Source organism: Inquilinus sp. CAU 1745 (genome assembly GCF_039839375.1).
Classification (GTDB): Bacteria; Pseudomonadota; Alphaproteobacteria; order DSM-16000; family Inquilinaceae; genus JBDOQU01.
This window is the reverse complement of the sequence record NZ_JBDOQU010000003.1, coordinates 109,587-162,963: the sequence shown is the minus strand read 5'-3', so window position 1 is coordinate 162,963 and position 53,377 is coordinate 109,587. Positions and strand designations below refer to the sequence as shown.

Below are 53,377 nucleotides of genomic sequence, written 5' to 3'. Positions count from 1 at the left end.
CCCGTGATGGAGGTTCAGGCTCTTCCGGTTGAAGTCGCCCGACGGCTTGCGGATCTCCAGGAATTCCTCGATCTCCGGATGACTAACATCCAGATAGACCGCCGCCGAACCGCGCCGGAGGCTGCCCTGGCTGATCGCGAGCGTGAGCGAATCCATCACCCGGATGAAGGGAATGATGCCCGAGGTGTGGCCGCAGCCCTTCACCGCCTCCCCGATCGAGCGGACGCCGCCCCACCAGGTGCCGATGCCGCCGCCGTTGGAGGCGAGCTGGACGTTCTCGTTCCAGGTCCCGACGATGCCGTCCAGCGAATCGCCGACGGCGTTGAGGAAGCAGGAGATCGGCAGGCCGCGATCGGTCCCCCCATTGCTGAGGATCGGCGTCGCCGGCATGAACCAGAGGCGCGACATGTAGTCGTAGAGCCGCTGGGCGTGGTCCCGGTTGTCGGCGTAGGCCGTCGCGACGCGGGCGAACAGATCCTGACAGCTTTCGCCCGGCAGCAGGTAGCGGTCGCTGAGCGTCGCCTTGCCGAAATCGGTCAGAAGATGGTCGCGGCCATGGTCGATTGTCACCCGGAAGGATGGCCTGGCGGCCAGGGCGCTGTTGGGAAGGTGCGTATCCGGCATGTTCTTTCCCCCGTACCGGTGGTTGATCCGTCCGGTCGGGGAAAGGGGCAAAGCGAGGGCTGGCCGCAATCAGAAGGGCGGACGCCTTGCGCTCCGCCCGGTGCACCCCGCCCGGCCTCTTCGCGTTCGCATGACGGCAGGTCTCCTGGCTCGCGGGTCGTCGTCCGTTCAGCGCCCGGCCTTCCCGGTTTCCCAGTGGCCTTGGATGGGCGCGGACTCGCCGCTCACAGTTGCGGGGGCAGCCCCGGTATCGCACCGGGTTCCCTTTTCATCTCCCCGAAGGAAGAACCATCACACGGCGCACATATAGGGGCTAAAGCAGATTGGCTGTCAATATGTTGATTCGTAAATGCACCGGCCATCAATCCATCGTGAGGGTGGCGCGACAGGGCTGACATAAATGGCGTTCGCCTTCTACTTTCAGTCGCGACCTTCACCCGTGATTGCGAGATCGATGAAGAAAGCCGCCGCCGCGCTTTTCGCCGCTGCCCTGATGCTCCCCGCCGCCCCCGCTATGACGGCGGAGTGGGAGGATGTGCTGGCCGAGGCCGAGGGCCAGACCGTCTATTTCAACGCCTGGGGCGGGTCGACCGCGATCAACGACTATATCGCCTGGGCGGCCGGGGAGGCGGAGGAGCGGTTCGGAATCGATGTCCGCCACGTGAAGATCGGCGACGCGGCGGAGACGGTGAGCCGGGTGCTGGCGGAGAAGACGGCCGGCCGAGATTCCGGCGGTACGGTCGACCTGATCTGGATCAATGGCGAGAATTTCGCCGCGATGAAGGAGAACGGCCTGCTGGGCGCGCCGTTCGTGGCGAGGCTGCCCAACTTCGCCTATGTGGACACCGAGGCGAAGCCGACCACGCTGATCGATTTCACCGTTCCGACGGAAGGGCTGGAAGCGCCCTGGGGCATGGCGCAGCTCGTCTTCATGTACGACACGGCCGATGTGGCGGAGCCGCCGCGCACGATCGGGACGTTCGTGGACTGGGCGGAGGCTCATCCCGGCCGCTTCACCTATCCGGCCCCGCCGGCCTTCCATGGGACGACCTTCCTGAAGCAGGCGCTGATCTCCCTGACGCCGGACCCGTCGGTGCTTCAGCATCCGGTGTCGGAGGCGGATTTCGAAACCGTCACCGCTCCGCTATGGGAATTTCTGGACGCGCTCCACCCCCATCTCTGGCGCGACGGGGAGACCTTCCCCGCCGACGGTCCCCGGCTGGTCCAGCTTCTGAACGATGGGGAGATCGACATCGCCTTCACCTTCAATCCCGGCGAGGCCAGCGCCGCGATCGCCGACGGGCTGCTGCCGGAGACGGTGCGCACTTATGTGCTGGAGGGAGGGACGATCGGGAATACCCATTTCGTCGCCATCCCGTTCAACGCCAATGCCCGGGCCGGGGCCATGGTGTTCGCCAACTTCCTGCTGTCGCCCGAAGCGCAGCTCCGCAAGGAGGATCCCGCAATCTGGGGTGACCCGACCGTCCTCGCGATGGAGCTGCTGCCGCCTGAGGACGCGGCCGCGTTCGAGGCGCTGCCACGCGGCGTCGCCACCCTGACATCCGACGAGTTGGGCCGCACGCTGCCCGAACCGCACCCCTCCTGGACCGAAGCGATCGAGCGGGAATGGCGACGCCGGTACGCCCGCTAGACGCGCCGGCCGCGCCGGTCGCCCGCCCGACGGCGGGAAACGGGCGGCGGGGCGGGGCGCTTGTCCTGGCGCCGGTGCTGACGCTCGTCCTGTTCCTGACGCCGGTCGCGATCGGGCTTGCCGGAACTTGGCTGCCGGCGGTCGGCATCCTTCCTGCGCTGGGCGGCGACAGTCTGTCGCTGGAGCCGTTCTCCGCCCTCTTCGCGGAGCCGGGCCTCGCGACCGCCATCCGCCTGTCGGTGGTGACGGGCGTCGGATCGACGATGCTCGCCCTCGCGCTGGCGATCCTCGCCCTGGCGCTGGCGTCGGACGGGCGGACGATGCGGGCCGCGCGGCGCGCGCTGGCGCCGCTGCTGGCGGTCCCGCACGCAGCCTTCGCGGTCGGACTCGCCTTCCTGCTGGCGCCCAGCGGCTGGCTGGCGCGCCTCGTCTCTCCCGGCTTGACCGGCTGGGACCGGCCGCCCGACCTCGCCACGGTGAACGACCCCGCCGGCATGGCGCTGCTGCTGGGGCTGGCGGTCAAGGAGACGCCGTTCCTGATCCTGATGGGGCTCGCAGCGCTCAACCAGATACCCGCCCGGCAGACGCTGGCCGTTGCCCGGTCGCTGGGCTACCGGCCGGCCATGGCCTGGATGAAGACGATCCTGCCCCTTCTCTACCCCCAGATGCGGCTGCCCGTGTTCGCGGTGCTGGCCTATGGGCTGTCGACCGTGGACATGGCGCTGCTGCTGGGGCCGACCGCGCCGCCGACGCTGGGGCCGCTGCTGCTGGGCTGGTTCCATGATTCCGACCTTCAGCGCCGGTTCGTCGCCGCCGCGGGCGCGGTCCTGCAGCTTCTCCTGATGATCGGGATCGCCGGCCTGTGGCGGCTGGGGGAGATGGCGGTCGCCGGGGCGGCGCGGCCCTGGCTGACAAGCGGCCGCAGGGGAAGACGCGGTGGCCGGTTCCTTCGCGTCGCCGGCGGGACGGGCGTCGCCATCGTCGTAACCGTTTCCCTCCTCACGTTCCTGATGCTGGCGCTCTGGTCCCTGTCGGAAGGCTGGCGCTATCCCGACGCCTGGCCCGTCGGCTGGACTCTCGACAATTGGGTGTCGACGCTGCCCGCGCTGGGACGGTCGTTCGCGATCACAGCATCCGTCGCCATGGCCGCCACCGCCATTGGGCTGGCTCTGGTCGTCGGATGCCTTGAGTTCGAGGACAGGTCCGGCTTCCGGCCCGGCCGGGGGGCGCTCTGGCTCATCTACACGCCGCTGCTGATTCCCCAGCTCGGCTTCCTATTCGGTATCCAGGTCAGCCTCGCGACCCTCCGGCTGGAGGGGACCTTCCCCGCCCTCGTCTGGACCCATCTCCTCTTCGTGCTGCCCTATATCTACCTGACGCTGGCGGAGCCCTGGCGGGCGCTGGACCCGCGTCTGGCCCGCAGCGCGGCGGCGCTGGGCCACGCGCCCCGGCGCACCCTGTGGCGCGTCAAGCTGCCGGTCCTGCTGCGGCCCGTCCTGTTCGCGGCGGCGGTGGGCTTCGCGGTCAGCGTGGCGCAATATCTGCCGACGCTTTTCGCCGGCGCCGGACGGCTGCCGACCCTGACGACGGAAGCCGTGGGGCTGGGCGTCGGCGGGGACAGGAGGGTCGCGGGAATCTATGCCTTCGCGCAGGCCGCCCTGCCGCTCATCATGTTCGCGCTGGCGATGGCGGTGCCGGCGATCCTCTACCGCCACCGCAGGAATCTGCGCCCATGACCGGCCTCGCGCTTGAAGCCGTCTCCCTGTCCGTGGGCGGTCGCCCCCTCTTCCAGCCGCTCTCCCTTACCGTGGCGCCGGGCATGGTCACGACGGTGATGGGGCCGAGCGGCTGCGGAAAATCCAGCCTTCTGGCCTTCCTCTGCGGCACGCTGGATCCCGCCTTCCACGCCGCCGGCCGGGTGCGCGTGGATGGGGAGGAGATGACGACCCGCCCGCCCGAGGAGAGGCGGCTGGGTATCCTCTTCCAGGACGATCTTCTGTTCCCGCATTTGTCGGTCGGCGGCAACCTGGCCTTCGCCCTGCCGGTCGGGATGAAGCGCGCCGACCGGCGCGCGGAGATCGGGGCGGCGCTGGACGAGGCGGGGCTTTCCGGCATGGGCGATCGCGACCCAGCGACCCTGTCCGGTGGCCAGCGGACGCGCGCGGCGCTGATGCGGACCCTGCTTTCCCGCCCCAGGGCGCTGCTGCTGGACGAACCGTTCGCGCGGCTGGACGCTGAGCTGAAGGGCAGGATGCGCGCCTTCGTCTTCGACCATGCCGGCCGCCGCGGCCTGCCGATCCTGCTGGTCACACATGACCGCGAGGACGCCGAAGCCGCCGACGGTCCGGTGGTGGCCCTTTCCCAGCCTTTCGGACAATCGACCTGACACGGCCGCCAAAATAGGGAAATCGTCATTTTTTGTGATATTTCACCTCCAAAGAACGGCCGCGGCTTAACTCCGCCTTAATTTCTGCTATTGTTCCAGGCGTCGGTTAGGTGCCCAATAGTCGGCGCACGGGCTCAACCGTGGCGGGCCTGAGGGCGAATAAACGTAGCGGACGCATGATCCTGGGAACAAACGTTGCGCTGCGGACTTTATCCTCCGAGGGGACCAAGAGGAGTACAACAATATGAAATCTGTCCGTTACCTGAGCGTTTTCGCGGGGGCGACTATGCTGGCCGGCTGCACCGGCATGGCGGTCGAACAGCTGAACAACGCTGAAGCCACCGGCAGCCCGTTCACGCAGCAGCTGGCTCAGGAGTATCGCGCCTTCGCGAACTTCGAAGCCAACGAGATGTACGACTGGACGGACGCCGACTATTTCGCGGAGAAGGGCCTGCGGGCCGCGGCCGGCGAGGTCGTGCCACCCGAGGAACTCTCCAATTGGGATCTGCCCGAAGGGTCGATCGCCGAGCTGTCGGACGCCCGTCAGCGTCTGGTGAACGCGCTCAACGGCGGCGCCCGGGAGGAATTCCCGGTCGAGGCTGCGGTCGCCCAGGTGCAGTTCGACTGCTGGGTTGAACAGCAGGAAGAAAATCACCAGCCGGATCACATCGCGGCCTGCCGTGATGACTTCTTCGCGGCGATGGAGCAGATCGAAGCCCAGCCGATGCCGGAGGCTCCGGCCGTCTACTTCGTGTTCTTCGACTTCGACCGTTCGGAGATCACCGAGGCCGGCGAAGCGATCATCGCGCAGGTGATCGCGGACTATGAAGCCGGTGTGGTGGATGAGGTCAGCGTTGTCGGTCACACCGATACGTCGGGTCCGGACGCCTACAATCTGGCGTTGGGCTCCCGTCGTGCGGAAGCCGTCAAGCAGGCGCTCATCGCCGGGGGCATCCCCGCCGGTGAGATCGTCACGGCCACCGAGGGTGAAACCCAGCCGCTGGTCGCCACTCCGGACGGTGTCCGCGAGCCTTCCAACCGCCGTAGCGAAATCCGCTTCCAGTAAGCGTTTTTCTTCAACGGTTCCCGTAACGGAGCCGGGCCAGGTCGAAAGACCTGGCCCGGCTTTCGTTTGTCCGGGGGCGAAAGCCGCGCCCCAGGTGGATGCGCCTCCGGTAGACAGGGGCCGCGAACGGCGCTATTCGACGGACGACTAGTGTTCCGATGCCGACGGATGGTTCCCCATCCGCCGGCTGAATCGGAACACCCAGATATTGAATCTAGAAACGTCGCCAGCGCGGAAGGCTGAAGATGTACACGGCGGAAACGCAATCGATCCGCGTATCGGTCGAGCCGGCTTACCTGGAAGACCAGTCGTCGCCGGCCGACGGGCATTATGTCTGGGCCTACCATGTCAGGATCGAGAACCATGGCGACCGGACGGTCAGGCTGCGGAACCGGTTCTGGCAGATCACCGACAGCTTCGGGAACGTGCAGGAGGTCAGCGGCGCGGGCGTCGTCGGCCAGGAACCGACCCTGACACCGGGCGAAAGCTTCGAATACACCAGCGGCGCGCCGCTGAATGCCCCCTCGGGCATCATGGTCGGCAGCTATCAGATGGAAACCGACGATGGGAACCGTTTCGACGTCGCCGTGCCCGCCTTCTCCCTGGACAGCCCCCATGACGGCGCGCCCGTCCATTAGGAACTTCTAGAAGAGAGCCCATGCTTCCCCCGTCAACCGATCTTCCATCCGCCCGGAACGACCGCCCGAGCCGCAGCGAAGTCGAGGACGCGGTCCGCACCCTGATCCGCTGGGCGGGCGACGATCCGGCGCGGGAAGGGCTGCTGGATACGCCGCGACGGGTCGCCAAGGCCTATGAGGAATTCTTCGCCGGCTACGAAACCGATCCCGCCGACCTTCTGTCCCGGACCTTCAAGGAAGTCGAGGGTTATGACGAGATGGTCGTGCTGAGGGATATCCGGTTCGAGAGCCATTGCGAGCACCACATGGTGCCGATCATCGGCAAGGTGCATATCGGCTACCTGCCGGTGCGCCGGGTGGTCGGCATCTCCAAGCTCGCCCGCGTGGTCGACGCCTTCGCAAAGCGCCTCCAGATCCAGGAGAAGCTGACCGCCCAGATCGCCAACGCGATCAACGACGTGCTGGCTCCGGCCGGCGTCGGCGTGGTGGTGGAGAGCGAGCATCACTGCATGACGACGCGCGGCATCCACAAGCACGGCGCGGCCATGGTCACCTCCACCATGCTGGGTGCGTTCCGCGCCGACCCGAAGACCCGGCGGGAATTCCAGTCCTTCCTGGGCATGAATGGCTGAGGGGACCCTGCCGCTCGCCGATCCGCCCCCCGATTCGGTGGAGTTGCTCGCCCGGCTGGTCGCCTTCGACACCGTCTCGGCCAAACCCAACCGCGACCTGATCGACTGGATCGCCGCCTATCTGGCCGCCTTCGGCGTGACGGCGGAAATCGTGCCCGGCCCGGACGGGAAGGCCAACCTCCATGCGGTGATCGGTCCCCGCATCGACGGCGGAGTGGTGCTGTCAGGCCATACCGACGTGGTGCCGGTCGAAGGCCAGTCCTGGTCCACCGACCCCTTCACCCTCACCGAACGCAACGGCCGCCTCTACGGGCGCGGATCGGCGGACATGAAGGGCTTTGTCGCGCTCGCCCTCTCGCTGGTGCCGGAGATGGTGGCAAGCCCGCTCGCCAGGCCGATCCACCTCGCCTTCACCCATGACGAAGAGGTCGGCTGCCTGGGCGCGCCGGGCCTGCTGGACCATATCGCCGGACGGTCGCCAACTCCCCGGATCGCGATCGTGGGCGAACCGACGATGCTGAAACCCTGCGACGCCCATAAGGGGATCGAGGTCTTCCGCACCGCGATCATGGGACGGGAGGCCCATTCCAGCGCGCCGGACGCCGGCGCCAGCGCGATCGTCGCGGCGTCCTCGATCGTCGGCTTCATCGCCGCCATGGCGGCGGAAAAGCGGGAGACGCCGTTGAAGGGAAGCCGGTTCGACCCGCCCTTCACGACCTTCAATGTCGGCACGATCGCGGGCGGCACGGCCGTCAACATCATCCCCAAAAGCTGCGAACTGGTGTGGGAGTTCAGGGCCGTGCCGGGCGACGATCCGGACGCCATTCTCGCCCGCCTGGAAACCCATGTGAGGGATGTCGTGCTGCCGGCGCTCACCGCGCGCCATCCCGCCGGGTCCGTGACGACGGAGCGGCTGGTCGCCGTCCCGCCTTTGGCGGCGGGCGCAGAGGGCAGCCCGGAGGACGGCCTCGCCACCGCGCTCGCCCGCCAATGGTCGGGCGCGAACGAGACCGGCACGGTCGCCTTCACGACGGAGGGAGGGCTCTACCAGCGCGCGGGGTTCTCCACGGTCGTCTGCGGTCCCGGCGACATCGCGCAGGCCCACCAGCCCGACGAATTCATCTCGCTGGACCAGATGCGCGCCGGCGAGGCGTTCCTGCGCCGCATCGTCGGCTGGGCCGTTTCGCCCTCCTGACGGCGTCCGGCCGATAACCCTTTGTTAAGGGCTGGGGCGGCAAATATTGCCCCGTTACCCGGCAATAAACTCCCGCTCGGGATGATGGGGCCGGGGCGATGGGAATGTTCGCGCCATGCAGGTGTCTTCTTCGTCGGGATCGATTCTCCAGACGATCTCCAACTTTTTCCAGCCGCGCCCGCCAGTGTCGGAAACGGCCGGCGAAGGCGCGCCGAAACAGCGCGCGCTGACCGCTCCGCAAATTCCCGAAATCTTCGAACCCCCGCCCGCCGACACCCCGATCCGCCGGGGCATGCTGGTCAACATCCTGACCTGACCGGCTGGGGCGGCCTTCCCTCATGGTGAGCTTGTCGAACCATGTGTGCCCGCATCCTTCGACAAGCTCAGGATGAGGTGCAAGCAACCTACCGCCTCACGTCGCCTCGTTCTCTTCCTCGATCGTGTGCTTCATGATCAGCGGGATCTGCGCGGCGCCGAAGGCGATGGAGAGCGGCATGATTCCGAAGACCTTGAAGTTGACCCAGGCGTCGGTCGGCAGGCTGCGCCAGACGATCTCGTTCAGGATCGCCAGGAAGATGAAGAAGAACGCCCACCGCCAGGTCAGGAGCCGCCAGCCCTCGTCGGTCAGGTTGAGCACCGTGCCCATCAGCAGCTTCAGGAACACCCGACCGAAGGCCAGCCCGCCGAACAGGATGCCGGCGAACAGCAGATTGACCACCGTCGGCTTGATCTTGATGAAGATGGCGTCGTCGAGCCACAGCGTCAGCCCGCCGAACACCATCACGAAGCCACAGCCGATCAGCGGCATCAGCGGGACCCGGCGTTCCAGCCAGTAGGACAGCGCCACGGAAACCAGGGTCGCGACCATGAACACGGCGGTCCCGGTCATGATCCCTTCCATGCGGTTGACGATGAAGAAGGCGACCAGCGGCCCCGCCTCCAGCGCCATGCGGAGAAGGGGAGACCGGGTCTTGGCCTCGGATCGGTCGGTGGAGCTCATGGGGGCGCTATCTAGCACGACCCGGCGCATCGGGTCGAGGATTCGCCTACTGGAACCCGACCTCGCTGAAGCTGCGCAGCTTGCGGCTGTGCAGCCTTTCCAGCCCCAGCTCGCGCAGCCGCTCCATGGCGCTGATGCCGATCTTCAGGTGCTGGCCGACCTGCTGCTTGTAGAAGGCGTCGGCCATGCCGGCCAGCTTGATCTCGCCATGCAGCGGCTTGTCGGAGACGCAGAGCAGCGTGCCGTAGGGCACCCGGAAGCGGAAGCCGTTGGCCGCGATGGTCGCGCTTTCCATGTCCAAAGCGATCGCCCGGCTCTGGCTGAAACGCTGCACCGGCTCGCGATGGTCGCGAAGCTCCCAGTTCCGGTTGTCGATGGTGGCGACGGTGCCGGTGCGCATGACGCTTTTCAGCGCATAGCCCTCCAGCCCCGTGATCTCCACCACCGACCGTTCCAGCGCCTGCTGGATCTCCGCCAGCGCCGGAACCGGCACCCAGGTCGGCAGGTCGGCGTCCAGCACGTGGTCCTCGCGGACATAGCCGTGGGCCAGCACGTAGTCGCCCAGCTTCTGCGTGTTCCGCAGCCCGGCGCAATGCCCCAGCATCAGCCAGGCGTGCGGGCGCAGGACGGCGATATGGTCGGTGATCGTCTTGGCGTTGGACGGGCCGACGCCGATATTCACCATGGTGATGCCGGAATGGTCCGCCCGCCTCAGATGATAGGCCGGCATCTGCGGCAGCCGCGCCACCGGTTCCCCTTCCGTCGCGCCGCCGCGACGGGTGACGAAGTTGCCCGGCTCCACGAAGGATTCGTAGTCCGTATCGTCCCGCGCCATCAGCTCATGGGCGTGGCGGATGAATTCGTCGACATAGAACTGGTAGTTGGTGAACAGGACGAAGTTCTGGAAATGCTCGCAATTGGTCGCCGTATAGTGCTTCAGCCGGTGCAGGCTGTAGTCGATCCGGGGACCGGTGAACATCGCCAGGGGCTTCCGGTGGCCGTCGGCCGCCTCGTAAGTGCCGTTGACGATCGAATCGTCCATCAGCGCCAGGTCCGGCACGTCGAACACCTCCCGCATCAGCCGCATCCGCTCCGGCGACAGGCTGCCTTCGACATGGAGGCCGTCGGGGAAGGCGAAATGGATCGGGATCGGGTCGTTGCTGACCCCGACTTCCACCGGCACCCGGTGGTTCCGGATCAGCTGCGACAGTTGCTCCTTCAGATAGGCGCGGTAGAGGTCCGGCCGGGTGATGGTGGTGGAATAGTCGCCCGGCCCGTCGACGAAGCCGTAGCTGAGCCTGGTGTCGACACGGGCGAAGGTATCCGTCGTGATATTGACGTAGGGATAATAGGCCCGCACCCGCCGGTCGAACGGCTCGTTGCGCGCGAAATCCTGGAAGCGCGCCCGGAGGAAGGCCGTGCTTTCCTCATAGATCGCCAGGATTCGGGCGACGGCGGCGTCGGCGTCCTCGAACAGCGCAGGCTCCGTCGTCGCGCCGATTTCGAAGGCCGTCTTCATGCGTTGAAGGTTCATCGTCTAATTCTCCAGGCCCATGAGGGAGCGCGCGAAGGGCACCGCCTCGAACGGCCGCAGATCGTCTATGCCTTCGCCGACGCCGATCGCATGGACCGGCAGGGCGAACTTCTCCGCCAGCGCGACCAGCACCCCGCCCCGGGCGGAGCCGTCCAGCTTGGTGACGATCAGGCCCGTGACGCTGACCATATCGCGAAAGACCTCGACCTGGGCGTGGGCGTTCTGGCCCGTCGTCGCATCCAGCACCAGAAGCACGGCATGGGGCGCGGCGGCGTCCTGCTTCCTCAGGACGCGGATGATCTTCTGAAGTTCGGCCATCAGGTCGGCCTTGTTCTGAAGCCGGCCGGCCGTATCGATCAGCAGGATGTCCGTTCCATCCCGTTTCGCCTGGGCGTAGGCGTCGAAGGCCAGCCCCGCCGCGTCCGCGCCGGTCTCGCGGGAGATCACCGGGACCCCCGACCGGTCGCCCCAGACCTTCAACTGCTGGACGGCGGCGGCGCGGAAGGTGTCGCCGGCGGCCATCATCACCGATTTCCCCTGGTCCCGCCATTGGCGGGCCAGCTTGCCGATCGTCGTCGTCTTGCCGGTGCCGTTCACCCCCACCATCAGGATGGTGAAGGGCCTGGCGGCGGGATCGGGCGTCAGCGGCAGGGCGACGGGGCCGAGGATGCGCGCGGCATGGTCGGCCAGCGCCGTGCGCACCTCCTCCGGGCTGACATCCTTGCCGAACCGTGTCCGCGCCAGCTCCGCCGTCAGCTTCGCCGCCGTCGACGGGCCCAGATCGGCCGTGATCAGCAGCTCCTCCAGCTCCTCCAGCGCCTCGTCATCCAGCTTGCGCCGGGTGAAGATGCCGGTGATGCCGTCGGTCAGTTTGGCCGAGGACCGGGTGAGGCCGGCCTTCAGCTTCGCGAACCATCCCTTCTTCTCCGGGATGGTCGTGGCGGAATTCTCGATTCCGATTTCTCTATCCATCATGCCGCGTCTCTATACACGGCCTTGCCCCACCCCCGGAAGAGCCGCCATGCCGCCGGCCGCGAATGTCATCGATGCGTCAAGCTGCCGAATCGGAGATTTTCACCGGCAACGGTCAATCCGTTCAGCGTATATTTCATTCCTGGTCGGCGTCCGTCCTCCGATCGGCCAGCCTTCGGCCATCCGATGCCTTACCCGCTCCCGAACGACTTTCTGTTCGTCCGTCAGCTCATCACCGTCCTGCACGGGCATCTTAGCGTCCCTCAGAGTGACGGGTTCAGCCATAGCGCCCCTCCATTCGCAGAGCAATTGTGTAGCATTTTCCGCTATCGACTCGTCAGATATCCGTCCTCAGCCCCCGTGACGAACACCTTCGCCAGCGTTCCCGCGGGCGGTGGGTCGGCCGGACTTACCAGGGCGAAATGGGGAGTGCGGCCCGCGCCGTTGCGTTCCATCAGCACCTCGACCGTCCGGCCCGCCTGGGACCGCAGGAAGGCGGTCGCTCGCGCTTCCCCCGCCGCGCGCAGCCTGGCGGCCCGTTCCTTGCGGACCGGCGGGGGCACTGCCGGCATCCGGGCGGCGGGCGTGCCCGGCCGTTCCGAATAGGGGAAGACATGCAGCCAGGTGAGGCCGCATTCCTCCACCGCCGCCAGCGTGTTCTCGAACATCGCATCGGTCTCCGTCGGAAAGCCCGCGATCAAATCCGCGCCGAACACGATGTCCGGGCGAAGCGCCCGCGCCCGCTCCGTCAGCGCCACGGCGTCGGCGCGGGAATGGCGGCGCTTCATGCGCTTCAGGATCATGTCGTCGCCGGCCTGGAGGGAGAGGTGGAGGTGCGGCATCAGCCTCTCCTCCTCCGCGATCAGCCGCCAGAGATCGTCATCGATCTCCACGCAATCGAGGGAGGAGAGCCTCAGCCGCGGCAAATCCGGCGTCAGCGCCAGCAGCCGCCGGATCATCTGGCCCAGGCCCGGCCGCCCCGGCAGATCGCCGCCATAGGAGGTGACGTCGACGCCGGACAGCACGATTTCCTTGTATCCGGCCTCGACCAGCGCGCGGACCTGCGCCGCGATCTCACCCACCGGGACGGAACGGGAGGGCCCGCGGCCGAACGGGATGACGCAGAAGGTGCAGCGGTGATCGCAGCCATTCTGGACCTGGACGAACCCTCGGGAATTGGCTTCGAACCCCGGCAGCAGATGGCCTGCCGTCTCCGTCACCGAGGCGATGTCGTTGACCCGGACGCGTTCGCCGTCCGGCTCATCCAGACCGCGCCAGCTTTCCGGCTTCAGCTTCGCGTCATTGCCCAGCACGACCGACACCTCCGGCATCGCCGCGAAACTGCCGGGATCGATCTGGGCGGCGCATCCGGTCACCACGATCCGCGCATCGGGACGCCGGCGGCGGGCGCGCCTGATCGCCTGGCGGGCCTGCCGCTCCGCCTCCGCCGTCACCGCGCAGGTGTTGACGATGATCGTGTCGGCAAGCCCGGCGGTCCGGGCATGGCCGCGCATCACCTCGCTCTCATGGATGTTGAGGCGGCAGCCGAAGGTCAGGATTTCAGGGTCTACGGTCATCGGCCGCAAGATGGCGCTTTCATGGAAAGGTTACAACCTTCCGATTGCGGATGTATTGCATGGATGGTATGGAGGCGGCAGAACTTTCCGCCCCTCTTCAGAGCCTGTCATGTCGTCCCCCCGCACAGCGCCGCCGCGCTATCTGCCGTTACTGCTTGTCGCCTACGGCATCAGCGCGATGGTGGTGACGGATCTCTATTTGCCCAGCATGCCGCTGCTGGCGAGGGTTTTCGATACGACCGACGCCCAGGTCCAATGGACGCTGACGATCTATATGGGCGGGTTCGCCGGCGCGCAGCTCATCTACGGGCCGCTGTCGGACAGGTTCGGCCGCCGGCCCGTGCTGCTGTGGGGTGGCGTCGCCTTCCTGGCGGCGACCCTCTTGTGCGGAACGGCGCGGTCGATCGAGACGCTGATCCTGGCGCGCCTGGCGCAAGGGGTGGCGATCGCGAGCCTGTTCGTGACCTCCAAGGCGCTGATCCGGGAGCTTTACGACGACGCGACCGTCGTCCGCGTCACCGCGCAGATATCGATGGTGGAAAGCCTGGCGCCGGCGCTGGGGCCGATCATCGGGGCGGAGATCCTGGCCCTGCTGGGCTGGCGATGGAACTTCTTCTCCGTCGCGATCCTGGCTTCGGCCACGCTGGCCGCGCTCTTCCTCGTGCTGCCGGAGAGCAACCGGCGGCTCAACCGCGACGCGCTGAGGATCGGGCCGATTCTGGCGACCTATGCGCAGATTCTGCGGATGCGGCGCTTCATGGCCTATGTGCTGCCGGCCGGAATGATCTTCGGCGGGCTGATGGTCTATCTGACCTCCGGATCGTTCCTGCTGATCGAGGAGCGGGGGCTGACGCCGCGCCAGTTCGCGTTCGCTCAAGGCTCCACCGTCGCCTGCTATTTCGCCGGCCTGATGACCACCAGCCGCATCGTGGGGAGAAGCGGCTCGCTGCTGCTGATCCGGGGCGGGCTGATCGCCGTCTTCCTGGGTGGCGGCGCGATGGCCGCGCTCGGGCTGGCCGGAATCGAGACGGCCTGGGCGGTCATCGCGCCCTTCGCAATCTTCGCCTTCGGCATCGGGCTCTCCGTGCCACCGATGATGACCATGGCCCTGTCGGCCGACGGTGCGCTGGTCGGCGCGCTGGCGTCGCTGCTGGGCGCGATCGTCATGAGCTGCGCGTTCGCGGGCAGCCTGCTCGCCAACCTGATCTATGACGGCACGGCCCTTTCCGTCGCGATCCCGCTGGGCGTGATGTCGACCGGGGCGTTCCTGATCTATGCGGGTCTCGCGCCCCGGCCGGACGCCGCTTCCCGGCCTTCCGAAGCGTAAGGAAGGGCGGCCCTTCCACCGGGCGGCGTTCCGGGATAGACTTTTCGTATATTTGTGATGCCTTGATAAAGGCAAGGATACGAAAGTCCTGGAACCCCGATGCCCTCCCTGCAAGCGACCCTGCGCCATCAGTCGATCGTCGATTTCCTCCATCGCGACGGCAACGTCCATGTCGCCGATCTGGCGGAAAAGCTCCAGGTCTCCGCCGTCACCATCCGCGCCGACCTGGATTATCTGGAGGAGCAGCAGGTTCTGAGCCGGACGCGCGGCGGCGCGGTCCCGGCGCGCCCCCGGCGGTTCGAGCTGCCGCTGGAGATGACGATCCAGGACCATGCCGACGAGAAGAAGCGGATCGCCCGGTTGGGGGCCTCAATGGTGCGGAGCGGGGAAACGGTCATCCTCGATGTCGGCTCGACCACGACGGAACTCGCCAAGAGCCTGTCCCGCGACCTTCAGGACGTTGTGGTGGTGACCAATGCGCTCAACATCGCGCTGGCGCTGGAGAACCATTCCGGCGTCACCGTCGTGGTCACGGGCGGTACGCTCCGGACCATGCAGCACAGCCTTGTCGCGCCCTTCGCCGCCCTGCTTCTGAAGGAGATCAACGCCGACCTCGCCTTCATCGGCTGCAATGGCGTCGATTCGGAGAAAGGCTTCACCAACACCAATCTGGCGGAGGCGGAAGTGAAGCACGCGATGATCGAGGCCGCCAGCCGATGCGTCTTCCTGGCCGACCACGCCAAGCTGATGCGCGTCGCCACCGCCCGCGTGGCGCCGCTGGAGGCCGCCGACCTCCTGATCACCGACGAGGGCGCGACCTCCGAACAACTCCGCGCCCTCCGCCGCGCCGGGCTGGAGATCGCCGTGGCGTGAGGCTACGCGCCAAGCGAAACAAACCACAAATCTTGACAAACTTTCGCAAACCGGGTGAGTTGACGGCAGGTTCTGACCGCATCCGAAAGTGTTCCCGTTCATGCTTGGCGTCCGCAACGATCCCGATCCCGGGGGCAGGCCGGGGATAGCATGACGGGGTCCGAAAGCCGCATCCCCACGAAGCGCACCCATGTGAAGCCGGACGGGCGGCGGCTTCATCTCTACGGATGGGCGGAGCACAGGCTGCCCCTCATTGCCGAGATCGATCCCGTTCCCGGCCCGACCCCGCATCTGCGCTGGCATCCCTTCCGCCGCGAATGGGTCGCCTATGCCGCGCACCGGCAGGACCGGACCTTCCTGCCGCTTGCCGAATACTGCCCGCTCTGCCCCACCCGGCCCGGCGGCTTCGCCAGCGAGATCCCGTTCGAGAATTTCGAAGTGGCGGTGTTCGAGAACCGGTTTCCCGCCTTCCATCCGGACGCTCCGGAACCGCCTCCCGGACTGCTCGTGCCGACGGCCCGCGCCGCCGGCCAATGCGAGGTCGTGGTCTATTCCGCCGCCCATGAAGGCAATCTCGGCCTGCTGACGCCGGAGCGGCGGGAACTGCTGGTCCATGCCTGGGCCGACCGTTACCGGGAGCTGCTGGCCCGCGACGACGTTCAATGCGTGCTGCCGTTCGAGAACAGGGGCGAAGCGGTGGGGGTGACGCTGCACCACCCCCACGGCCAGATCTACGCCTTCCCCTTCGTTCCGCCGGTGCAGCGGGACGCCGCCGCGACTTTCCGGGAGGGGCCGGAGCTGGCGCGGCTGATCGACCGGATGGGCGACCGCTACGTCGTCGCGGAGAACGGGACGATGACGGCCTTCGTCCCGCCCTTCGCCCGCTTCCCCTATGAAGTCTGGGTGGCGCCGCGCCGGCCGCAGCCCGGCCCCTGGACGTTCGAGGATGACGAGACGAAGGATTTCGCCGCGCTGATGGGCGATGTCGTGCGCCGCTACGACCGGCTGTTCGGCCGCCCCTTTCCCTATATCCTGTCGCTCCAAGCCGCGCCCAAGGGGGAGGAGGCGACGTTCCATTTCCACGCCCAGTTCTATCCGCCGCTGCGAACGGCGGAGAAGATGAAATACCTGGCCGGGGTCGAGCAAGCGGCCGGGACCTTCCTGGTGGATGCGCTGCCGGAGGATACGGCGGCCCAACTGCGCGAGGCGACATGACGAGCCTCTACGAAGGCGTCTTCGGTGCGCCGGCCGAAGCCGAAGGGCGAGCCCCGGCGCGGGCCAACCTGCTGGGCGAGCATACCGACTATAATGACGGCTTCGTCCTGCCGACGCCGCTCGCCTACGAGACGGCGGCCACCATCGGCCGGATGAAAGGCGCGCCCGACGGAATCATCGAGGCGCACGCCGCTCCGTTCGGGGAGACGAAGCGGCGATCCCTCGGCGATCCGCCACAGGGCGACTGGATGGATTATGTCGTCGGCTGCTTCCGGGCGCTTGGCGAGGCGGGTTATGCCGTCCCGGCCGTCAGCCTCGCGATCTCCTCCGACGTGCCGATGGGGGCCGGCATATCCTCCTCCGCCGCGCTTGAAGTGGCGGTGCTGCGCGCGGCGCGCCGGCTGCTCGACCTCCCTCTCGACGATGTGGAGCTGGCGCGGCTGGGCCAGAAGGCGGAGAACGCCTATGTCGGGATGCAGTGCGGGATCATGGATCAGATGGCGGCGTCGCTGGGGCAGAGGGGCAAGGCCCTCTTCCTCGACACCCGCACGATGGCGACCGAGACCGTCCCGCTGCCGGAAAGCTTCCGCCTCGCAATCATCCATTGCGGCAAGGCCCACCAGCTCACCGCCGGCGACTACAACACTCGTCGCCGGGAATGCGAGGCGGCTTGCGCGGCGCTGGGAATCGGCAGCCTTCGCGATCTCGATACCGGCGATCTGGAGAGGCTGGAACGGCTGGAGGAGCCGCTGGGCCGCCGGGCCCGTCATGTGGTGACGGAGAACCGGCGGGTGCTGGACGGAGTAGCGGCGCTCAAGGCCTGCGACGCCGGAACCTTCGGCCGTCTAATGGACGAGAGCCACCGGTCCCAGAGGGACGACTATCAGGTCTCCATCCCCGAAATCGACGCGCTGGCGGACTCGGCGAAGCGTCACGGCGCGATTGGCGCCAGGCTGACCGGAGGCGGCTTCGGCGGATCGATCGTCGCGCTGGTCCCGTCCGGCCGCTACGATGGGTGGCGTGACGCCGTCCTGGCCGATCGGCCGGACGCCCGGGAAATCTAGCGAACGCCAAGATTGGACCCATGCCCGTTTTTCCATCAGGTTTCGTCTGGGGCGCTGCCACCGCCGCCTATCAGATAGAAGGCGCCGTCCATGAGGGTGGACGCGGCGAGAATATCTGGGACCGGTTCTGCCGGCAGCCGGGACGGATCAGGGATGGCTCCAGCGGGGAGGTTGCCTGCGACCATTACCGCCGCTATGCCGAGGACATCGCGCTGATGGGCGATCTGGGCGTCGGCGCCTATCGCTTCTCCATCGCGTGGCCCCGCCTGTTCCCGGCAGGCAAGGGGCCGCTCAACCGCCAGGGGCTGGATTTCTACGACCGTCTGGTCGACGGGCTGTGCGAGGCCGGGATCACGCCCTTCGCTACGCTCTATTATTGGGATTTGCCGCAGGAGCTTCAGGCGCGGGGAGGCTGGACGAACCGGGACACGATCCCCCGCTTCGTCGACTATGCCTGCGCTGCGGCGGAAAGGCTGGGTGACCGCGTGCAGGATTTCATCCTGATGAACGAGATATCGGTCGCCGCCTGGCGAGGACACGCCACCGGGATCCACGCGCCCGGCATCGCCGACGCCCGCGCCTTCCTGGCGGCGACGCACCATATGAACCTCGCCCAGGGGGAGGCCATCCGCGCCATGCGCGGCGAAAGCAGCCGCTGGCGGCTGGGATCGGCGCTCAACCTCATGCCCGTCGATCCCGCCGACGACAGCATTGGCGCGGCCGACGCCGCCGACCTGGTCGACGCCTTCTGGAACGGCAGCGTGATCGACCCGCTGATCCATGGCCGCTATCCGGAGATCGTGGCCGGGCGCTTCCAGCCCTTCGTCCAGGAAGACGATATGGAGCGCATCCGCCAGAAGGTCGACTTCATCGGCCTCAACCATTACAGCCGCGCCTATGCCCGGCAGGACCCGGATCAGCCGTTGGGCGTCGGCATGGTCGCGCCGCCGGACGATCGGCCGACCACAGCCATGGGCTGGCGCATCGACGGCGGCGGCTTCCGCGAGACGCTGATGAGGCTGAAGGAGGATTACGGCAACCCGCCCGTCCATGTGACGGAGAATGGGGCCGCCTTCGACGACATCGTGGACGCCGACGGCAGGATCAGCGACCCTGCCCGCATCGCCTTCCTGGAGGAATATCTTTCGGCGCTCGGCCAGGCGATCGAGGCCGGCTGCGACGTGCGCAGCTATTTCGTCTGGTCGCTGATGGACAATTTCGAATGGGCGGAGGGCTATACGAAGCGCTTCGGCCTGGTCCATGTCGACTACGCGACACAGAAGCGGACGCCCAAGGACAGTTTCGGCTGGTATGCCCGCCTCACGCGTGAAGGCCGGTTCTGAAGCGGCGGGTCCAGAACACCGCCTGTCGCGCCCAAGGCGGATCGCCGCGCGCGCCCCGATAGACTTTCCGGCAATGGGAGTTCACATCAGGGAGACGCAGACGATCATGAGCACTACCCTTCCCGACGGCGTGAAATACGTCGTGGTCGGCGCCGGCATCCACGGCCTGTCCACCGCATGGCATCTGGCGATGGAGCTGGAGGCCAAGGGCGCTGGCTCCGGCGCGGACGTGATCGTCATCGACAAGTCCGGCCCCGGCGCCGGCGCGTCCGGCATCGCCTGCGGCTGCGTCCGCAACCTCTATATGACCGAACCCCTGCACGCGATCCTGCGCCATTCGGTCGATGTCTGGATGTATGACCCGGTCGCCTTCGGCTTCCAGCAGGTCGGCTACATCTCCGCCGGGGAGGCCAATCAGGCGGAAGATTACGAGCGGATGGTCAAGAGCCAGAACGGCGTCGGCTATCCGTCGGAGGTCCGCCACGGCAAGGACGCCAAGGATTTCCTGAAGAACATCTGGCCCGACTTCAACACCGACAAGATCGAGGTCGTGCTGCATGAGAAGCTGTCCGGCTATGCCGGCACGCGGCAGGCGATCCGCGGCCTGGCCGGCAAGTGCGAACAGCATGGCGTGCGCATCTTCAGCGGCGTCGAGGTAGAGGGCTACGACCGGACGAACGGCGCTGTTTCCGCCGTCAGGACCGACCACGGGACGATCCGGTGCGACGCCGTCATCCTCGCTCTCGGCGCATGGACCCCGAAGCATTGGGAGATGCTGGGCGGCGCATCGACGCTGGATGTCGGCTACCGCGACGGCTCCAGGATCGATGGCAAGGATATGTGGACCTATTGGCGGCTGCTGGAGGGCGAGCTCTATTTCGACGAGCCCTACGTCACGCGGGAGGGCTACAACCCGCCGGTCCTGCATGTGGAACTGATGAACACCCCGGTCATCGACGAGCGGACGGGGCGGGAGATCAGCGACAACATGTATATCTACTGGAAGAACGGGAACGAGCGGATGGACCGGCCGGGCCTCCAGGGCGGGACGATGCCGATCCGCATCGGACCCGAGGCGTCGGTCGAGCCCTATGGCCACGACAATCCCGAATATCAGGCCGATCCCTGGTTCGCGGACTACATGCCCTCCGCGATGGGCTATCTGATGGGCCGGTTCAAGGGCCAGCGATCGAACTTCCGGGAGCGGCCGAACGGCGGCATCGGGGCCTTCACCCCGGACAATGTGCCGATCTTCGACTGGATCGCCGACAACGTCTACATGATCGCAGACTCCAACCACGGCTTCAAGATGACCGGCGTCGGCAAGCTGGTCGCCCGCCATCTGGCGCGCGGCCATGAGGTGGAGGAGCTGAAACCCTTCGCCTTCAGCCGCTTCGCCGAAGGCCGGGCCTACGGGTCGGGCACCACCAACTGCCCCTGGGTCTGATCCGCAGCGGGCCAGGTGGGGCGGCGGGAAGGTCCCCGCCGCACTCCCTCATGGTGAGCCTGTCGAACCATGAGGGCGCTACACCCTTCGACAGGCTCAGAGGCTAACTTCTTGACGTCATGCCGGACGACGATCCGGCATCCAGGCGCCTTGCCGACGGAGGCATTCTCTTTGTGTGGGGAAGGCCGATAGGGCAGGGCCGCTGGATTCCCGATCGGAGTCGGGAATGACCAATAAAAACAATGTCATTCTGGACTTGATCCAGCATCCATACGGTGTCGATGGCTGGCGGGACCGCGCCGGTTCTTCACCGCCGATAACGCGGCGGTGGCCCATGGATTCCCTATCAAGTTGGGAATGACCAAATGGGAGATAGGTGAGCCTGTTGGACCATGCAGGCGCCGGCCCTTCGACAGGCTTGGGGCTAGGAGGAGGAACTGAAGAAGGGCGCGCTACGGCGGCGCTTGCATAACCGACCGCCGGGCCAGGCGGGGCGGCAGGTCGTGGAACCGCTTCCAGGCGCGCCTGAACTGCCGGGCCGATCCGAAGCCCGCCCGCTCGGCGACATTCTCCATATCCAGCCTCGTCGCCCCCAGAAGCTCGCCCGCCAGCGCGACCCGCATCCGGTTGACGTAGTCGGTCACGCTCATCGCCGCATGTTCGTTGAACAGGCGGGAGAGATGGCGCGGACTTGCCCCCGCCTCCCTCGCGAGATCCTCAAGGCTCCAGGCGCGCGCCGGCTCCGCCGCCACCGCATCCTGCGCGCGATGCACCACCGGATGGATGTGGTTGCGGCCTTCCAGCCAGGGTGAAAGCTGGGGATCGGCCCCACCCCGGCGCATATAGACGACGAGGTAGCGGGCGACCGCGACCGCGCAGGCTGGTCCCACCATCCGCGCCACTATATGCAGCATAAGATCGATGCCCGCCGTGACTCCCGCGCTGCTCAGCCGGTCCCGGTCCTCCACATGCAGCCGGTTCTCCATCACCGTCGCGCGCGGCGCCAGCGCCGCCAGGTCGGCGCAGCAGCTATGGTGCGTGGTGCAGGCATAGCCGTCCAGCAGCCCCGCCCGCCCGGCCAGCAGCGCGCCGGAGCAGATGGAGATCAGCCGGTGGCCGGGACGGATCGCCACCTTCAGCCAGTCGACGATCCTGTCCTCCGCCGCCGCATCTTCCTTTTGGGAGGCCGCAACCTCGCCCAGAACGGTCGAGGCGTTGCCGGAAAGAATGACGAAAGCGTCGTCCGACAACCGCTCCGGCAAGGGCTCTATTCCGGCGAGGCTCAGGCCGACCGAACTGGAGATTGTCGCGGACGGGCCGACATAACGGACGTCGAACCGGACCGCCGACTGCTCCAGATTCGCCTTCCGCAACACTTCGATCGGCCCGGCCACGTCCAGCAGCAGGGTCCGGGGCGGCAGCACCACGAAGACAGGCACGCAGCGCTGCGCCCCGGTAATCATGCGGCCAGGACCTCCGGACGGCCACGCAGCGCCTCGTCCACGGTCGCGATCCGGGCGAAGCGGCCGGCCAGAACCAGCTCCGTCCGCGCTCTGATCTCATCCGCGGACCATGTCCGGCCGGCGGCGTCGGTCATCGCGAAGGTCAGCGTCGCCTCGCCCACATAATCGACCTCATAGCCAAGGTCGGAGGCGTGACGGGTCGTCGTCTCACAGCACTGCTCCGTCCGGATGCCGGCGACGATGACGCGGCGGATGCCGTTCTCCGTCAGCCACACATCCAGTCCGCTGCCGACGAGCGCGCTGTGCCGGCGCTTGCGGAAGACCGCATCCGGCTCGATTGCCAGCGGCGCCAGCGTGACGACATTGCCGGATCCCAGCGAAAACGCGCCTTCATCCTCGACATGGAATATCTGGACCACCGGAACGCCCCGCGCCTTCGCCCCGTCGATCAGCGCCTGTGCCCGATCGAGGAAGGCTGGCACGTCCTTCTCATCCCAGTAGGGACGGTGCCGGAAGGATTCCTGGGCATCGATGAGCAGCAGGGCAGTATCGGAACCGGACATTTTCATCTCCATCGGAAATAGGAACTACCCAGAGTCTACGCCAATGGTATCTGGACAAAAGGCATCGTGCGGACGAAGGTGGGACATATAACGCCAAACCGCACCCCCACCCCGACCCTCCCCCGCTTTGCAGGGGAGGGAGTCATTTAGCCCCCTCTCCTGCTTGCGGGAGAGGGGGTTGGGGGTGAGGGTGGTTATTCGCCTTCACCCCTTCCAGCGTTTATGCAGCCACAGCCATTGTTCGGGGCGTTCGCGGATCCATTCGCCGATGGTGTCGTTCAGCCGGCGAGTGCCCTCCCGCACCGCTTCCTTCCGGTCCGTGCTGGCGGGGATGTCCAGGGGCGGCGCCACCGTGACGCGGAAGCGCGCGCCGTCCAGCCGCTCCACCCGGATCGGCAGCAGGGCGCAGCCGAGATGGCGGGCGAACTCCACCGCCGCCGGCGAAGTCAGGGACGGGCGGCCGAGGAACGGCACGTCGATCCCGCCGCTGAAATGCTGGTCGACCAGCAGCCCCAGCACGCCGCCGCCCCGCACGATGCCCAGCGCCCGGCGGCTGGCCCCGCCTTCCATGCGCTTGGCCAGCATCCGGTTGCCCAGCTTCTCCCGCAGCCTCAGCAGCCAGCGATCGACATGCGGGTTGTTGAGCGGCCGGTAGAACGACCAGATCGGCAGCCCCTCCATCGCGGCCGCCACCGCGGACACCTCCCAATTGCCCAGATGGGCGATCGCCATGACGCAGCCTTCGCCTCTCTGCGCGCGGTCCCGCACATGCTCCAGCCCGACGATCTCGATCCGGCCTTCCGGGTCGCCGAGCAGCCGGTCCAGATGGGTGTATTCGGCCAGCACCCGGCCCAGATTGTCCCACATGCCTCGCACGATCCGGTGGATCTCCGGCTTCGGCATGTCGGGGAAGGTCGCGGCTATGTTCCGTCGGGCGGTCCGGCTGGCGCCCAGCCACGGCCCTATTGTCCGCAGGATGCGCCCGCCCCAGGCCGAGGCGGTATCGATCGGCAAGGCCCGGAACAGCCAGTAGAAGAGCGCCACCCCCAACGCCTGGAGCGGATAGTCCAGAACCCGCTGACGCCGCGCCCGCCGGTTCCGCCGCCGCCGCGCGCTATGCGGGTCATCAAGAATGGAGGGCGGCATGGGGCTCAGCGTGGGCGGAGGCCTGATGGCCGATCAGCAGTTCCTCATAGACATCCAGCGTGGCGTCGCACATCCGATCCCGGCTGTAGTTGGCGCGGACATGGGCGATCGTGCGGTCGGCCAGCGCCTGGCGCTGGTCCGGCGACAGGGTCAGCGCCTCCTCCAGCGCCGCCGCCAGCGCGTCGGGGTTTCCGGGCGGCACCAGCCAGCCGGTCTGGCCGGGAATCACCGTCTCCTGCGGCGCGCCGATCGCGGTCGCGATCACCGGCCGGCCCATCGCCTGGGCCTCCACGATCACGCGGCCGAAGCCCTCCGGCTCCGTCGTCGCGCTGACCACCACGTCGGCCAGCTTGTAGGCCGACGCCATGTCGTCGCAATGGTCGGTGATGTGGACGGAACTCTCCAGCCCCAGCTTCCTGATCCGCGCCTCCAGCTCCTCCCGATAGCGCTTCCGCCCCTGGTCGGAGCCGATGAACAGGCAGCGCACTTCGCCGATGCGCAGCCGCGCCAGCGCGTCCAGGATCACCAGATGACCCTTCAGGCGCGTCAGCCGCGCCGGCACGGCGATCACCGGCACGCCGTCCGGCAGCCGCCAGTCCCGCGCCATCTTGATCACCCGCTCCGCCGTCACCGCCGCCGGATCCAGCCGCCGCACGTCGATCCCGCGCGGGATGGTCCGGATGATCGAAGGATCGACCTTGTAGTTCTCCTGGATGTAGCCGGCGATGTAGTTGGAGATCGCGATCACCCGGTCGCCGCGTGTCATGACGCTGTTGTAGCGTCGCTTGCCCGGCAGGTTGATCGCGTAATGGGCATGGACGGTGGTGACGAAGGGCGTGCCGGTCCGCCGGCAGGCGCGCCAGGCGCTCCAGGCCGGGGCGCGGCTCCGCGCATGGACAAGGTCGACCCCCTCCCGCCGCATCAGCGCGATCAGCAGGTCGGCATTCTTCCGGATGCGCCAGGGATTCTTGCTGGCCAGCGGCAGGGCCACATGCTCCGCGCCCGCCCTCGCCAGCTCCCGCACCATCGGCCCGCCGGAGGAGGCGACGATCGCCCGGCCGCCGGCCTCCACGATGGCGGCGGCCATGTCGACCGTCCCGCGCTCCACCCCGCCGGACACGAGCGAAGGCAGCACCTGAAGGATGACGGGGCCGCCGGCGTAACCATCGGTCTGGCCATCCGCCCCGGACGGCTTGTCCGACGGGCGCGGCGGTGTAGGGTCTGGGCTCTGCGACATGCTTTGGGCGATGAGGGACATTTCGGAATGATGAAGGCGGCGCACCATAGCCTAGCGGCCCCGGATGGAACCAGCCTTGCCTACGCTTCCCTGCCGGCCAGTGGCTCGACGCTGCCGGGACTCGTGTTTCTCGGCGGTTTCCGGTCGGACATGACGGGGGTCAAGGCGACGGCGCTGGAGGCGTTCTGCGCCGCCCGCGGCCAGCCCTTCCTCCGCTTCGACTATCGCGGGCACGGCGCCTCCGGCGGCCGGTTCGAGGAGGCGACGGTCGGCGACTGGGTCTCCGACGCGCTCGCGATGATAGACGGCGCGACGAGCGGCCCGCTGATCCTGGTCGGCTCCTCCATGGGTGCCTGGATCGCCGTTCTGGCCGCCATCGCCCGCCCGAAGAGGATCGCCGGGCTGGTCGGAATCGCCTCCGCGCCGGACTTCACCGAGGACCTGATCCATGACCGGCTGACAGCCGGACAGAAGGCCGAACTTGCGCGCGCTGGCGTGCTCCGCCGGCCTTCCGTCTACGATACCGAGCCCTACCCGATCACAAGCCGGCTGATCGAGGACGGGCGGGAGAGGCTTGTGCTGCGCGCGCCCATTCCCCTGGCGATCCCGCTGCGCCTCGTCCACGGCCTTGCCGACCCGGACGTTCCGTGGGTCCAGAGCCGCCGGCTGCTGGAGGCGTGGGAATGCGCCGATGCCCGCCTCACCCTCGTCAAGGATGGCGACCATCGCCTGTCGCGGGAGCAGGATCTGTCGCTGATGATGGATGCGGCAGCGGAAATCTCCGCCCTCGTCACCCCATCCGCCGCCGCCCCAGCAGGATAAGCAGGAGTCCCGGCGCGGCGATCGTCAGGGCGGCTGGCCACAGCAGCATGGTGACGATCGCGGGATCCCATAGCTGGGGCGGCAGATAGCGCTGGATGACCTCCTGGGTCAGGTTGAGGCTGGACGAATCCAGCAGGAACCACAGCTCCCCGCCGGTGATGAGCCGGAAGGGCGACCCGTCGGCCCAGCGCCAGACATCCCGCCCCAGGATCAACAGCCCCAGCACCACAAGGGCCCAGCCCACCGCGCGCACCGCCATCGATCCCCCCCGCCGGTAAAGAATAGCGGGAATCTACGGCCCCGCCGCCGCCGCGACAAGCAAGGCCCGCGGCATCCCACGGCTTTGTGAAACCGCTAAATCGCCGATCGGATGCGTAACCGCCAGAGCATCCTTGCCACAACGCGCCACCGCCGCTATTTTCCCGCGCCTGCGGAGGGGTGGCCGAGTGGTTGAAGGCGCTCGCCTGGAAAGCGGGTATACGTCAAAAGCGTATCGAGGGTTCGAATCCCTTCCCCTCCGCCACTTCGGTATTGTCCGGCCCGGAGACATGGATGACAGGTCGTACCTAAGACAGGGTACGCCCTCACTCCACCGCGATGTCGAAATGCAGGACGTCCTCGCGCGTTCCCAGCTTGGTGTAGAGCGCGATTGCGGGGTCGTCGCCGTGATCGGCCTGGACGAAGATGACGTAGGCGCCGCGCGCCGCCGCGATGTTTTTCAACTCCTCGATCAGCGCCGTTGCGACGCCCTGCCGGCGGTGCGGTTCGGCCACGGCCAGGTCGTAGATGTAGATCTCGCTGCGCTCCCGCTCGAACTTATGGAGCTCATAGGCCGCGAGCCCGCCGACGACCGCGCCGCCCTTCACCGCCGCCAGCGCGATGAACTGGTCGCCGCCCAGCAGGCGCTCCAGATAGGCGCGGCCGGGGCGGGCCGCGCCGTAGGTTTCAGCGTCATCGAAGGCCTCGCCGAAAACGATCAGCAGGGCGTCCATGAGCGCCATGTCGCCGGGGGCGAGGCGGCATATGGCGAAGGGCAGGGAAGGCGGCATGGCGGGACGATCCTTCAACTGTTCTTAGGCGGCGAGATCACCGCAACTGCAGCAAATCCCAGCGGTTGCCGTAGATATCCTCGAAGACCGCGACCGTGCCGTAAAGTTCCTCGCGCGGCGCTTCCAGGAATTTCACGCCCCGCGCGCTGAACTCCCGATGGTCCCTGTGGAAATCATCGGTCTGGAGGAAGAGGAAGACCCGCCCGCCCGTCTGATCGCCGATGCGGGCTGCCTGCTCCGGCGTGGCGGCGCGGGCCAGCAGCAGGCGCGTCTCCCGCGATCCCGGCGGCGCGACCAGTACCCACCTTTTGCCGCCGCCCATATCGGAGTCCTCGATCAGATCGAACCCGAGCATCCCGGTATAGTAGGCAATGGCCTCGTCATAATCGCGGACGAGCAGCGCGACGGCTCCGATATGGCTGGTCATGACGGAACCGCCCCGATGGTCGCGACCATCGCCTGGCCCCGGACGTGGAGAGCGGCCCCCATGCCTTCGACCATCGCCGTCATGCCCTCGTCGATCTCGACCGTCTCGTCGACCACCGTGAGGCCGCATGGCCCGGCCAGGGCATGGACCAGGATCGTCCCAGCGGTCGCCGGAATGGCATGGTCGGCGGGGCCGGCTATCCTCGCCAGCGATCCGGCGGTCCGCAGAGGGTCGATCATCAGGTTGAAGTTCCGGATCGGCCCCTCAAGCAGTTCGCAGCGCGTGGCGGCCGTTCCGGAGAAACGGAAGGGAAGATCCTCCGGCGTCAGGGTCACCGGATTCTCGCTCCCGACATGAAGGCGCATGCCGACGCCGTCCGCCACGGCGATCACGCGTTCAAGGCCGGGAAAGGCCGAGAAGTCGCCCGGCCGGTCGACATCGGCGATGCTGACCCGCCAGAGGGTGGCGCCGTTCTCCTCCCGCCGCGCGATCTCGACCGTCTCGCCGCCGCCGTTCCTCCACGGCATCCGGCGGTAGTCGGAAGGCCTCAGCAGCCGGATCGCGCCCTTCACCCCCACGGTCCCGCCGGCTGGGCGGCGGCGGAGGGCGCGCCCGCCATTTCGCGCAGCCGGGCGACGCGGTTGGCGGTCTTCGGATGGGTGGAGAAGAGGCTGTCCACCTTGTGGGCGTGCAGCGGATTGATGATGAACATGTGCGCGGTCGCCGGATTGCGCTCGGCCGCGTGATAGTCGATCCGGCGGGAGAACGCGTCGATCTTCTCCAGCGCCGCCGCGAGCCAGAGCGGCTTTCCGCAGATCTCCGCGCCGATCCGGTCGGCCTCGTATTCCCGGCCCCGGCTGATCGCCATCTGCACCACCATGGCGGCGATGGGAGCGAGGATCATGGTCAGTATGACTCCGACGAAGCCCATCGGGTTGTTCCGGTTGCCGCCGAAGAAGATCGCGAAATTGGCCAGCATGGAGAGCGCGCCGGCCAGCGTCGCCGTCACCGTCATGATCAGCGTGTCGCGGTTCTTCACATGGGCCAGCTCGTGCGCCATCACCCCCGCCACCTCCTCCGAGCTCAGCCGCCGTAGCAGGCCGGTCGTGGCGGCGACGGCGGCGTTCTCGGGATTGCGGCCGGTGGCGAAAGCGTTGGGCTGGTCCGTCTCGATCAGGAAGACGCGCGGCATCGGCAGGCCGGCGCGCTCGGAAAGCTGCCGCATCATGCCGTGGAACTCCGGCGCGGTCCGGGCGTCGACCTCCCGCGCATTGTGCATGCGCAGGACCATCTTGCCGGAATTCCAGTAGGCGAAGGCATTCATGCCCAGCGCGACCAGCAGGGCGATCATCATGCCGCTCTGCCCGCCCAGCAGGAAGCCGGCTCCCAGGAACAGGGCCGTCATGCCGGCCAGGAGCACCGCCGTTTTCATATAGCCGGCCATGTTCTCGATATCCTTTCGATGCCGAAACCCAGAAAGTAGGTAAGGATGCACAGCCCTCGTTCCAAGCGCCCGCTCCAAACGGTGGACCTGCGGCGATTCCGGAGCCATATGAGGACGATGATGAAGGAACATCGCATCCGGAACGCTCCAGAGAAGCCGGACCCCGCGCGCCCCGCCCCCTCGAAGGCGAAGGAGCACCGCCCGCCCCGGCCGGCGGAACAGATCCAGAAGCCGGGGGAGATCGGCGGCCGCGACGGCCCCGAACCCACCCGCTATGGCGACTGGGAGGTCAACGGCCGCTGCTCGGATTTCTGAACGGCCCGCGGCGTTATTCACCAGCATTGTCCGCTGACAATCCGCCCCTACCGGCAGCGGAAAGCCGCTGATAGTCTCGCCAGTCGAGACCAACGGACATGCTGGAGCGGGATTCATGGACGGGCAGACGGCAGGCGACGACCTTCTTTCGGCGATCCGGCCGGAGATCGCCCAACTGCCGGAAAGCGGCATCCTGATCGTCGCCAATTACGGGCGGGAGAAGGAGGGGCTGCTGCCGCTCTGGTTCGGCGAGGGCGACCTGCCCACGCCCGACTTCATCGGCGAGGCCGCGACGACGGCGCTGAAGGCCGGCAACACCTTCTACACCTATCAGCGGGGCATCCCGCCGCTGCGCCAGGCGCTGTCGGACTATCTTGAACGGCTCTACAGCGTTCCCGTCGCCACAGACCGGCTGACGGTCACGACATCGGGCATGCAGGCGATCATGCTGACCATGCAGATGCTGGTCGGGCCGGGGGACGAGATGGTCGCCGTCTCTCCGGTATGGCCCAACATCTTCTCCGCCGCCCGCATCACCGGCGGAACCGTCCGCCAGGTGGCGACGGAGAGGCGTGAGGACGGATGGCGGCTCGACCTCGACCGGCTGGTCGATGCCTGCGGACCGAAGACGCGCGCGATCTTCATCAATTCGCCGTCCAACCCCACCGGCTGGATCATGCCGGAGGAGGACATGATCGCCTTGCGGGACTTCGCCCGTGGCCGCGGCATCTGGATCATCGCCGACGAGGTCTATGGCCGCTTCGTCTATGACGGGCCGGAGGGGTCCCGCGCGCCCTCCTTCCTGGAGATCACGGAACCCGACGACCGGCTGATCGTCATCAACACCTTCTCCAAGAACTGGTCGATGACCGGCTGGCGCATCGGCTGGGTGGTCGCCCCGCCGGCGCTGGGCCGGGTCTATGAGAATCTGGTGCAGTTCAACACGTCGGGCACGACCACCTTCCTCCAGCACGGCGCGGCGACGGCGCTGAACGACGGCGACCCGACCGTCGACGCGCTGGTGGAGCGGTGCCGGAAGGGGCGGGAGATCGTCTGCAGCCGGCTGGAGACGCTGCCCAACATCCGCCTGACCCGCCCGGCCGGCGCCTTCTACCTGCTCTTCGGCGTGGAGGGGGAGACCGACAGCATCGCGCTGGCCAAGAGCCTCATCGACAGGGCTGGCGTCGGCCTCGCCCCCGGATCGGCCTTCGGCGAGGGCGGCGAAGGCTATCTCCGCCTCTGCTTCGCCGGCTCCCACGCCCATCTGGAAAAGGCGATGGACCGCCTGGTCCCGGCGCTGGGCGGCTGATTGCGTAGAATTCCCTGTGCATATCGTTCGAGAGGCCACGAAGGTACTTCAGTTGGTCATTCCGGCCCCCGAGCAGGAATCCATGGGCCATGGCCGCTTCACCGACGGGCGAAGACCGGCCGCCGCCCGGGCATCCTCGACGCCGCATGGATGCTGGATCAAGTCCAGCATGACATTGTTTTTGTTGGTCATTCCGGACTTGATCCGGAATCCATAGGCCCTCGCCGCTGCGCCGGCGGCGAAGGACCGGTCGCTGTCCCTGCCTCCATCGATACCGCATGGATGCTGGATCGAGTCCAGCATGACGGTATTGGTGTGCGTTCTGCCGGTTCGACCGGCAGCCCTTTTCGCCATGGCCCTTGACCATGCCTTCCGGCGACCCTCCCTTACTGAGGGCGTTCGATGATTGTTCGGTGAAGGCATGGTGGGCAGGGTGGCGGCAGCGGCGGTGGGGATCGTGGCGCTTTGGGCGGTGATCAGCCTCGCGCTCAACCTGCCGCGCTGGCCAACCGAACTGTTCGGCCCGCTCCATCTGGCTTTGGCGGTCGAGGTCGGGATCGCCTTCGCGCTGGTCGCCCTGCTGCCCGGCCGCCGGCCCTTGCGCATCACGCTCGCCATCCTGCTGACGGCGCTGGTCGCGCTCAGGCTGATGGATTTGACGGCCCAGTCCGTGGTGGCCCGGCCGCTCAACCTCTTCCTCGACGTGACGCTGGTCCCGGCGCTCTATACCGTTCTCCGGACGACCGTCGGCGCGGCGGAATCGGTCGCCCTGCTGCTGGGCGCGGCGCTGGGGCTTGTCGCCTGCTTCTGGCTGATCGCGCTGGCGCTGCGCGTCGTCGAGCGGCTGGCGCGCCGCCGGGACGGGCGGATCGCGCTCGGCATCGTCCTGCCGGCCGGGCTTCTGCTGTTCCTCCTTGGCGCAACCTTCCAGACGCCGTGGCGTCCGGTCGTGGCCAGCGCCGGCGGGGCGGTCGCCTTCCAGGTCGACCAGATGGCCCGGACGCTGGACCGTCACGCCGCCTTCCGCGCCGCCGCGGATCAGGACGCTTTCGCGGGGCTGGACGGAGAGACGCTGGCGGCGGGCCTGCGCGAGGCCGACGTCTTCGTGATCTTCGTGGAGAGCTACGGCGTGACGGCGCTGGACGATTCGCAATTCGCTCCGGTCATGGCGGCCCGGCTGGCGGCGTTCGAGGACAAGCTGGCCGCTGCCGGGCTGTCGGGGGTTTCGGGGCGGCTCGATTCCCCCACCGTCGGCGGCCAGTCCTGGCTTGCCCATTCCACGCTGCTGTCAGGCCTCAGGATCGCCGACCAGACGCTCTACAGCCTGCTGCTGACCGGCGACCGCCGAACCCTGACCGACCTGATGGGCCGGGCCGGCTATCGCACCGTCGGGCTGATGCCGGCGATCACCCTGCCCTGGCCGGAGGGCGAGATGATGGGGTTCGACGCGATCCACGACGCCCACGACATGAACTATGAGGGGCCGCTCTGGTATTGGGGCACGATTCCCGACCAGTACGCGCTCGCCTTCCTGGAACGACAGGAATTGTCGGAAACGGGTCGCCCGCCCATCTTCACCGTCGCCGCGTTGATCGGCAGCCACGCCCCCTGGACCCCGGTCCCGGAGGTGATCGAGGATTGGAGCCTGATCGGGGACGGCCGCATCTTCCACCGCTTCGTCGATAATGGCGAGCCGCCGGAGATCGTCTGGCGCGATCCCGGTTCGATCCGCGCCTACTACGCCCGATCGGTCGGCGCCTCCATCGACATACTGGCCTCCTGGGCCGCCCGCCATCTGGACCAAGGGGATCTCGCGATCATCCTGGGCGATCACCAGCCGGCGCCGGTGGTGACCGGGCCGGGCGCGCCGCCGGACGTCCCGATCCACATCGTCAGCGGCGATCCCTCCCTATTGGCCCCGTTCCGGGGCTGGGGCTTCGTCCCCGGCATGGTTCCGGGGCCGGGGGTGGCGGCAAGGCCGATGGAGGATTTCCGCGACTTCTTCCTCCGCGCCTTCACCGTCCCCCGCCCGGAAATGGCGGGCGGGGAGCGGACGGGATCGTAGCCGCGCGGCGAAGCTGCGCCGGCCCATGGATTCCGGATCAAGTCCGGAATGACCAACAAAAACAATGTCATGCTGGACTTGATCCAGCATCCATACGGCGTCGATGCCGGGCGAGCCTCACCAGAATGTCCAGCAAAGGAACAACTCGCCCAACCCCCTCATGGTGAGCCAGTCGAACCATGTGTGCCCGCGTCCTTCGACAGGCTCAGGACGAGGGGGAAAGGCATAAGTCCCAACCGCTCAACCCGTCGCCGCCTTCGGATCGCGGGCGGCCTCCTCCAGCAGCCAGTCGCGGAAAGCGACGATCTTCGGGCGCTGGGCGTCGCGTTCCGGGCACAGGATGTAATAGGCGTATTCCGTAGGCAGGCTGATGTCGAAGGGCCGGATCAGCCGGCCGGCGGCGAGGTCGTCCGCCGCTAGCGCGCTGCGGCCCAGCGCCACCCCCTGCCCGTCGACCGCCGCCTGCAGCAGCATGGAGGAATCGGTGAAGGCCGGCCCCCGGCGGGGGTCGAGGCCGGCCACGCCCGCGGCCAGCAGCCACATCGGCCAGTCGGTCGCCATGTCGTCATGCAGCAGCGTGTGCCAGCGCAGATCCTCAGGCGCGCGCAAAGGTGGGCGTCCATTCACGTCGCCTTCGGCCAGCGCCGGACTGCATACCGGGAAGAATTCCTCCGTCAGGAAACGGTTGGCGGCCAGGCCGCTATAGGAACCGGCGCCGTAGCGGATCGCCAGGTCGATATCGTCGCGGTCGAAATCGACCGGCCGGTCGGTGGCGGAGACGCGGACGTCGATATCTGGGTTGCCGTCGCGGAAGCGGCGCAGCCGGGGCACCAGCCATCTGGCGGCGAAGGAGGGCAGGACGCTGACGATCAGCGGCCCCGTAGCGTCTTGCGCCCTAAGCTTCCCCGTCGCCGCCGTCAGCCGTTCGAAGGCGGCCCGCACCTCCGGCAGGTAGGCCTGCCCGGCATCCGTCAGCAACAGGCCGCGATGGCCGCGGCGGAAAAGCTGGATGCCCAACTCCTCCTCCAGCGTCTTGATCTGGTGGCTGACCGCCGCCTGGGTCACATGAAGCTCCGCCGCCGCGCGGGTGAAGGAAAGGTTGCGCCCCGCCGCCTCGAACACCCGCAACGCTTTCAGGGAAGGCAACCGGACCATTGTGACCGCTCCGTTAAGGCATAAGTTTTTCTAATATTACACATGAAAAATGATCTTTTGAAAATCCGCTTCGTTCCCAGCAAATTGATGGTGTTGGCGCTTCATTGAAACGTCGCTCCCCCCATTTTCGATAAGGTCCATCACTATGGCTGAGGTTGTCCGTTCCTCTGCGTTCGCGGCCGGATCCGGGCCTGCCCGCAATCCGCTCGACACGCTGTGGCAGTGGCAGTTCCGGTTCCGGGCGCGCCGGCGTCTGGCGCAGTTGGACGATCGCATGCTGAACGATATCGGGCTCGACCGCCATGTGGCGGCGCAGGAGATCGCCAAGCCGTTCTGGCGCGCCTGATCCAAGGAACTTCCTTCCGCTCTACCGGCGGAGGAACAGCTTCCCGAACCCGTTGAGCACACGATAAAGGGCAGTGAAATCCTTATGGAACGCCGTCCAGGAGAGGTCTTCCCCCCGCCTCTCCGCCAATAGAAGACGAATCTCGCCGAGCGTCCGTTCGCCGTCGACCAGCGCCAGCATGGCGGGCGCGGTCGCCGGCAGCGACGGTCGCGCCGTCAGTCCGTCATAGCGCAGCGTGATCGGCTGGCCGGGCTTCAGCGACTTCGCCATGGTCGGCCCGTCCAGACCGCGCAGGACCGGCCGCATCCCCGGATCGTCGGGAGAGGCGATCCGGCCCTCCGCGCCGGCATGGCGGACATAGAAGATGTGCGTCTTGAAGGCGCCCGAAAGCTCCTCCGCCAGCGCCGCCCGGTCCAGCGGGCCCAGACCCTCCAGCCGACCCCGCAGGCGCGGGTCGCCGAGATAATGGGCGGGGTCGTAGCGGGCGGGATCGATGAAGCTGACGATCTCCAGCCCCGCCCCAGCCACCCATTTCGCGATCTCCGGCACCGTATAGGCCCGGTCCTGGCTGTGCAGAAGCAGGTCGTAGAGGCCGGCATCGCTGGCCCTGTGGTCGCCCAGGAAGGCGTTGCGGCGGAACCAGTTCGTCTCCGGCAGGGACGCCACGAGCCGTTTGGCCAGCGCCACCCTGTCGGCGTCGGAAAGCCCGCCGCCCAGCCGGCGGAGCGCGCTCTGCAGCGGATAGACGCCCGTCCGCCCATGAGTCCCATAGACCATCAGCCCCATCCCGCCTTCCGGCGCCAGCCGGTCGCGCAAGGCCGCAAGGCCCGCCGCCGGGTCCGGCAGATGGTGCAGAACGCCGCAGCAATCGATGTAGTCGTAGAGACCCGGCGCCAGCGTCGCGAGGTCGAGAAGCGATCCGGTATGGAAGCGGATCATGCTCGTCAGCCCGCGCGCCTCCGCCCTCGCCTCCGCGATCCGGCGCGATTCCGTCGAAAGGTCGACATAGTCGATGCGCGCGTCCAGCCCTTGGTCGGCGCAATGCTGGGCCAGCATGACGAGCCCGTCGCCCGTGCCGCCGCCGGCGACCAGCGCGCGGAAGGGCCGGCCCTTCTCCCACCGGCCGCCGAACAGATAGTGGACCAGCTCATCCAGCCAGGAGGGCGATCCGACGATCAGCCGCTTCTTCTCGTCGCGGGGATCGCGGGCGGGGTAAGGGTAGGCTTCGTACTGGGCGCGGACGGAGTCGGGCGCGCCTTCCTTCCGCTTCCTCACCCGGGGAACCCGTCCGCCGCGCGCACCTGCCCGACCTCAAGCCCCCGCCGGTTCTTCAGCACGGGATGGCCGGCGTCGCCCAGGCTGGCCCAGCCGGCATCGTCCAGCGCGCCGACATGGCGCAGCAGGGCGGCCATGGCAACGCTGGCCGCGCGCTCCGCCCCGTCCTCGATCTTCACCGCGATGCCCAGCCCCTGTTCCGGCAGCACGGCGCAGGAGACGCCCTCCGCGCCCGCCTTGACCATGAACCGTCCCTGGCCCGCCTTCATGACCGCCGTGTCGAACCGGTCTCGCCCGGCGATCAGGTAGGGATGCTTTCCCCAGGCGGTTCGAAGCCGCACCGCCGCCTCCGCCCGCTTCTCCGGCAGGTCTTCCGGATCGGCCAGCCGCGCCATGGCGACGGCCAGCCCGCCCAGCGGCACGGCGACGGTCGGGATGGAGCAGCCATCGACACCCCAGGGGGCGTCGCCCAGTTCCTGCCCGGTCATCTGTTCCAGGATGCCCAGGATGCGCTGCTGCACCGGATGGTCGAACCGGACATAGCCGCCGGTCGGCTCCCCCAGATGCTTCGCCACCGCGAGGAACCCCGCATGCTTGCCCGAACAGTTGTTGTGCAGGGCGGAGGTCGGGACGCCGTCCCGGACCAGCGCCTCGGCGGTCGCGGAATCGTAGGGAATCTGCGCCCCGCATTCCAGATCGTCGGCGGAAAGCCCCATGCGGTCCAGCCACGCCGCAACCGATTTCGTATGCACCTTCTCGCCATTGTGAGAGGAGCAGGAGAGCGCCAGCTCCTCCTCCGACACGGAGAAGGCGTCGGCCGCGCCGCTTTCCACCAGCGGCAGCGCCTGGAGCGACTTGATCGCGGACCGGGGGTAGATCGACCGGCCGAGATCGCCCCAATGGCCTTGGACCCTTCCGTGGGCGTCGGCGATGACGGCGATGCCGCGATGCCGGCTTTCGACGATCGGCCCCCGCGTCACCTCAACGACGATCGGGTCGCCCTCGCGGCGCAGATCGGCGCGGCCGGACGCTGCGGCGCGATTATCGTTCGTCGGATCGAGCGGATGGTGATGCGACATCGGATCTGGCCTCGGGACGGGTGAATGGGGCGGTGCGAAAGGAGCGGAAAGCGGCGCACACCTTGCCTCGCGCGCCGACGCCATGCAAGGTGCCGCCGATTCGCGAGGACAAGCGGGAACAAGGGTTCGATGAAGGGATATTTCGGCATCGGCGTCGAAGGCGTCAGCAAGCCGGCGAATGTCGGCGCGCTGATGCGGACGGCCCATGCCTTCGGCGCCAGCTTCGCCTTCACCATCGCCCCGGCGACGGACATAAAGGGCTTCCGCGCCGCCGACACGTCGGAAGCCGCGAAGAACGTGCCGCTCTATACCTATGACAACCTCGATGCGCTGGACCTGCCCAACGGCTGCGATCTGGTGGGGATCGAGCTGATGGACGAATCGATCGACCTGCCCAGCTTCCGCCATCCCCGTCAGGCGGCCTACGTGCTGGGGCCGGAGCGCGGAGGCCTGTCGCCGGAGTTGGTGGCCCGGTGCGCCCATATCGTCAGGATTCCGACCCGCTTCTCGATCAACCTGTCGCTCGCCGGCGCGCTGGTGATGTATGACCGACTGCTGACGCTGGGCCGCCACGCGCCCCGCCCGGTCCGGCCGGGCGGACCGACGGAGGCGCTGCCGCCCCATGTCCACGGCGCCCCCGCCTTCAAGCGGCCCCGCGCCTGAACGTCCCACCCTCTCCTGGCCCACCCTCTCTATGCCGGCGATACCGCAAAATCGTCATAATAGTCTGGGAAACCGGCGGTCCCCGCAGGGTGATTCACCCTAGAATCCGTTTTCGAAATCCATATAGTGTGGCGCCATGTTGAAGAACGCTCGCCTCGCCTGCCTCGCCCTCGCCGGCCTCATGCTGGTCCTGCTCACCGCGACTCCCTGGGAGGCGCAAGCGCAGGATGTGGAATATCTCGGCAGCAACCGTGACTGGCATGCCTTCCAGTATATGGAGAACGGCAATCCGGTCTGCTACATCGCCAGCAAGCCGACCAGCGAGGAAGGGAACTATACCTCCCGCGGCGATGTCTTCCTGCTGGTGACCCACCGGCCGGGGGAGAACAGCACGAACGTGGTCAGCATCCTGACCGGCTACACCTATGAGAGCGGCAGCGAGGTCGAGGTGACGATCGGCAACCGGACCTTCTCCCTGTTCACCGACCAGGACACCGCCTGGGCGACGGACGAGGACGACCAGGCGCTGATCGAGGCGATGAAGGCCGGCACCGACATGGTGGTCAGGGGTACGTCCAGCCGTGGCACGCTGACGACGGACACGTACAGCCTTCTCGGCTTCACCGCCTCGCACGAGCAGATCAACCAGGCCTGCGGCGTTTAGTCTCCGGCGTTTCCGCCGCCGTCGGCGGATGGTAAGATCCCTGGCGCTTTAACGGCCTTTCCGCATCGGCGGAAGGGCCGTCGACTTATGGAAATGGACCTCATGGGCCTCGACAGCCACGCAAGCCTCTTCGCCCCGCCGCCGCCCCGCGCGGACGGCCGCGTCAATCTGGCCGGTCTGTCGCGCGACGAACTGGCGGCCGCAGTGACGGAGATGGGGGAACCCGCCTTCCGCGCACAGCAGCTCTGGCGCTGGATCTACAATGCCGGCGAGACGGATTTCGACCGCATGTCGAATATCGCCAAGCCCCTGCGCACGCGCCTCGCGGAACGGTTCGTCGTGGCGCGGCCGGCGGAGAGCCGGGGCCAGCACAGCTTCGACGGCACCGCCAAATGGCTGCTGCGCATGGATGACGGCCAGGAGGTCGAGACCGTCCACATCCCGGAGGAGGATCGCGGCACGCTCTGCGTCTCCTCCCAGGTCGGCTGCACGCTGACCTGCCGCTTCTGCCACACCGGCACCCAACGCCTGGTCCGCAACCTGGAAGCGTCCGAGATCGTGGGCCAGGTGATGCTGGCCCGCGACCGGCTGGAGGATTGGCGCGCTCCGGAGGGGGAGCGGAAGCTGACCAACATCGTCCTGATGGGCATGGGCGAGCCGCTCTACAATTTCGACAATGTCGCCAAGGCGATGCGCATCGTCATGGATGGCGAGGGCATCTCCATCTCCCGCCGGCGCATCACGCTGTCGACCTCCGGGGTCGTCCCGATGATGCAGCGCTGCGGGGAGGAGCTGGGGGTCAATCTGGCGGTCAGCCTGCACGCCGTGACGGACGAGTTGCGGGACGAACTGGTGCCGCTCAACCGGAAATACCCGGTGAAGGAACTGCTGGACGCCTGCCGCGCCTATCCCGGCACCAGCAACGCCCGCCGCATCACCTTCGAATATGTGATGCTGAAGGGCGTCAACGACACGCTGGCCGACGCGCGGGAACTGGTCCGCCTGCTGGACGGCATCCCGGCCAAGGTCAATCTGATCCCGTTCAACCCGTGGCCCGGCGCGCCCTATGAGTGCTCCACGAAGGAGGCGATCCAGCGCTTCTCCGAGGTGCTGATGGAGGCCGGCTACGCCAGCCCGGTGCGGACGCCGCGCGGCCGCGACATCCAGGCGGCCTGCGGACAGCTCAAATCCGACAGCGTGCGGCAACGTCGCGCACGCCCGGCTGTGGACTCCGCCGTTTCGGCCCCTATCTAGCCTGTCGTGTGTTGTAGATCCGACCGCAACAGGGAGATAGAGAGATGACCACGCGCACGGCGACCGCCGAATGGACCGGCGGCCTCAAGGACGGCTCCGGCACGATGGCGCTGGGATCGGGCGCCTACAAGGGCGAGTACGGCTTCAAATCCCGCTTCGAGAGCGGCCCCGGCACCAATCCGGAAGAGCTGATCGGCGCCGCCCATGCCGGGTGCTTCTCCATGGCGTTCTCGCTGATCCTCGGCAATGAGGGCTTCAAGCCCAAACGCATCCACACCACCGCCAAGGTGCATCTGGAATCGAAGGATGGCGGATTCGCCATCACCCGGATCGAGCTGGAGAACGAAAGCGCGGTGGACGGCATCGAGAACGCCAAGTTCCAGGAACTGGCCGACGTGGCGAAGCAGAACTGCCCGGTGTCGAAGGCTCTCGCCGGCGTCGACATCCAGCTAAGGGCGAAGCTGGCCTGAGGGCCCCTCGAAACCGTCATGCCGGACTTGATCCGGCATCCATGCGGCATCGATGCCGGCCGGAACCGTGGCCTCTCTTGCACCGACGGCGAAGCGGCCACGGCCCATGGATTCCGGATCAAGTCCGGAATGACCAATAAAGAAACCTCATGCACGGAAGGCATGAGGAAATCCTGGGAGACTTGAGGCGGGACAGGGGCTAGGGTGCCGGCAATCCTCTGAACTTCTGAATATACATCCGAAATGGAAACCGACTTGGCCGCCGGCGCGATCGCCTGGTATCGCGACCCGCTGACGATCCACTTCATCATGGCGGCGGCCGCCCTGTGGCCGCTGGCGCGCATCCTGAAACGGGCGGGGCTCGCCCCGGCATGGGCGGTGCTGATCGCGGTCCCGGTGCTGGGCCCGGCGCTGATCGGATCGGCGCTGGTCTTCCAGCGCTGGCCCAATCGGCCGGCCGCTCCCGCACGCCCCCGGCGGAGACGCTGAGATGCAGTCCTTCGGAGAGATGCTCTATTTCTTCAGCGACATGGCGCCGTGGCTGAGCCACCTCATCATCTCGGTGGCGATCACCTACACGCTCTGCATCTTCGGGATCGTCTTCCTGCGCGCGGGACGGTCGCCGCTCTGGGTCTTCGTCTTTCTCATCCCCTATGCGGGCGTGGTCGCGCTCTGGGTGCTGGCCTATGTCCGCTGGCCGGGCACGGAGAAGGCCGGCGACGCTACCGACCCGCGCTGACCTCCTCCACGATCATGCCGGCGATACGGCCAACCTTGTCGGACCGCTCCTCCGCGATTCGCCGCAGGATCGACAGCACGCTATCGTCCTGGCGGGCGTTCGCCTCCAGCGACCAATAGGCGCCGACGGCCGCGACCGTGTCGATCAGCGGATTCTCTCCCGGCACGGCCGTCACCTCACCCGCCGCCAGCTCCGCCTCGTCCAGGGCCGCCAGCCGCCCGGCCACCCGCTCCACATAGAGCGCATCGCCGGTGGCGAAGAAGGACATCCACATCACGTCCAGTTCCGGATGGGTGCGCGGGTCCATCGTCGGGAACGGGTAGGGCTGCATCGCCCTTATCCCTTCCCAGACGCCATCCGGCAGCGCGCCCGCACGGGCAAGCCGGTCGAGCGCGACCGCCGAACCGGACATGCCGGATCGCGCGATGGCGATGGCGGCTACCAGCGCTTTCTCCGGATCCTCCGCCGAAATCGTTCGACCGATCAGCCTGTCGGCCGCATCCGGCGCTTTGTGCAGCACATGGGCGTAGAAGGTGGAAAGCAGCACGATTCCATGTTCGCGCCGGGCCGCATCGTCGGTCGGGAGATAGCTGTCGAAATCGAGCGCCGCCAGCCTGTCGACCGCTTCCGCCGGGTCGGGCGACCGGTAATAGCCGGCGATGAAGGAATCCATCGTGATCGGCTGGGCGAGCGCCGCGCCGGTCGCCATGACAAGGATCAGCAGGGCGCGGAAGAGGGGGCGGAGCATCGGGTTCCCTGGGATCGGATTGCCGGGCCGCTGATTCTGCCCGCTCCCGCCTTGGCGCGCCAGCCTTGATGCGGACCGGCCCAGGCCCTAATGTGCCGCCGTTTTTTGCCCATCAGAATCCGGAAAGTGCTGTCCATGAGCGGTGAGATCAAGCGCGTCGTCCTGGCCTATTCGGGAGGGCTCGATACCTCCGTCATCCTTCGGTGGCTTCAGGACACCTACCGATGCGAGGTCATCACCTTCACCGCCGATCTGGGCCAGGGCGAGGAGGTGGAGCCGGCGCGCAAGAAAGCGGAGATGATGGGCGTCAAGCCCGAGCACATCTTCATCCGCGATTTGCGGGAGGAGTTCGTGCGCGACTTCGTCTTCCCGATGTTCCGGGCGAATACGCTCTATGAGGGCACCTACCTTCTGGGTACCTCCATCGCCCGGCCCCTCATCTCCAAGCATCTGGTGGAGATCGCGGCGGAGACGGGGGCCGACGCCGTTTCCCACGGCGCGACCGGCAAGGGCAACGACCAGGTGCGGTTCGAGCTGGGGGCCTATGCGCTGAACCCGCATATCAAGATCATCGCGCCCTGGCGGGAATGGGATCTGAACAGCCGCACCAAGCTGCTGGCCTATGCCGAGGAGCGGCAGATCCCGATCGCCACCAGCAAGCGCGGGGAACCGCCCTACTCCACCGACGCCAACCTGCTGCACATCTCCTATGAAGGCCGCATCCTGGAGGACCCCTGGGAGGAGCCGCCGGAGGACATGTTCACCCGCACGGTCGCGCCTGAGGATGCACCGGACAAGCCGGCCTATGTGGAGGTGGAGTTCGCGGGCGGCGACCCGGTCGCGATCGACGGCAAGAAGCTGTCGCCGGCGGCGCTGCTGACCCGCCTCAACGAACTGGCGGGCCAGCATGGCGTCGGACGGCTGGATCTGGTGGAGAACCGGTTCGTCGGCATGAAGAGCCGGGGCGTCTACGAGACGCCGGGCGGTACGATCCTGCTGACCGCCCATCGCGCCATGGAATCGATCACGCTGGATCGCGCCGCGGGGCACCTGAAGGACGAGCTGATGCCCCGCTATGCGGAGCTGATCTATAACGGCTTCTGGTTCGCGCCGGAGCGGGAGGCCCTCCAGGCGCTGATCGACAAGACCCAGGAGAAGGTGACGGGGATCGTCCGGCTGAAGCTCTACAAGGGCTCCGTCACCGTCGTAGGCCGCAAGAGCCCGAACAGCCTCTACCGCCTGGACTACGTGACCTTCGAGGAAGACGAGGTCTACGACCAGCGCGACGCCGAAGGCTTCATCAAGCTGAACGCGCTGCGCCTGCGGCTGGGGGCGATGGCCGGGAAGTAGCCCGGCCGCGAAGGGCGGCGGCATGGCCCGCCAAAAGAACCGGCCAAAGGACCGGCGCGAGGAAGCGAAGACCCTCAACCTCGCGCTCCAGGGCGGCGGCGCGCACGGCGCCTTCACCTGGGGCGTGCTGGACCGGCTGCTGGACGAGGACGGGCTGACCCTCGAAGGCATCAGCGGCACCAGCGCCGGGGCGATGAACGCCGCGATGCTGGCGATCGGCTATGAGCGGGACGGTCCCGCCGGCGCGAAGGCGATGCTGGAGGAATTCTGGCGCGCCGTTTCCGACGCCGGGCGGTTCAGCCCGCTCCAGCGCGGCCTGTTCGACGGGCTGGTCGGCAATCCCTGGAACCTGGATTATTCGCCCGCCTTCCAGTTCTTCGACGCGCTGACGCGCGCCGTCTCCCCCTATCAGTTCAACCCGATGGATTTTAACCCGTTGCGCGACGTGCTGGAGCGGGTGATCGATGAGGGCGAGCTACGGGCTTGCCGCAGAATCAAGCTGTTCGTCTGCGCGACCAATGTCCGCACGGGCAAGGCGCGCATATTCGCCGACGGCGACCTTTCCATCGACGCTCTGCTGGCATCGGCCTGCCTGCCGACGGTCTATCGGGCGGTGGAGATCGACGGGGAGGCCTATTGGGATGGCGGCTATATGGGCAATCCCGCCCTTTACCCGCTGATCTACAATTGCCGCAGCCCCGACATCGCGATCGTCCAGATCAACCCGCTGACACGCGACGAGATCCCCAAGTCGGCGGCCGACATCGCCAACCGGGTGAACGAGATCAGCTTCAACTCCACGCTGATGCGCGAGGTCCGCGCGATCGCCTTCGTCCAGAAGCTGATGCGCCGCGCGCAGCTTCCGCCCACGGACTACAAATACGTCAATCTGCACATGATCGGCGACGAGACCGGCATGGCGGGGCTTGGCGTCGCCAGCAAGCTGAACGCGGACTGGGCATTCCTGACGCAGTTGAGAGAATGGGGCCGCGCCGCGGCGGATGGCTGGCTGGCGGCGAACCGCGCCGGCATCGGGGTGGAGACGACGATCGACCTTGAGGAGACCTTCCTCTGACCCCTCAGCCCGGTATGGGGGAAACCCCGAGCAGCCATGCGTGGCCGTGAAGCAGCAGGGCATAGAGGACGACCACCAGCGCCAGCCGCGCCGCGCCGAATTCCTTCATCGCCCTGCCCAGGCTCTGACGGCCCTGCATCATGGCCACGAACGGCAGGTTCGAGGTCGCGAGTTCGAAGGAGGCGAACGTGGCGCCCTTCCGGGTCCGGTGCTTCAGGTCGATCAGCATCGATCCCAGAAGCGCCAGGACCGCGAGCGTCCCGAAGAACAGCACCGATGCCGCGTCGCCATTGGCGATCAGATGGCCCAGCGCCCAGAGGCCGATGCCCCACATGACCGGATTGCGCGTGATGCGCAGGACGCCGCGGGCCGGCACCGGATCGTCAAGCTGGCCGTGCCCGCCGACGGCGGTGGGGTTCCGCATCGTGACGCCGCCGACCAGCAGGACGAGCGACAGCGGCATGAGGACGATCGTCAGATAGTTCCCCCACGGGTAAGCCGACCAGAGGAGCACGCCCGGCGACGCCGTCACATAGGCCCAGATCAGCCAGACGAACTGCGCCGCGGCGATCAGGGAATAGAGGCCGAGATAGGCGCTTTCCCCCAGCCGCTCCGCCAGCCGTTCGCGAAGGCCGGTGCTCGACAGGCCGAAATGCACCGCCAGCAGCGCCAGTCCGGCGACGGCGAGGTTGAGGGTCGCGCCGGTCATCAGAGCCAGCCCCGGCGGCGGAAGAACCACAGGGGCAGGACGGCGGACGCCAGCATCAGCGCCAGCGCCATCGGGTAGCCGAACGGCCAGGACAGTTCCGGCATGAGGTCGAAATTCATACCGTAGATGCTGGCGATCAGGGTCGGCGGCAGGAAGGCGACGGCGGCGACGGAGAAGATCTTGATGATCGCCGTCTGTTCGATATTGATGACGCCGAGCGTCGCGTCGAGCAGGAACGATATCCGCTGGGACTGGAAGTTCGAATGTTCGGAAAGGGAGCGCAGGTCGCGCTGCACGGTCTTCAGGCGCACCCGGACATCCTTCATCCCCTGCACTGTTTCGGTGCTGGACAGGTAGGCGGCGATCCGCTCCAGCCCGGCCAGGCTGTCGCGCATCTTGCCCATCAGTTCCCCCGACCGGCCAATGACGCGCATCACATCGTGGAGTTCCGCCTCCGGGTGCCGGCGCGGGGAAGCGGCGTCGGCGCGGAAGATCCGCTCCGACAGGCTCTCCAGCCTCTTGGCGATCAGTTCGACGACATCGGCGCAGCGGTCGACCACCGTTTCCAGCAGGCTGACGAGCGTTTCGTGGGCGTTGTCGCACAGATCCGGCTGGCGCTGCAGCCGCTGGACGAAGATCGGGATGCTCTTGGGATCGACGAAGCGCAGCGTCACCAGCAGGCGCGGCGTCAGGACGAAGGTCATCGCGCCCAGTTCCGGCCGGCCCGAATCGGCCTTCGCCACGATCGGCGCGGTCATGAAGCTGATGCCGTCCTCGACATAGATCCGGCTGGAGGCCTCGATCTCCTCCATGTCCGCGCGGGTCGGCAGGTCGATGGAGAGGATGTCGGATAGGTATGCCCGCTCCTCCTCCGACGGGTGCAGCGCATCGATCCAGATCGCGTCGGCCGGCGCTTCGTCCCCCGGCGACAGGTCCCGGTCCACGACCCGCCCGTCGCGACGGCTGTAAGCTTTGATCATCGCTTCGCCTCCCGGACAATCGGATCGGAAGAAGGAATCTTTAGAGCAGGCGGAACCAGTATTCGCGCAGCAGGTTGCGCACGAAACCGATCAGCAGCAGCAGCACGACCGGCGACAAATCGATGCCGCCCAGATTGGGCATGAAGCGCCGGATCGGCCGCAGCGCCGGCTCGGTCAGGCGGTAGAGCACATCGCCGATCGTATAGACGATGCGGTTGCTGGTGTTGACGACGTTGAACGCGACCAGCCAGCTCAGGATCGCCGAAATGATGATGATCCAGAAGTAGAGAGCCAGGATCGAATCGATCAGGAAGAACAAGGACTGCATCGCGTCCACCCGTTGCACCGGAAAACGGCCAAGAAGCTAGCCCGTAGCGTGCGGGCGGACAAGAGCGGCCGGCGGCGTCGGGCGGTCAGCCCGCCAGCGGCAGCCCCGGATCCTCCGCCAGATGAAGGCGCGCGCCGGCGACCATGGCGAGCCTGAGGGTCAGCGCCTTCCGCCTGGCGCCGGCCATCTTCATCGCCGGCGCGTCGCGCAGGACGATCGCGCCATAGGCGTCGGCGACCAGGATGCCGCTGTCGTCGGGCAGTATGTCGACCGGAAAAGTCTCGCCGACCGCGAAATAAAAACGGTCGCAGAATGGCGCGTATTCATGCCACTTCCGGTCGGCGCGGAAGTCTGCGATGGAGCTTTTCACCTCCACGATGGTCAGGCACCCAGCCGCGTCCACGGCCATGACGTCCGCCCGGCGGCCGGTCTTCAGCGTGAACTCCGTCACGCTCGCCATGCCGAGCGCCGCCAGCCATCGTCGCACCCCGCGCGTTATCAGCGCGGTGGCGGGCATGTCCAGCCTTCCGTTCGTCATTTGTTCCATACGGGCGATCCTAACAGCGGCGGCGTTTGGACTCCAGCCTGTCGGCGCTTGTCGCGCCCCCGCCGCCATGGGATGATTCGTTCGTCGCTGGGCGACGCCAACCAACGGATCCGGGGGAATCACCATGTTGAAGGAATTCCGGGACTTCGCGCTGCGCGGAAACGTCATGGACCTCGCGATCGGGATCATCATCGGCGCCGCGTTCGGCGCGATCACGAAATCCCTTGTCGCCGACATCCTGATGCCGCCGATCGGGCTGCTTCTGGGCAATGTCGATTTCTCTAACCTGTTCATCAACCTGACCGACCAACCGGTCGACAGCGTCGCCGCCGCGCAGGAAGCGGGAATAGCCACGATCAATTACGGCCTGTTCCTGATGGCGATCATAAACTTCCTGATCATCGCCTTCGCCGTGTTCCTGCTGGTCAAGCAGATCAACCGGCTGAAGAAGATGACCGAGAAGCCGGCGGCCCCGCCCGCCGAAACCTCCAAGACCTGCCAGTTCTGTATGTCCTCGATTCCGATCAAGGCCGTCCGCTGCCCGAACTGCACCTCCCATCTGGAAACCGCCGGGGCGGCTCCGGCCGAATAATCCCCGCCCCGGTTGACCGACCGCCGCCGGACGCTTCATCCTCCCGTCCGTCATGGGGATGAGAGGCGGAGACGGTCGAATGAGGATGCGCGCGGCGGGGCTGGGGGCGGTGATGGCGGGCTGCATTCTCGGCGGCTGCACGACGGACGCCGCGCCCGATCCAGTGATGGAGCCCGTATCCGCCGCGGCAGTCCCCGCTCCCGCGCCGGAACCCGATTCGGCCGAGTCGCCGCCGCCGGATGTCTGGAAGATCACCTGCTTCCGCGACAATGCGGTGGTGCTGGAGATCCCGAAGGTATACCGGATCTACCGGATCGTGGACGGCTACGGCATGTGGATCTATGAGACGCCCGAAGGCGTTCGCGTGCAGGGCAGGATGGGCAAGGGGCTGACCTGCGCCTACGCTCCGCTGGACACCTGATTTGCGGCCTCCGTCGCCGACTTGCTGCACTGCCACAAGTCTAGTGCATAAATGCAACACAAAAATCGCATTTTCGCTAAACCGTGGTTATGTGCGAATTAGGCTGTCCTTTTTAACCCTTTTTGAGTAATACGCGTTCAAAATCATGTAAATTTCAGGGGTGGGGTAGCTATGCTGAGCAATAGTTTCAATTCACGTTCCGTTCGCAGGACCCTGGCTGGCGGCGTCAGCGCCCTGGCTGTTGCATTTTTGCTGGGAGCCTCGCCGATGGCGGAGGCTCAGACGCTTGAGGAAGCGATCGGCTACGCCGTCGCGACCAACCCCGAGATCGGCGCCGCCCGCGCCAATCGGAGCGCCATCGATTTCGAGCTTGAGCAGGCGCGCGGCCTCTACCTGCCGCAGGTCGACCTGGAAGCCAGCATCGGCCCCGGCTGGAACAACGGGCCGGGCGAGCAGGAGAACGACAAGGACTGGATGATCCGGAGCGAGGCGTCGCTGGTCGTCCAGCAGATGATCTATGATGGCGGCGCCGCGGACAGCGAGATCGACCAGCAGGCGTCGCGCGTCGACGCCGCCGCCTACCGCGTCCTGGAGCGGGCGGAGTTCGTCGGGCTGGATGTCGTCCAGGCCTATCTGGACGTGCTGCGCCAGCAGGAACTGATCGAGATCGCGCGCGACAATCTGGAGGTCCAGCAGGGCATCGTCGGCGACGTGCAGCAGCGCGTCGACGCCGGGCGCAGCAGCACCGCCGATTCGCAGCAGGCGGCGGAGCGGGTGCGCAACGCCGAGGCGACGCTGGTCGATATCGAGCAGTCGTTCGAGGAAGCGCGGCAGACCTATCTCCGCCTGACCGACCAGCCGGCCGGCGATTTCTCCATGCCCGCCCCGGTGGCCGCGACAGTCCCGACGGACGAGGAGGAAGCGATCCGGACCGCGCTGGAGAACAACCCGACCCTGAAGGCGGCGCGGGCCGACATCGACACCGCCTACGCGCTCTACAATTCGGCGGAGGCGAACTTCCATCCGACCGTGGATCTGGAGGGCAGGGCCCGGACCGGCAATGATCTGGACGGGGTGGACGGGCGGGAAACCGATCTCTCCGCGCTCGTGGTGCTGCGCTACAACCTCTACCGGGGCGGCATCGACACCGCCAATCGGGAGGAGCAGATCCGCCGCATCGACGAGGCGCGGCAGGCGATGCTGCAGGTCGAGCGGGAGGTCCGCCAGCTGGTGCAGGGGTCGTACACGGAACTCGATTCCGCGTCCCGCCGGGTCGATATCCTGAACGAGCAGATCGCCCTCAGCGAACAGGTCGTTACCTCCTACCGCCAGCAGTTCGACATCGGCCAGCGCACGCTGCTGGACGTGCTGGATGCCGAGAACACGCTGTTCAACACGCGGGTATCCGCCGCGACCGCCCGCTATGCGGAGCTTTTCGCCCAGTACCGGGTGCTGGCCAGCATGGGGCAGCTTCTGTCCACCTTCGGCATCGAGCCGCCCGACGAGGCGACCGCCGCCGCGCGGGCGCGGTTCGACGTGCCGGAGACCCCGCCTTCGGAGGAGATGAGCCGGCAGGAGCAGCCGGACTGGCAGCAGGAAGCCGCCGCCCAGTGACGGGCGGCGCGCGGGCCGGATGAACCGGCAGGGAGAGCCGTGACCCTTCATCCGTTTCCGCGATGGTTTCTGCTATCGTTTTTGCGGCCGTCGTCAGGGCTTCTCCCGGCGGCGGCCGCGATCGTTTTCGCGCTGGCCGTCATGCTTCCGGCATGGGCCCAGACGCCGGGCCTTCCGGGCATCTTCGGAGCCGACAATCGGCTGGTGCTGGATTCCTCCCGCTGGCCGTGGAGCGCGATCGGCCGCGTCAATCTCGCCACCGGCGGCTTCTGCTCGGGTGTCCTGGTAACGCCGCGCCGGGTGCTGACCGCCGCCCACTGCCTCTACGATAAGGAGGTGGGCCGCTGGATACATCCTTCGGACATCCATTTCCTGCCCGGCTACGACCGGGGAAACTATGCCGCCCACGGCAGGGCGATCGACGTGACGCTGTCCGACTACACGCCCCCCGCCGACCGGCCCGACGCGGCCAGCCTGGAGCGCGACTGGGCGGTGATCCTGCTGGCCGAGCCGATGCCGATGCCACCGATCCCGCTGGTGGCGGTGAGCTACGACGACCTGAATGCGCAGAATCCGAGGCTGGTCCGCGCCGGTTACAGCCAGGACAGGGCCCATGTCCTCGCGGGGCACGATGGCTGCCGGCTCGCCGGCACTTCCCATCATGGCGGCCTGCTGCTCCATGCCTGCGACGGCACGTTCGGCGATTCGGGTTCTCCCCTGCTCGCCTTCGTGGACGGGCAGCCCGTCGTGATCGCGGTGACAGCGGCGGTCGTGCGGACTGCCGAAGGTGAGGCCCTGGGCGCGGCCGTGCCGGTCTCCACCATTCTGGCGGCGGTTCCGGATCTCCGTGTCGCCGCGCTGGACCGGTAGTCCGGCCCAGCCAAAGTAGTTTCTAATTTATATTTTCCACAAATTATCACTTTATTAGCACTACCCGCGCGAATATCCTCCCTTCCCTCAACCGGATGGAGGACGTCATGACGGTCGGTCGACGGCAGGTTCTGAGCGGAATTGCCGCGTCGGCTCTCCTTCTTGCCCGTCCCGCCCTGGCGGTAACCTCCGAAGAGGACGTGCGGGCGCTCCGCCTCTACAACCCCCACACCGATGAATCCTTCCGGGATATTTATTACGCAGACGGCGGCTATCTTCCCGACGCGCTGAGCCGGCTCGACGTCTTCATGCGCGACCATCATTCCGGCTCGGTCGGGCTGATGGACCCCGGTGTTCACGACATATTGTGGCGACTCCAGAATCGCTACCTCCAGGTCTATGGCCGGGAGGTCACGATCAACATCCATTCGGCCTTCAGGACGCGGGAAACGAACGAGATGCTGCGCCCGGAGGGGGCGGCGCAGAACAGCCTCCACATGCGCGCCAAGGCGGTCGACGTGTCGGTGCAGGGGCTGGGCATCTACTTTCTGGCGGACCAGGCCCCCCGCGTCGGGGCGGGTGGGTGCGGCATCTACATGCGGAGCCAGTTCGCCCATCTGGACACAGGCCCGAAGCGGAGCTGGACGCAGCCGCTATGGTGACCCCGCCGCCTGGCGCGGAGCCGCTGGTCAGCATCATCGTCAATAACCACAACTATGCCCGGTTCGTCGGCTGCACGCTCGACAGTGCGCTGGCCCAGACCTATCCGAGGATCGAGGTCATCGTCGTCGACGATGGATCGACCGATTCCTCGCAGGAGGTTCTGGAGACCTATCGCGACCGGTGCCGGATCATCCATCAACCCAATGGCGGCCAGGCCGCCGCCTACAATAGCGGCTTCGCCGCATCCTCCGGCGATCTGGTGCTGATGCTGGATTCCGATGACATCCTGGCGCCGACAGCGATCGAGCGGACGGTCGACTCGTGGCACCCCGGACTCGCCAAGATCCAGTTCCGGCTCAGCGCCGTCGACGCCGAGGAACAGCCTCTCGGCTACGACCTTCCGAACCTGCCGATGGGTAGCGGCGACGCCGGCGCGCTGCTGCGCCATTACGGCTACTACCCCGCACCGCCGGGCAGCGGGAACGTCTTCGCTCGCGCGGCCCTCCAGACTCTCATGCCGATGCCTGAACCCGAATGGCGGAACGGGGCCGACGGCTATCTCATCGGCCTCGCCCCCCTGTTCGGGGAGGTCGTATCGATCGAAGAGCCACTGGGCCTCTACCGCGTTCACGGCGCGAACAATTCGGAGGCGGGAGGTCTTTCGGTGCCGAAGCTGCGCCGCCGGTTGCGCAACGAACTCGACCGCGAACGGGCGATCAAGCGAATCGCCGGCGAGAGGGGGGAGACGATCGCCACGGCGCTGTCGTTGAACATCCCCGCCCATTGCAAGGCCCGGCTCTTCTCCCTGAAGCTCGACCCGGCCGGCCATCCCTATCCGGAGGATTCGAGCGCCGGCCTCGTTCTCTCCGGCATATCGGCGGCGTGGCGGTTTCCCCATATGCGGCTGCCGAAGAAGCTGGCGGCGACCTTGGGCTTTCCCCTGATCGCCATCGCGCCGCGCGCCTTCTTCAACGGCGACCTGCGCTTCTTCTTCCTGTCCGAACGGCGACGCGGATTCTTGTGGCAACAAGCGTCGTTCGTTGGCGGGATAGCTCAGCTTTTCCCCTGAAGGTCCGGCCAGGCAAGGGCACGCTCCGCCATGGCGGGAATCGCGGCGTAAGCCGCCATGTCCAGGAACTCCACCCCCTCGATCAGCAACGCTTCCCGGACATCGGCAAGGGCGGGGTCGGCGGCGGCTTCCGCCAGACCCGCGCGCAGGCGGACCAGCACATCCTCCGGCATGTCCGCGCGCGTCACATAGGGCAGGCCGGGCGCGGGCTCCGTCACGGTCAGCACCCGGACGCCCAAGACCGCCTGCGGCCGATACCGCGCCAGAAGCGCGAAGGTCACGGCGTCGATCGCCGCCAGATCGGCCGCCCCTTCCGCCACCGCCGCCAGGCTGGTCGCGTGCCCGCCGGTGAGGCGGACGGCGCCGAAGAAGCGGCCATCCCGGGCCAGGGGCGCTGTGAGGGTCGCCAGCGCGTTCCAGCCCGACTGGCTGTCCGGCTGATTGACCGCCGCGACCGCGCCCCGGAATTCCTCCAGCGCCGTCCCCGCCCGATCCCGACCGACGACGACCACGCTGCGATAGAATGGGCCGGAGCATCCTTCCGCCCGATAGCAGGGTGTGCCGATCGGCGTCAGCTTTCCGGCGAAGGCGTGAGTCAGGGGAAAACCACAGGTCTGGGCTAACAGCAACGACGGGTCGGTCCACAGCGCCGCCGGGTCGTCGGTCGGATCGCGACGATCCGGAACGTCCGGGACGCCGGCGCGGCGGAAGGCGGCGGCCAGCCCCGACCACCAGGCGTCGGTCGCCTCCGCGATTTCAGGAAAATCGTACATCGGCAGGCCGGCACGGCCCGCCATTCCCACTGCCGCCATCAGGCGGCCGCGCGCGGCTGCGGAATGATTTCGCCGTGCCCGGCCTTCCGGCGCGGATGGGGATGCACGGGGTGCGCCACGGGGTGGAGGAGATAGCGTGCGATCACGTCGCGATATCCTTTGTAGAGGCCGGCGCCGTCCATTGCCTGGGCGTGGGCGTCCAGGCTTCGGGCTAGGGAGGGCAGACGATACCAGGGCGCGCCCGGCTTTGCATGGTGTGCGACGTGGAGATTGTTGTTGAGGAACAGCAGGCCGAACAGCGGTCCCGACTCCACCACCGCCGTCCGATGCCTGGGATCGGCGGCCGCGCGATGTTCCGCGAAGGAGCGGAGCAGCGTCAGCGACAGGCCGCCATAGCTGAACGCCGCCAGATAGAGCCATACCGGAAAGCCGCAGATGGCGGTCAGCCACAGCAGGATCGCCGCCACCCCGGCGACATGCCGGGTCCAGACGACCCAATGCCGGACATTGCCGCGCAGCAGCGTCGCCGCCTCGGCCTTCCAGAAGCCGGCGATGGCGATGGCTGGGCCCAGCGTCATCCGGCCCAGAAGGGTCTGATTGGCCAGCAGCAGCCCGCGCCGCGCCTTGCCCATCGCCGCCCATTCCTCCGGCAGCACGTAGAAGCTCTCCGGATCCTCGATCGGGCAGGTGATGCGCTCGTCCCGATGGTGGGCCAGATGGCTGGCGCGGTAGAGTTCGTAGGGCATCCACAGGGAAAGCGGCGGCCATCCGACTAGCGCGTTGATCCTGCGGTTGCGGGTCGGGTGGCCGTGGATCGTCTCATGCTGAAGGGAGCTGTGCCACGCCACCAGCAGCGCGCCCAGCGGCGCCAGCAGCCAGACCGGCAGGCTGCCATGCAGGAAGGTTAGAGCCGTCCAGCCGCCATAAACGCCAAGGACGACGCCCCATGTCGGCCATTCCGGCCGGCGGACCCGTCGATTTGTCTCAGAATTGTTTCCGTTTCTCATTCCGGTAACGTGACGTCCCGCTGCTGTTGCCGCAATGCGGGAAAACGCACAATCCGTTGCTTCTGCGCACAATAAGCTGCATATGTTTATAATACGCACATCAGCGGCAGGCATACGGAGGACAGATATGGATCGCCGCGATTTTCTGGAGCAGTTCCGGGAGAGGCTGAACCACGTCATCTCCGACAGCGGCATGACGCGCAATGCCTTCGCCCGGTCGGTCCAGATGGACCGCTCCACGCTCTCCCAGCTTCTGTCGCCGTCGAACGACCGGCTGCCCAGGGTGGAGACGCTGGCCGCCATCGCGGCCCAGCGGCATGTCAGCATCGACTGGCTGCTGGGGTTGAGCCAGAAGGGCCAGATCAGCGCCGATATCGTGCGGGAGCAGGTGTCGATCGAACGGGATGCCGTGACATCGGCAGACGCCCGGCTGATCGCCTGGCACGCGGAGGCCGTGGGCTACAAGATCCGCTACGTCCCCTCGACCTTCCCCGACCTTTTGAAAGCGCCGGAGGTCATCCAGTACGAGCTGGAGCATTTCGCGGCGTCGCGGCCGGAGCAGGCGATCGAACTGGCGGCCGCACGGCTGGAGTATCAGCGCC

Annotated in this window: 58 protein-coding genes, 1 tRNA gene and 1 riboswitch (2 of these 60 only partly in view); of the genes, 35 read left to right on the top strand and 24 right to left on the bottom strand. The window is 67.2% G+C overall.

The window, feature by feature from the left end:
• Window positions 1–624, bottom strand: the beginning of a protein-coding gene (locus AAFN89_RS05370; protein WP_347536678.1) for a ribonucleoside-diphosphate reductase subunit alpha. Its footprint begins 1,206 nt before the window's first position; the window shows 624 of its 1,830 coding nt (coding positions 1–624); its start codon is at window positions 622–624; the stop codon falls past the left edge of the window.
• A gap of 117 nt (window positions 625–741) precedes the next feature.
• Window positions 742–932: riboswitch (cobalamin riboswitch) on the bottom strand.
• A 146-nt stretch (window positions 933–1,078) separates the two neighbouring features.
• Here AAFN89_RS05370 and AAFN89_RS05365 point away from each other — a divergent pair.
• The 8 genes from AAFN89_RS05365 to AAFN89_RS05330 all read left to right on the top strand — a co-directional run bounded on the left by AAFN89_RS05365 (window position 1,079) and on the right by AAFN89_RS05330 (window position 8,508).
• Window positions 1,079–2,275 carry an ABC transporter substrate-binding protein gene (locus tag AAFN89_RS05365; protein ID WP_347536675.1) on the top strand — a complete coding sequence of 399 codons (1,197 nt, stop codon included), beginning with the start codon at window positions 1,079–1,081 and terminating at the stop codon, window positions 2,273–2,275.
• Window positions 2,251–4,011 carry an ABC transporter permease gene (locus tag AAFN89_RS05360; protein ID WP_347536673.1) on the top strand — a complete coding sequence of 587 codons (1,761 nt, stop codon included), beginning with the start codon at window positions 2,251–2,253 and terminating at the stop codon, window positions 4,009–4,011. Before AAFN89_RS05365 ends, AAFN89_RS05360 begins: the two co-directional genes overlap by 25 nt.
• Window positions 4,008–4,661, top strand: coding sequence for an ATP-binding cassette domain-containing protein (locus tag AAFN89_RS05355; RefSeq protein ID WP_347536671.1), 654 nt, complete (start codon window positions 4,008–4,010; stop codon window positions 4,659–4,661). Before AAFN89_RS05360 ends, AAFN89_RS05355 begins: the two co-directional genes overlap by 4 nt.
• 244 nt (window positions 4,662–4,905) lie before the next feature.
• Complete coding sequence (locus tag AAFN89_RS05350) at window positions 4,906–5,727, top strand: OmpA family protein (RefSeq protein ID WP_347536668.1); 822 nt, start codon at window positions 4,906–4,908, stop codon at window positions 5,725–5,727.
• A gap of 245 nt (window positions 5,728–5,972) precedes the next feature.
• Window positions 5,973–6,365, top strand: a complete 393-nt coding sequence (gene apaG / locus AAFN89_RS05345; RefSeq protein WP_347536666.1) for a Co2+/Mg2+ efflux protein ApaG — start codon at window positions 5,973–5,975, stop codon at window positions 6,363–6,365.
• Between the two features lie 20 nt (window positions 6,366–6,385).
• The gene (folE, locus tag AAFN89_RS05340; RefSeq protein WP_347536664.1) at window positions 6,386–6,997 is read left to right on the top strand and encodes a GTP cyclohydrolase I FolE; all 612 of its coding nucleotides are present in this window, start codon (window positions 6,386–6,388) and stop codon (window positions 6,995–6,997) included.
• On the top strand, window positions 6,990–8,192 hold the full coding sequence (gene argE, locus AAFN89_RS05335; RefSeq protein ID WP_347536662.1) for an acetylornithine deacetylase: 1,203 nt from the start codon (window positions 6,990–6,992) through the stop codon (window positions 8,190–8,192). Before folE ends, argE begins: the two co-directional genes overlap by 8 nt.
• A 115-nt stretch (window positions 8,193–8,307) precedes the next feature.
• Window positions 8,308–8,508: a hypothetical protein gene (locus tag AAFN89_RS05330; protein WP_347536660.1), complete on the top strand. Its 201-nt coding sequence runs from the start codon at window positions 8,308–8,310 to the stop codon at window positions 8,506–8,508.
• A 96-nt stretch (window positions 8,509–8,604) separates the two neighbouring features.
• Here the strand turns inward: AAFN89_RS05330 and AAFN89_RS05325 are convergent, their stop codons facing one another.
• The 4 genes from AAFN89_RS05325 to mtaB all read right to left on the bottom strand — a co-directional run bounded on the left by AAFN89_RS05325 (window position 8,605) and on the right by mtaB (window position 13,275).
• A complete protein-coding gene (locus AAFN89_RS05325; protein WP_347536658.1) occupies window positions 8,605–9,192 on the bottom strand; it encodes a septation protein A in 588 nt (195 codons plus the stop codon).
• 46 nt (window positions 9,193–9,238) lie between these two features.
• Entirely contained in the window at window positions 9,239–10,726 is a 1,488-nt protein-coding gene (locus tag AAFN89_RS05320; RefSeq protein WP_347536656.1) for an AMP nucleosidase, read from the bottom strand.
• Window positions 10,727–10,729: 3 nt separating this feature from the next.
• The gene (ftsY, locus tag AAFN89_RS05315; protein WP_347536654.1) at window positions 10,730–11,701 is read right to left on the bottom strand and encodes a signal recognition particle-docking protein FtsY; all 972 of its coding nucleotides are present in this window, start codon (window positions 11,699–11,701) and stop codon (window positions 10,730–10,732) included.
• Between the two features lie 323 nt (window positions 11,702–12,024).
• Window positions 12,025–13,275: a tRNA (N(6)-L-threonylcarbamoyladenosine(37)-C(2))-methylthiotransferase MtaB gene (mtaB, locus tag AAFN89_RS05310; RefSeq protein WP_347536652.1), complete on the bottom strand. Its 1,251-nt coding sequence runs from the start codon at window positions 13,273–13,275 to the stop codon at window positions 12,025–12,027.
• Between the two features lie 109 nt (window positions 13,276–13,384).
• On the opposite strand from mtaB, the gene AAFN89_RS05305 reads away from it, so the two are divergent.
• The 6 genes from AAFN89_RS05305 to AAFN89_RS05280 all read left to right on the top strand — a co-directional run bounded on the left by AAFN89_RS05305 (window position 13,385) and on the right by AAFN89_RS05280 (window position 20,544).
• Window positions 13,385–14,602 carry a multidrug effflux MFS transporter gene (locus AAFN89_RS05305; RefSeq protein ID WP_347536650.1) on the top strand — a complete coding sequence of 406 codons (1,218 nt, stop codon included), beginning with the start codon at window positions 13,385–13,387 and terminating at the stop codon, window positions 14,600–14,602.
• 99 nt (window positions 14,603–14,701) lie between these two features.
• The gene (locus tag AAFN89_RS05300) at window positions 14,702–15,475 is read left to right on the top strand and encodes a DeoR/GlpR family DNA-binding transcription regulator (RefSeq protein ID WP_347536647.1); all 774 of its coding nucleotides are present in this window, start codon (window positions 14,702–14,704) and stop codon (window positions 15,473–15,475) included.
• 150 nt (window positions 15,476–15,625) lie between these two features.
• Window positions 15,626–16,690 carry a galactose-1-phosphate uridylyltransferase gene (galT, locus tag AAFN89_RS05295; protein WP_347536645.1) on the top strand — a complete coding sequence of 355 codons (1,065 nt, stop codon included), beginning with the start codon at window positions 15,626–15,628 and terminating at the stop codon, window positions 16,688–16,690.
• Window positions 16,687–17,754, top strand: a complete 1,068-nt coding sequence (gene galK / locus AAFN89_RS05290; RefSeq protein WP_347536643.1) for a galactokinase — start codon at window positions 16,687–16,689, stop codon at window positions 17,752–17,754. Before galT ends, galK begins: the two co-directional genes overlap by 4 nt.
• Before the next feature lie 20 nt (window positions 17,755–17,774).
• Complete coding sequence (locus AAFN89_RS05285) at window positions 17,775–19,097, top strand: GH1 family beta-glucosidase (protein ID WP_347536641.1); 1,323 nt, start codon at window positions 17,775–17,777, stop codon at window positions 19,095–19,097.
• Between the two features lie 106 nt (window positions 19,098–19,203).
• Complete coding sequence (locus AAFN89_RS05280; protein WP_347536639.1) at window positions 19,204–20,544, top strand: FAD-binding oxidoreductase; 1,341 nt, start codon at window positions 19,204–19,206, stop codon at window positions 20,542–20,544.
• 452 nt (window positions 20,545–20,996) lie between these two features.
• Here AAFN89_RS05280 and AAFN89_RS05275 read toward each other — a convergent pair whose 3' ends face one another.
• The 4 genes from AAFN89_RS05275 to AAFN89_RS05260 form a co-directional block, all read right to left on the bottom strand.
• Entirely contained in the window at window positions 20,997–22,007 is a 1,011-nt protein-coding gene (locus AAFN89_RS05275; RefSeq protein WP_347536637.1) for a helix-turn-helix domain-containing protein, read from the bottom strand.
• Window positions 22,004–22,570, bottom strand: coding sequence for a cysteine hydrolase family protein (locus AAFN89_RS05270; RefSeq protein ID WP_347536635.1), 567 nt, complete (start codon window positions 22,568–22,570; stop codon window positions 22,004–22,006). Before AAFN89_RS05270 ends, AAFN89_RS05275 begins: the two co-directional genes overlap by 4 nt.
• A 204-nt stretch (window positions 22,571–22,774) precedes the next feature.
• Complete coding sequence (locus AAFN89_RS05265) at window positions 22,775–23,716, bottom strand: lauroyl acyltransferase (protein WP_347536633.1); 942 nt, start codon at window positions 23,714–23,716, stop codon at window positions 22,775–22,777.
• Window positions 23,697–24,953 carry a glycosyltransferase family 4 protein gene (locus AAFN89_RS05260; RefSeq protein WP_347536631.1) on the bottom strand — a complete coding sequence of 419 codons (1,257 nt, stop codon included), beginning with the start codon at window positions 24,951–24,953 and terminating at the stop codon, window positions 23,697–23,699. The genes AAFN89_RS05265 and AAFN89_RS05260 overlap by 20 nt, the downstream gene beginning before the upstream one ends.
• 27 nt (window positions 24,954–24,980) lie before the next feature.
• Here AAFN89_RS05260 and AAFN89_RS05255 point away from each other — a divergent pair, with 27 nt between their 5' ends.
• On the top strand, window positions 24,981–25,775 hold the full coding sequence (locus tag AAFN89_RS05255) for an alpha/beta hydrolase (RefSeq protein WP_347536629.1): 795 nt from the start codon (window positions 24,981–24,983) through the stop codon (window positions 25,773–25,775).
• Here the strand turns inward: AAFN89_RS05255 and AAFN89_RS05250 are convergent.
• On the bottom strand, window positions 25,744–26,034 hold the full coding sequence (locus AAFN89_RS05250) for a hypothetical protein (RefSeq protein ID WP_347536627.1): 291 nt from the start codon (window positions 26,032–26,034) through the stop codon (window positions 25,744–25,746). The genes AAFN89_RS05255 and AAFN89_RS05250 overlap by 32 nt on opposite strands.
• A gap of 173 nt (window positions 26,035–26,207) precedes the next feature.
• Here AAFN89_RS05250 and AAFN89_RS05245 point away from each other — a divergent pair.
• Window positions 26,208–26,298: transfer RNA gene (locus tag AAFN89_RS05245), tRNA-Ser, on the top strand.
• 61 nt (window positions 26,299–26,359) lie between these two features.
• Here the strand turns inward: AAFN89_RS05245 and AAFN89_RS05240 are convergent.
• The 4 genes from AAFN89_RS05240 to htpX are packed head-to-tail and all read right to left on the bottom strand — an operon-like array spanning window position 26,360 to window position 28,695.
• Window positions 26,360–26,824: an AAC(3)-I family aminoglycoside N-acetyltransferase gene (locus tag AAFN89_RS05240; protein ID WP_347536625.1), complete on the bottom strand. Its 465-nt coding sequence runs from the start codon at window positions 26,822–26,824 to the stop codon at window positions 26,360–26,362.
• 37 nt (window positions 26,825–26,861) lie between these two features.
• On the bottom strand, window positions 26,862–27,251 hold the full coding sequence (locus AAFN89_RS05235; RefSeq protein ID WP_347536623.1) for a VOC family protein: 390 nt from the start codon (window positions 27,249–27,251) through the stop codon (window positions 26,862–26,864).
• Window positions 27,248–27,823 carry a HutD family protein gene (locus tag AAFN89_RS05230; protein ID WP_347536621.1) on the bottom strand — a complete coding sequence of 192 codons (576 nt, stop codon included), beginning with the start codon at window positions 27,821–27,823 and terminating at the stop codon, window positions 27,248–27,250. Before AAFN89_RS05230 ends, AAFN89_RS05235 begins: the two co-directional genes overlap by 4 nt.
• Window positions 27,820–28,695 (bottom strand): zinc metalloprotease HtpX, encoded by an 876-nt coding sequence (htpX, locus tag AAFN89_RS05225; RefSeq protein WP_347536617.1) that lies wholly within the window; start codon window positions 28,693–28,695, stop codon window positions 27,820–27,822. Before htpX ends, AAFN89_RS05230 begins: the two co-directional genes overlap by 4 nt.
• 120 nt (window positions 28,696–28,815) lie before the next feature.
• Here htpX and AAFN89_RS05220 point away from each other — a divergent pair, with 120 nt between their 5' ends.
• The 3 genes from AAFN89_RS05220 (at window position 28,816) to AAFN89_RS05210 (ending at window position 32,384) form a co-directional block, all read left to right on the top strand.
• On the top strand, window positions 28,816–29,010 hold the full coding sequence (locus AAFN89_RS05220; RefSeq protein ID WP_347537035.1) for a succinate dehydrogenase assembly factor 4: 195 nt from the start codon (window positions 28,816–28,818) through the stop codon (window positions 29,008–29,010).
• Window positions 29,011–29,125: 115 nt separating this feature from the next.
• Window positions 29,126–30,319 (top strand): pyridoxal phosphate-dependent aminotransferase, encoded by a 1,194-nt coding sequence (locus tag AAFN89_RS05215; RefSeq protein WP_347536615.1) that lies wholly within the window; start codon window positions 29,126–29,128, stop codon window positions 30,317–30,319.
• Between the two features lie 421 nt (window positions 30,320–30,740).
• The gene (locus tag AAFN89_RS05210) at window positions 30,741–32,384 is read left to right on the top strand and encodes a hypothetical protein (protein WP_347536613.1); all 1,644 of its coding nucleotides are present in this window, start codon (window positions 30,741–30,743) and stop codon (window positions 32,382–32,384) included.
• 240 nt (window positions 32,385–32,624) lie between these two features.
• On the opposite strand, the gene AAFN89_RS05205 is transcribed toward AAFN89_RS05210, so the two are convergent.
• Complete coding sequence (locus AAFN89_RS05205; RefSeq protein ID WP_347536611.1) at window positions 32,625–33,539, bottom strand: transcriptional regulator GcvA; 915 nt, start codon at window positions 33,537–33,539, stop codon at window positions 32,625–32,627.
• A 145-nt stretch (window positions 33,540–33,684) separates the two neighbouring features.
• On the opposite strand from AAFN89_RS05205, the gene AAFN89_RS05200 reads away from it, so the two are divergent.
• Window positions 33,685–33,885: a DUF1127 domain-containing protein gene (locus AAFN89_RS05200; RefSeq protein ID WP_347536609.1), complete on the top strand. Its 201-nt coding sequence runs from the start codon at window positions 33,685–33,687 to the stop codon at window positions 33,883–33,885.
• Window positions 33,886–33,906: 21 nt separating this feature from the next.
• Here AAFN89_RS05200 and AAFN89_RS05195 read toward each other — a convergent pair whose 3' ends face one another.
• Both AAFN89_RS05195 and AAFN89_RS05190 read right to left on the bottom strand, forming a co-directional pair.
• Window positions 33,907–35,160 (bottom strand): class I SAM-dependent methyltransferase, encoded by a 1,254-nt coding sequence (locus AAFN89_RS05195; protein ID WP_347536607.1) that lies wholly within the window; start codon window positions 35,158–35,160, stop codon window positions 33,907–33,909.
• Window positions 35,157–36,239: an asparaginase gene (locus AAFN89_RS05190; RefSeq protein WP_347536605.1), complete on the bottom strand. Its 1,083-nt coding sequence runs from the start codon at window positions 36,237–36,239 to the stop codon at window positions 35,157–35,159. The genes AAFN89_RS05195 and AAFN89_RS05190 overlap by 4 nt, the downstream gene beginning before the upstream one ends.
• Before the next feature lie 129 nt (window positions 36,240–36,368).
• On the opposite strand from AAFN89_RS05190, the gene AAFN89_RS05185 reads away from it, so the two are divergent.
• The 6 genes from AAFN89_RS05185 to AAFN89_RS05160 all read left to right on the top strand — a co-directional run bounded on the left by AAFN89_RS05185 (window position 36,369) and on the right by AAFN89_RS05160 (window position 40,029).
• Window positions 36,369–36,902: an RNA methyltransferase gene (locus AAFN89_RS05185; protein WP_347536603.1), complete on the top strand. Its 534-nt coding sequence runs from the start codon at window positions 36,369–36,371 to the stop codon at window positions 36,900–36,902.
• Between the two features lie 136 nt (window positions 36,903–37,038).
• Entirely contained in the window at window positions 37,039–37,566 is a 528-nt protein-coding gene (locus tag AAFN89_RS05180; protein WP_347536601.1) for an invasion associated locus B family protein, read from the top strand.
• Between the two features lie 102 nt (window positions 37,567–37,668).
• Window positions 37,669–38,820 carry a 23S rRNA (adenine(2503)-C(2))-methyltransferase RlmN gene (gene rlmN / locus AAFN89_RS05175; RefSeq protein ID WP_347536599.1) on the top strand — a complete coding sequence of 384 codons (1,152 nt, stop codon included), beginning with the start codon at window positions 37,669–37,671 and terminating at the stop codon, window positions 38,818–38,820.
• Between the two features lie 44 nt (window positions 38,821–38,864).
• Window positions 38,865–39,290, top strand: a complete 426-nt coding sequence (locus AAFN89_RS05170; protein WP_347536597.1) for an OsmC family protein — start codon at window positions 38,865–38,867, stop codon at window positions 39,288–39,290.
• Window positions 39,291–39,533: 243 nt separating this feature from the next.
• A complete protein-coding gene (locus AAFN89_RS05165) occupies window positions 39,534–39,779 on the top strand; it encodes a hypothetical protein (RefSeq protein ID WP_347536595.1) in 246 nt (81 codons plus the stop codon).
• Between the two features lies 1 nt (window position 39,780).
• Window positions 39,781–40,029, top strand: coding sequence for a hypothetical protein (locus AAFN89_RS05160; RefSeq protein ID WP_347536593.1), 249 nt, complete (start codon window positions 39,781–39,783; stop codon window positions 40,027–40,029).
• Here AAFN89_RS05160 and AAFN89_RS05155 read toward each other — a convergent pair.
• Window positions 40,013–40,777 (bottom strand): hypothetical protein, encoded by a 765-nt coding sequence (locus tag AAFN89_RS05155; RefSeq protein WP_347536591.1) that lies wholly within the window; start codon window positions 40,775–40,777, stop codon window positions 40,013–40,015. The two genes, AAFN89_RS05160 and AAFN89_RS05155, sit on opposite strands and share 17 nt — an antisense overlap.
• Before the next feature lie 135 nt (window positions 40,778–40,912).
• Here AAFN89_RS05155 and AAFN89_RS05150 point away from each other — a divergent pair, with 135 nt between their 5' ends.
• Entirely contained in the window at window positions 40,913–42,127 is a 1,215-nt protein-coding gene (locus tag AAFN89_RS05150) for an argininosuccinate synthase (RefSeq protein WP_347536589.1), read from the top strand.
• 22 nt (window positions 42,128–42,149) lie between these two features.
• Window positions 42,150–43,202 carry a patatin-like phospholipase family protein gene (locus AAFN89_RS05145; RefSeq protein WP_347536587.1) on the top strand — a complete coding sequence of 351 codons (1,053 nt, stop codon included), beginning with the start codon at window positions 42,150–42,152 and terminating at the stop codon, window positions 43,200–43,202.
• Between the two features lie 4 nt (window positions 43,203–43,206).
• Here AAFN89_RS05145 and AAFN89_RS05140 read toward each other — a convergent pair whose 3' ends face one another.
• From AAFN89_RS05140 to AAFN89_RS05125, 4 genes are all read right to left on the bottom strand, one after another.
• On the bottom strand, window positions 43,207–43,911 hold the full coding sequence (locus tag AAFN89_RS05140) for an NnrU family protein (protein ID WP_347536585.1): 705 nt from the start codon (window positions 43,909–43,911) through the stop codon (window positions 43,207–43,209).
• The gene (gene corA / locus AAFN89_RS05135) at window positions 43,911–44,891 is read right to left on the bottom strand and encodes a magnesium/cobalt transporter CorA (protein WP_347536583.1); all 981 of its coding nucleotides are present in this window, start codon (window positions 44,889–44,891) and stop codon (window positions 43,911–43,913) included. The genes AAFN89_RS05140 and corA overlap by 1 nt, the downstream gene beginning before the upstream one ends.
• A gap of 40 nt (window positions 44,892–44,931) precedes the next feature.
• Window positions 44,932–45,219: a YggT family protein gene (locus AAFN89_RS05130; protein WP_347536581.1), complete on the bottom strand. Its 288-nt coding sequence runs from the start codon at window positions 45,217–45,219 to the stop codon at window positions 44,932–44,934.
• Window positions 45,220–45,304: 85 nt separating this feature from the next.
• Entirely contained in the window at window positions 45,305–45,766 is a 462-nt protein-coding gene (locus AAFN89_RS05125; RefSeq protein ID WP_347536579.1) for an MmcB family DNA repair protein, read from the bottom strand.
• Window positions 45,767–45,890: 124 nt separating this feature from the next.
• Here AAFN89_RS05125 and mscL point away from each other — a divergent pair, with 124 nt between their 5' ends.
• The 6 genes from mscL to AAFN89_RS05095 all read left to right on the top strand — a co-directional run bounded on the left by mscL (window position 45,891) and on the right by AAFN89_RS05095 (window position 50,995).
• On the top strand, window positions 45,891–46,358 hold the full coding sequence (mscL, locus tag AAFN89_RS05120) for a large conductance mechanosensitive channel protein MscL (RefSeq protein WP_347536577.1): 468 nt from the start codon (window positions 45,891–45,893) through the stop codon (window positions 46,356–46,358).
• A gap of 79 nt (window positions 46,359–46,437) precedes the next feature.
• Window positions 46,438–46,779 (top strand): hypothetical protein, encoded by a 342-nt coding sequence (locus AAFN89_RS05115; RefSeq protein WP_347536575.1) that lies wholly within the window; start codon window positions 46,438–46,440, stop codon window positions 46,777–46,779.
• A 267-nt stretch (window positions 46,780–47,046) separates the two neighbouring features.
• On the top strand, window positions 47,047–48,393 hold the full coding sequence (locus tag AAFN89_RS05110; RefSeq protein ID WP_347536573.1) for a TolC family outer membrane protein: 1,347 nt from the start codon (window positions 47,047–47,049) through the stop codon (window positions 48,391–48,393).
• A gap of 141 nt (window positions 48,394–48,534) precedes the next feature.
• On the top strand, window positions 48,535–49,263 hold the full coding sequence (locus AAFN89_RS05105) for a trypsin-like serine protease (protein WP_347536571.1): 729 nt from the start codon (window positions 48,535–48,537) through the stop codon (window positions 49,261–49,263).
• Between the two features lie 107 nt (window positions 49,264–49,370).
• Window positions 49,371–49,925: a DUF882 domain-containing protein gene (locus AAFN89_RS05100; RefSeq protein WP_347536569.1), complete on the top strand. Its 555-nt coding sequence runs from the start codon at window positions 49,371–49,373 to the stop codon at window positions 49,923–49,925.
• Window positions 49,919–50,995: a glycosyltransferase family A protein gene (locus AAFN89_RS05095; protein ID WP_347536566.1), complete on the top strand. Its 1,077-nt coding sequence runs from the start codon at window positions 49,919–49,921 to the stop codon at window positions 50,993–50,995. Before AAFN89_RS05100 ends, AAFN89_RS05095 begins: the two co-directional genes overlap by 7 nt.
• Here the strand turns inward: AAFN89_RS05095 and AAFN89_RS05090 are convergent.
• Together AAFN89_RS05090 and AAFN89_RS05085 are read right to left on the bottom strand one after the other, a co-directional pair.
• Entirely contained in the window at window positions 50,980–51,792 is an 813-nt protein-coding gene (locus AAFN89_RS05090; protein ID WP_347536564.1) for a PhnD/SsuA/transferrin family substrate-binding protein, read from the bottom strand. The two genes, AAFN89_RS05095 and AAFN89_RS05090, sit on opposite strands and share 16 nt — an antisense overlap.
• Window positions 51,793–51,806: 14 nt before the next feature.
• The gene (locus AAFN89_RS05085) at window positions 51,807–52,775 is read right to left on the bottom strand and encodes a fatty acid desaturase (RefSeq protein ID WP_347536562.1); all 969 of its coding nucleotides are present in this window, start codon (window positions 52,773–52,775) and stop codon (window positions 51,807–51,809) included.
• A 127-nt stretch (window positions 52,776–52,902) separates the two neighbouring features.
• Here AAFN89_RS05085 and AAFN89_RS05080 point away from each other — a divergent pair, with 127 nt between their 5' ends.
• Window positions 52,903–53,377: the 5' portion of a helix-turn-helix transcriptional regulator gene (locus AAFN89_RS05080; protein WP_347536560.1), read on the top strand. It continues 374 nt past the right edge of the window; only the first 475 of its 849 coding nucleotides appear in the window; the start codon lies at window positions 52,903–52,905; its stop codon lies beyond the right edge, outside the window.

Excerpts from the sequence above, each read along its gene's own strand:
- AAFN89_RS05255 (WP_347536629.1), top strand. The coding sequence starts at position 24,981 with ATGATGAAGGCGGCGCACCATAGCCTAGCGGCCCCGGATGGAACCAGC.
- AAFN89_RS05220 (WP_347537035.1), top strand. The coding sequence starts at position 28,816 with ATGAAGGAACATCGCATCCGGAACGCTCCAGAGAAGCCGGACCCCGCG.
- AAFN89_RS05110 (WP_347536573.1), top strand. The coding sequence starts at position 47,047 with ATGGCGGAGGCTCAGACGCTTGAGGAAGCGATCGGCTACGCCGTCGCG.
- AAFN89_RS05155 (WP_347536591.1), bottom strand. The coding sequence starts at position 40,777 with ATGCTCCGCCCCCTCTTCCGCGCCCTGCTGATCCTTGTCATGGCGACC.
- AAFN89_RS05285 (WP_347536641.1), top strand. The coding sequence starts at position 17,775 with ATGCCCGTTTTTCCATCAGGTTTCGTCTGGGGCGCTGCCACCGCCGCC.
- AAFN89_RS05205 (WP_347536611.1), bottom strand. The coding sequence starts at position 33,539 with ATGGTCCGGTTGCCTTCCCTGAAAGCGTTGCGGGTGTTCGAGGCGGCG.
- AAFN89_RS05095 (WP_347536566.1), top strand. The coding sequence starts at position 49,919 with ATGGTGACCCCGCCGCCTGGCGCGGAGCCGCTGGTCAGCATCATCGTC.
- htpX (WP_347536617.1), bottom strand. The coding sequence starts at position 28,695 with ATGGCCGGCTATATGAAAACGGCGGTGCTCCTGGCCGGCATGACGGCC.
- AAFN89_RS05235 (WP_347536623.1), bottom strand. The coding sequence starts at position 27,251 with ATGACCAGCCATATCGGAGCCGTCGCGCTGCTCGTCCGCGATTATGAC.
- AAFN89_RS05250 (WP_347536627.1), bottom strand. The coding sequence starts at position 26,034 with ATGGCGGTGCGCGCGGTGGGCTGGGCCCTTGTGGTGCTGGGGCTGTTG.
- argE (WP_347536662.1), top strand. The coding sequence starts at position 6,990 with ATGGCTGAGGGGACCCTGCCGCTCGCCGATCCGCCCCCCGATTCGGTG.
- AAFN89_RS05215 (WP_347536615.1), top strand. The coding sequence starts at position 29,126 with ATGGACGGGCAGACGGCAGGCGACGACCTTCTTTCGGCGATCCGGCCG.
- apaG (WP_347536666.1), top strand. The coding sequence starts at position 5,973 with ATGTACACGGCGGAAACGCAATCGATCCGCGTATCGGTCGAGCCGGCT.
- corA (WP_347536583.1), bottom strand. The coding sequence starts at position 44,891 with ATGATCAAAGCTTACAGCCGTCGCGACGGGCGGGTCGTGGACCGGGAC.
- AAFN89_RS05125 (WP_347536579.1), bottom strand. The coding sequence starts at position 45,766 with ATGGAACAAATGACGAACGGAAGGCTGGACATGCCCGCCACCGCGCTG.
- AAFN89_RS05265 (WP_347536633.1), bottom strand. The coding sequence starts at position 23,716 with ATGCCGCCCTCCATTCTTGATGACCCGCATAGCGCGCGGCGGCGGCGG.
- AAFN89_RS05115 (WP_347536575.1), top strand. The coding sequence starts at position 46,438 with ATGAGGATGCGCGCGGCGGGGCTGGGGGCGGTGATGGCGGGCTGCATT.
- AAFN89_RS05355 (WP_347536671.1), top strand. The coding sequence starts at position 4,008 with ATGACCGGCCTCGCGCTTGAAGCCGTCTCCCTGTCCGTGGGCGGTCGC.
- AAFN89_RS05185 (WP_347536603.1), top strand. The coding sequence starts at position 36,369 with ATGAAGGGATATTTCGGCATCGGCGTCGAAGGCGTCAGCAAGCCGGCG.
- AAFN89_RS05305 (WP_347536650.1), top strand. The coding sequence starts at position 13,385 with ATGTCGTCCCCCCGCACAGCGCCGCCGCGCTATCTGCCGTTACTGCTT.
- AAFN89_RS05160 (WP_347536593.1), top strand. The coding sequence starts at position 39,781 with ATGCAGTCCTTCGGAGAGATGCTCTATTTCTTCAGCGACATGGCGCCG.
- AAFN89_RS05105 (WP_347536571.1), top strand. The coding sequence starts at position 48,535 with ATGCTTCCGGCATGGGCCCAGACGCCGGGCCTTCCGGGCATCTTCGGA.
- AAFN89_RS05165 (WP_347536595.1), top strand. The coding sequence starts at position 39,534 with ATGGAAACCGACTTGGCCGCCGGCGCGATCGCCTGGTATCGCGACCCG.
- mtaB (WP_347536652.1), bottom strand. The coding sequence starts at position 13,275 with ATGACCGTAGACCCTGAAATCCTGACCTTCGGCTGCCGCCTCAACATC.
- AAFN89_RS05260 (WP_347536631.1), bottom strand. The coding sequence starts at position 24,953 with ATGTCGCAGAGCCCAGACCCTACACCGCCGCGCCCGTCGGACAAGCCG.
- AAFN89_RS05325 (WP_347536658.1), bottom strand. The coding sequence starts at position 9,192 with ATGAGCTCCACCGACCGATCCGAGGCCAAGACCCGGTCTCCCCTTCTC.
- AAFN89_RS05190 (WP_347536605.1), bottom strand. The coding sequence starts at position 36,239 with ATGTCGCATCACCATCCGCTCGATCCGACGAACGATAATCGCGCCGCA.
- AAFN89_RS05270 (WP_347536635.1), bottom strand. The coding sequence starts at position 22,570 with ATGTCCGGTTCCGATACTGCCCTGCTGCTCATCGATGCCCAGGAATCC.
- AAFN89_RS05150 (WP_347536589.1), top strand. The coding sequence starts at position 40,913 with ATGAGCGGTGAGATCAAGCGCGTCGTCCTGGCCTATTCGGGAGGGCTC.
- AAFN89_RS05240 (WP_347536625.1), bottom strand. The coding sequence starts at position 26,824 with ATGCCGCCTTCCCTGCCCTTCGCCATATGCCGCCTCGCCCCCGGCGAC.
- rlmN (WP_347536599.1), top strand. The coding sequence starts at position 37,669 with ATGGGCCTCGACAGCCACGCAAGCCTCTTCGCCCCGCCGCCGCCCCGC.
- AAFN89_RS05360 (WP_347536673.1), top strand. The coding sequence starts at position 2,251 with ATGGCGACGCCGGTACGCCCGCTAGACGCGCCGGCCGCGCCGGTCGCC.
- AAFN89_RS05330 (WP_347536660.1), top strand. The coding sequence starts at position 8,308 with ATGCAGGTGTCTTCTTCGTCGGGATCGATTCTCCAGACGATCTCCAAC.
- AAFN89_RS05275 (WP_347536637.1), bottom strand. The coding sequence starts at position 22,007 with ATGATTACCGGGGCGCAGCGCTGCGTGCCTGTCTTCGTGGTGCTGCCG.
- AAFN89_RS05200 (WP_347536609.1), top strand. The coding sequence starts at position 33,685 with ATGGCTGAGGTTGTCCGTTCCTCTGCGTTCGCGGCCGGATCCGGGCCT.
- mscL (WP_347536577.1), top strand. The coding sequence starts at position 45,891 with ATGTTGAAGGAATTCCGGGACTTCGCGCTGCGCGGAAACGTCATGGAC.
- AAFN89_RS05145 (WP_347536587.1), top strand. The coding sequence starts at position 42,150 with ATGGCCCGCCAAAAGAACCGGCCAAAGGACCGGCGCGAGGAAGCGAAG.
- folE (WP_347536664.1), top strand. The coding sequence starts at position 6,386 with ATGCTTCCCCCGTCAACCGATCTTCCATCCGCCCGGAACGACCGCCCG.
- AAFN89_RS05130 (WP_347536581.1), bottom strand. The coding sequence starts at position 45,219 with ATGCAGTCCTTGTTCTTCCTGATCGATTCGATCCTGGCTCTCTACTTC.
- AAFN89_RS05210 (WP_347536613.1), top strand. The coding sequence starts at position 30,741 with ATGGTGGGCAGGGTGGCGGCAGCGGCGGTGGGGATCGTGGCGCTTTGG.
- ftsY (WP_347536654.1), bottom strand. The coding sequence starts at position 11,701 with ATGATGGATAGAGAAATCGGAATCGAGAATTCCGCCACGACCATCCCG.
- AAFN89_RS05090 (WP_347536564.1), bottom strand. The coding sequence starts at position 51,792 with ATGGCGGGCCGTGCCGGCCTGCCGATGTACGATTTTCCTGAAATCGCG.
- AAFN89_RS05350 (WP_347536668.1), top strand. The coding sequence starts at position 4,906 with ATGAAATCTGTCCGTTACCTGAGCGTTTTCGCGGGGGCGACTATGCTG.
- AAFN89_RS05320 (WP_347536656.1), bottom strand. The coding sequence starts at position 10,726 with ATGAACCTTCAACGCATGAAGACGGCCTTCGAAATCGGCGCGACGACG.
- AAFN89_RS05100 (WP_347536569.1), top strand. The coding sequence starts at position 49,371 with ATGACGGTCGGTCGACGGCAGGTTCTGAGCGGAATTGCCGCGTCGGCT.
- AAFN89_RS05280 (WP_347536639.1), top strand. The coding sequence starts at position 19,204 with ATGAGCACTACCCTTCCCGACGGCGTGAAATACGTCGTGGTCGGCGCC.
- AAFN89_RS05170 (WP_347536597.1), top strand. The coding sequence starts at position 38,865 with ATGACCACGCGCACGGCGACCGCCGAATGGACCGGCGGCCTCAAGGAC.
- AAFN89_RS05085 (WP_347536562.1), bottom strand. The coding sequence starts at position 52,775 with ATGAGAAACGGAAACAATTCTGAGACAAATCGACGGGTCCGCCGGCCG.
- AAFN89_RS05140 (WP_347536585.1), bottom strand. The coding sequence starts at position 43,911 with ATGACCGGCGCGACCCTCAACCTCGCCGTCGCCGGACTGGCGCTGCTG.
- galK (WP_347536643.1), top strand. The coding sequence starts at position 16,687 with ATGACGAGCCTCTACGAAGGCGTCTTCGGTGCGCCGGCCGAAGCCGAA.
- AAFN89_RS05180 (WP_347536601.1), top strand. The coding sequence starts at position 37,039 with ATGTTGAAGAACGCTCGCCTCGCCTGCCTCGCCCTCGCCGGCCTCATG.
- galT (WP_347536645.1), top strand. The coding sequence starts at position 15,626 with ATGACGGGGTCCGAAAGCCGCATCCCCACGAAGCGCACCCATGTGAAG.
- AAFN89_RS05300 (WP_347536647.1), top strand. The coding sequence starts at position 14,702 with ATGCCCTCCCTGCAAGCGACCCTGCGCCATCAGTCGATCGTCGATTTC.
- AAFN89_RS05365 (WP_347536675.1), top strand. The coding sequence starts at position 1,079 with ATGAAGAAAGCCGCCGCCGCGCTTTTCGCCGCTGCCCTGATGCTCCCC.